The organism is Kitasatospora sp. NPDC058492 (assembly GCF_042720685.1).
GTDB lineage: Bacteria > Actinomycetota > Actinomycetes > Streptomycetales > Streptomycetaceae > Kitasatospora.
On the sequence record NZ_JBHXMU010000007.1, the window covers coordinates 117813 to 173297 of the forward strand.

A 55485-nucleotide genomic window follows, 5' to 3' on the forward strand; every position below is an offset into this window, starting at 1 on the left:
CGGCCGGGTGCTCGCGGACGCCTTCGGCCGGGCCTCGCGGATGGTGGGCTTCGTCTGGGACGCCACCGTCGAACTGCACAAGCGCGACCGCGCCGACCGGATGGCCCTGCTGCGCGAGGAGCGCTCCCGGTTCATCAAGGAGGCGGCCCGCGCCCTCTCCGAAGCCGTCACCGTCCGCGACGTGGCCCGGGTGTTCACCGGGCTGCCGCTGCCCGGCCTGCCGCCGGACGGCCTGGTGCTGGCCTCCTTCGAGGCCGGCCGGGCGCAGGTGCTCGGCGCCTCCGGCTACCGGACCGAGGCGCTGGCGGTCTGGGACCGCACGGCGCTGCCGGCCGGGCACCCGGCCGCCGAGGCGGTGCGCCACCGGGCGCCGGTGTTCATCCCGACCCGTGAGGAGTTCCGCGCGTCCTACCCCGAGGTCTGGGAGCCGACCAGCCGTACCGGGCGCGGCTCCTGGGCGTTCCTGCCGCTGGTGGCCAGCGGGCGGGCGATCGGCGTCTGCGTGGTCAGCTTCGACGACGAGCGCGAGCTGGACGCCGACGAGCGCACCCTGCTGTCGACCCTGGGCGGGCTGGTCGCCCAGTCCCTGGCCCGGGCCCGGCTGCACGACGCCGAGCACGAGCTGGCGGCCGGCCTCCAGCGGGTGATGCTGCCGCGGACCGTGCCGTCGGTGCCGGGGGTGACGACCGCCGTGCGCTACCTGGCGGCCGGCTCCGGCCTGCAGATCGGCGGCGACTGGTACGACGTGGTGCCGCTGCCGGGCGGGCACGTCGGCCTGGTGATCGGGGACGTCCAGGGCCACGACGTGCACGCCGCCGGGATCATGGGCCAGCTGCGGATCGCGCTGCGCGCCTACGCGGCCGAGGGGCACCCGCCGGCCGCGGTGATGGCCCGCGCCTCCCGCTTCCTCGCCGACCTGGACACCGACCACTTCGCGACCTGCGCCTACGCCGAGGTCAACGTGGACTACGGCGTGGTCTACGCCGTCCGGGCCGGCCACCTCGACCCGGTGGTGCGCCGGGCGGACGGCACCGCCGCGGTGGTGCCGGTGGCCGGCGGGCTGCCGCTGGGCATCGACCCGGACCAGGAGTACCGGGTCACCCGGTTCAGCCTGGACCCGGGCGAGACGGTGCTGCTCTGTACCGACGGCCTGGTCGAGGCGCGCGGCATGGACCTGGACGAGGGCATCGCCCGGCTCACCCGGGCGCTCGCCCGCCCGCTGCCGCGCGCCGAGGAGGCGGCCCGCGACCCGCTGGAGGACCTGGCCGACCGGATCGCCTCCCAGGCCGCCGACTCCAGCGAGCGCGAGGACGACATAGCGCTGCTGCTCCTGCGCTGGGACGGTCCGGCCGGCGGCCTGGCCGCCCAGCAGCTGCGCCGCCGGATCGGCCAGGCCGACCTGGCGCGGATCTCCGAGGTCCGGGCGGAGCTGCGCGACGCGCTGCGCCGCTGGGGCGTCGCCGAGTTCATCGACACCGCCGAACTGCTCTCCTCCGAACTGGTCACCAACGCCATCCGGCACACCGACCGGGACGCCATGTTCACCGCCCGGCTCTACCGGGAGCCGGCCTCGGACGGCGGCCGGGCCCGGCTGCGGGTCGAGGTGGAGGACGAGTCGGACCTGTGGCCGACCCGCCGGACCCCGGGGGAGCAGGCCTCCTCCGGGCGCGGGCTGATGCTCGTCGAGGCGCTGGCGGACGCCTGGGGCGTGGAGCCGCGCGGCTCCGGCAAGCGGATGTGGTTCGAGCTCAGCGGCACGCCCGCAACCTAGATCCGGCTACCCGAACTGCTGCTCCAGGTCCTTCAGTTTGCGCTCCAGCGAGTCCAGCCGCGGCAGCGTCACGGTGTCCTCGTCGACGGTCAGGTCGATGGTGCGCCGCTCCGGGCGGGCGGGCAGGCCCGGCTGGGCCACCGTGCCCTCGGCGGGCACCACCGCGCCCTCGGCGGCCTCGACCTCGCGCGGCCCGGCGGGCCGCTCCGCCGCGGGCCCGCCGGCTATGGCGGGTTCCGAGCCGGACTCCAACTGCCGTGCGGCGCCGCCGCGTCCGCGCCAGGCGCTGTTGCTGCGGCTGATCGCCCGGATCTCCGCCCGCTCGCGGCGGCCGGCGAGCCTGCGGCGCTCCCGCTCCACGGCCCTCTCCCGCTTGTCCTCGCGGACCTCGTCCACCGCCTCGTCGAGGCTGCGGACGCCTTCCAGGAGCATCAGCGACCAGGCCGCGTAGGTCTCGCGGGGGGCGCGCAGCCAGCGCACGATGCGGATCTGCGGCAGCGGGCGGGGGACGAGCCCCTGCTCGCGCAGCGCGGCCCGGCGGGTCTGCTTGAGCGCCCGGTCGAACAGGATGGCCGCCGAGAGGGACATGCCGGAGAAGAACTGCGGGGCGCCTGCGTGGCCGAAGCCGCGCGGGGCGTGCACCCAGTTGAACCAGGCCGAGGCGCCGGCGAACAGCCAGACCAGCAGCCGGGAGCCGAGCGCGGCGTCGCCGTGGCTGGCCTCGCGCACGGCGAGCACCGAGCAGAACATCGCGGCGCCGTCGAGGCCGAACGGCACGAGGTACTCCCAGCCGCCGGACAGTCCGAGGTTCTGCACCCCGAAGCCGACCAGCCCGTGGAAGGACAGCGCGGCGGCGACACCCGCGCAGCAGAACAGCAGCGTGTACGAGGCGCCGCCGTACAGGGATTCCTTGCGGCGGCGCCGTTCCTCGGAACGCTCCCAGGAATCCGGCCCTCCGGCGGCGGCGGATCCCCGGCTCCGGACCAGGGCCACCAGGAGCGCGCTGACCAGCAGCCCCGCACCTCCGGTGACGGCCCAGCCAAGCGGTATGTCGGACAATTTCATCGCCGGAACCAGCCTCGCTTTCCTGCGTCGCGTTCCTGCGTCGTGATGGCGGGGACCATCATGGCGGATGCTCGGCGGGGGAATGGCCGATTCGGTGCCAATGCGCTGAGTAGAGGGATTTCTGACCCCGCGAAAATCGCATTTTCTTATGCATTTGAAGCGGGCTGTTCCCGGAATTCCGGGCTTTCCGGATCCGGCTTCGCACGTGTTTTCGTCAACCCCGCATGACGCGGGGGCAGCCGCCGCAGATGTCCTCCGGTTGGGCGGTGTACACGAGGCAGCAGCTGGCCCGGGCCCGGTCGGTGCCCGAAGCATCCCCGCACCCGGGCGCCGGTGCGGCGAAACCGGCACCCGGGGTGAAGGGGGACGGGGCCGGAGCGGGGCCGCCGGTCACGCCGGGCGCGCACGCCGGTGCCGCCGCCGCGCCGCCCGCCTGCGGGGGCTCCAGCAGCGCGGACAGCTCGGCGCGCGCCCGCTCCTGCTCCCCGAGCAGCCCGCCGGCGTACCAGAGACCCTCCACCGCCGCGTCCGTGGCCATCGCCCACAGCACCCGCGGCCCGCGCCGCACCTCGGGCCGGAAGGCGACCAGCACCGGCTCCAGGAACCCGCCCAGCGCGCACCGCAGTTCGGCGGCCAGCGCGTTCCCGTCCGGCACCGTACGGGCCTGCGGCACGCCGGCCGCCGGGTCGTCCGGCAGGCAGGCGAACGCCTCCGGGCGGACCGTCAGCTCCACCCGGTCGGTGCCGCGGCGCACCGAGACGTCCTCCGGGCCGAGCAGCGGGACCCGGCGCTCCAGGAACCACGGCAGCGTGAACAGCAGCGAGAGCGGCCACACGACGCGGTGCAGGCCGAAGCCGGCCGCCACGTCCGGGCGCAGCGGCCGCCCGTAGCGGGCGAGGCCCTGCCGGGCGTCGTGGGCGATCAGCTCGCGGACCGCCTCGGGCCGGGTGGTCAGGTCGGCGGCGGGGATCCAGCCGTCGCCGCGGCGGGGCGGGGCGCAGCGCACCCGCAGGACGGGGGCGAGCGCGGTGAGCCGGTGGTACGAGGTCGCGCCGGGGGCGGTGGCGGCCGGCGCGGGGGTGAGGGCGTGCGCCTCGGTGGTGCGGGGGGCGCACGGCGTGGGGCCGGGCCGGGTGCTGCTCGCGGTCATGGGCGGGCCCCATCGGGTCGACCGGGGACCGCCCATGGACCGCCCGGCGGTGCCCGGTCGGGGTGGTGGCCCGCCCGGGCCCGGCCGGACCGGGGCATGGCGGTGCCCGGGGAACGGCAAGGCGAACCCGGCCGGGGTACTGCTCACCCCGGCCAGGTTAGGCTCACCTTAGCTGATTGTCCCCCAGGTCTCGCGGGTGATGCGCCCGTCCGGGGGAGGCCCCGGCGTGTGGGCCCCGTCCGGGGGGAGCCCCGGCGTGCGGGCCCCGTCCGGGGGAGGCCCCGGCGTGCGGGTGGTGCCCAACTGGCGCGCGAGCCAGACCGGCACGCCGCCCAGGGCGTGGACGAGCCGGGCCGCCTCGGCGCGCAACCGGGTGGCCTCGGCAGGTTCGGACACCTCGGCGAGCGCCGCGAGCGCCGGCGCCACCCCCACCGTGAAGCCGAGTTGCTCGCGCAGCCGCAGCGAGGCGTCGAAGCCCTCGCGGGCGTGGTCGCGGTCCCCGCGGGCCAGGGCCAGCGCCGCCAGGTGGCGCCAGGTGTACGAGCGCAGCAGTTCGTCCCCGCGTTCGCCCGCGCCGTCGTGCGCCCGGCGGTAGGCGATCCAGGCGGCGCCGCGGTCGCGCAGCAGGTTCTCGGCGACCAGTCCGCGCCGGAAGTCCAGCAGCGGGCGGCCCGGCGCGTCCGGCGGCAGCAGTGCCGAGGTGCGTCCGAGCGCGGCCTGCGCCTCGTCCAGTCGGTCCCGGGGGCCGAGCACGCTGGCCACGTACGCCAGGAAGCCGCGGGCGCAGGCTGCGGCCGCGCGCTGCTCGGTGCTGGCCACCACGGCCTCCGCGAGGCGCAGCGCCTGTTCCGCCTGGGTCCACTGTGCGGCGGTGAACAGGCACTGCTCGATGAGGAGTTCGGCCCGTGCCAGGGCCGCTGCCGGGTCCTGTTCGGCGGCCGGGCGCAGCAGTTCGGCCGCCTCCTGCCAGCACCCCCGGGACCTCAGTCGCCACACGGTGTCGCCCGGCTCCTCCGCTGCCGCCCGCCCCCGCCCGTTCGGGCCGTTCGGGCCCCATCCGTGCTCTGACAACGCCACCTCCTTGTGTGCGCCATCCAGCGGGGCGCGGCCCTGCCCGGCGTCGCCGCCGTCGACTGTCGGCGGCACGGCGACGGCAGCGCAAGGGCCCGCGCTGTGGCGGCAATTCAACACGGGGGTGAGCTTGTGCACCAGATCACGAGCGGAGGTTCTTGCATTCGCGGGGGAAATGATCTAGGCCCTGTCCGGCCTGATCCGCAGGGCGCGCCCTGGCGGATGCGCCCCGGTGGCCTCCGGTCGGTCAGGACGTCCAGCCGGTTTCCATCAGGGCCTCGGCGGCGCCGTTGGCGGGCTGCGGCACCCCCGCCAGGTCCAGGCTGAACAGGGCGACCAGCAGTTGTTCGCCGCGCACGGTGGCCTGGTGGGAGTAGCCGGCCAGGGTGAACATGGCGGCGGCCATCTCCTCGGCGTGCAGGGTCTGCAGCCACAGGCACTCGACCGACTTCACGTCGGCCGGCTCGGTCCAGGTGTCCACCTGGGCGACCATCCGGCTGCCCAGCAGGGTCACCCCGTCGCGCTCCTGGGCCTCGGTCAGCTCCAGGTCGTCGAAGCCGAGCCACTCCAGGTAGCGGGCGGCGGTGAAGACCGCGTCCTGCGAGGTGCGCACCGGGTGCGGGCGGAACGGCGCGCGGTGGCGGAACGGCTTGGGCTGGCCGCCGGAGCCGCCGGGCGGGGCGGGCACGGGGGCGCTCATCGGGTGGGCCGGGTACGGGCGGGAGGCCTGCGGGCCGGGGGTGGCGAGCGGGCCGGCCGTGCCGCCGCCGAGCCGGGTGGTGCGGTCCACCGGCAGCCGGACGGTGGCGCCGCAGTTGCAGGTGAACTCGGGCTGCGGCCACTGGTCGGAGCGGCCGCAGTGCGGGCAGCGCATGCTCAGCCAGGAGTCCTCCCAGGAGCGGAACCGCACCTGCACCGGCACCCCGCCGCGCAGCAGCGGCACCTTCAGCGAGGCGCCGCACGGACAGGGCAGCGACGGCGGCTCGTAGAGGTGCTCGCGGCGGCAGGCGGGGCAGCGGATCGCCCGGGCGCCACCGCCCGCCCCGTGCCCTGGCCTCGCGGGGTCGTGTCCGGTGAAGTCGTCGGGCAGTCCGGCCATCGCGGGCTCCGTCCGTTCGAGTCGGGTGGTGGAACGGTTTCCATGCTCCCCGAAACGGTGGGTCCTTGGCGCGGAATGGGGCAATCCTCAGGGTCGGATCAGGGGTGTGCGCCCGGCCGGTGCCCGCCACGGGTGCTTCGGGCACCCGGGCCGGCGGGGTGCGGTCAGCCGGCGGACCAGCGGGCCAGGTCGGCGGGGGTGTCCAGGTCGTCCGGGACGGCGACGTCGGCGCACTCGACCAGGGTGACCGCGTCCGGGTGCGCGGCCAGCAGGGTGCGGGCCCCGGCGTCGCCGCAGGCGCCCGCGGCCGCCTGCGCGAAGTACCGGGCGCCGATCAGCACCGGGTGCCCGCGCCGCCCTGCGTAGGCCGCCGCGGCCAGGTCCGCGCCGGCCCGGTGCGCGGCCAGCAGCCGGGCCACCGCGGCCGCGGTGACGCCCGGGGTGTCCACCAGCATCACCAGCACCGCCGACACCTCCGGCGCCAGCGCGGCCAGCCCGACGCGCAGCGAGGAGCCCATGCCGCCCGCCCAGTCCGGGTTGGCCACCAGCCGGCAGCCCGGCAGGTGCGCCGTGGAGCGGACGCGTTCGCCGGCCGCGCCCAGCACCACCGTGACGTCCGCGCAGCCGCCGGCCCGCACCACCGCCACCGCGTGCTCGACCAGCGGGCGGCCCGCGTACCGGATCAGGGCCTTGGGCCGCCCGCCGAGGCGTCGCCCGCCCCCGGCGGCGAGCACCAGCGCGGCGACGGGCCCGGTGGGGTCTTCGGTGGTCTGCATGGGCCCAGCCTGCCCGCCGGGGCCGCCGCCGCGCAGCCGTACGAACCCACAGTTGTACGAATGCACAAGGGGAACCCGCAGGTGGTGGCCGCCCCCCGGCGGTTCGGCCGCTGGTCCTGCGGCCCGCCGGCCCCTGTACTGGGTCGATGAACACCGCACCGCGCCCGCTGCTGGACCGTTTCGGCCGGGTCCACACCGACCTGAGGGTCTCGCTCACCGACCGCTGCAACCTGCGCTGCACCTACTGCATGCCGGCCGAGGGCCTGGACTGGCTGCCGAGGGCGCAGGCGCTGGGCGACGACGAGGTGGTGCGGCTGGTGCGGATCGCGGTCGGGCGGCTGGGGATCGCCTCGGTGCGGCTGACCGGCGGGGAGCCGCTGTTGCGGCGGGGCCTGCCGGACCTGGTGGGGCGGATCGCCGCGCTGGGGCCGGAGGTGTCGTTGACGACGAACGGGATCGGGCTGGCCCGCACGGCGGTGGCGCTGCGGGCGGCGGGGCTGGAGCGGGTGAACGTCAGTCTGGACACGCTGCGCCCGGAGCGGTTCGCGCGGATCACGCGGCGGGACCGGATCGCGGACGTGTTCGCGGGCCTGGCGGCGGCGCGGGCGGCGGGGCTGGGGCCGGTGAAGGTGAACGCGGTGCCGGTGCGCGGGGTGAACGAGGACGAGATCCCGGAGCTGGCGGCCTTCGCGGTGGAGCACGGGTACCGGATGCGGTTCATCGAGTCGATGCCGTTGGACGCGCAGGGCGCCTGGGACCGTTCGGCGATGGTCACCGCCGCGGAGGTCCTGGAGCGGCTCGGGGAGCGCTTCGACCTGCTGCCCGTGGGCCGGCGGGGCAGCGCCCCGGCGGAGGAGTGGCGGGTCGCGGGCACGGACGCCGTCATCGGGGTGATCGCCTCCGTGACCCGCCCGTTCTGCGGGGGCTGCGACCGGGTGCGGCTCACCGCCGACGGCCAGTTGCGCAACTGCCTGTTCGCGACGGAGGAGTCCGATCTGCGCGCGCTGCTGCGCGGCGGTGCCGACGACGACCGGATCGAGGCGGCCTGGCGGGCCTCGGTGGCCGGGAAGGGGCCCGGACACGCCGTCAACTCCGCCGGCTTCGTCCGGCCCGACCGCCCGATGTCCGCCATCGGCGGCTGACGCCCGGGGTGTGAGCTTCGACATGGTCGGCGGGGTTCGCGTGGCGCCGCCTTGACCTGCTCTCGGGGTGGCTGATCTGCTGGTTCGCCGTCAACCCGCCCCAGATCCCGGGAGTTATCCGTGCCCGCCCGCCGCACCGCCCTGTCCGCCGCCACCGTGTTCCTGATATGCGCGCTCGCGCTGGCCGGCTGGCTGCTGGGCGGCCGTGACCACAAGAGCGGCGACTCCGCCGCGCCCGCCGGGGGCCTGGGCACCAGCCCGCTGCAGAACCCGGACGGCACCAAGCCCGGCCTGGCCCCGCTGACCACGCCGGAGGAGCAGAAGGCGGGCCGCGACGTGATAGCCAAGGTCGCCACCGCCGCCGCCGGCCCCAAGGACGGCTACGACCGCAACGAGTTCGGCCCCGCCTGGACGGACAACGTCGACGGCGTCCCGCTCGGCCACAACAACTGCGACACCCGCAACGACCTGCTCGCCCGCGACGGCACCGCCGTCGAGCGCAAGGACGGCTCGAACTGCGTCGTCACCGCGATGACCATCTACGACCCGTACACCGGCAAGAACGTCCAGTGGACCAAGCAGCAGGCCACGAAGATCCAGATCGACCACGTGATGCCGCTGTCCTACGACTGGCAGCTGGGCGCCGCCAAGTGGGACAAGGCCAAGCGCGTCCAGATCGCCAACGACCCGCTCAACCTGATCCCCGCCGACGGCTCGCAGAACGCCTCCAAGGGCGACTCCGGCCCGGCCTCCTGGCTCCCCGCCAACACCGCCGTCCGCTGCTCGTACGCCGTCCGCTTCGCCCAGGTCTCCCTGAAGTACCAGCTCCCCGTCACCGTGGCCGACAAGCAGGCCATGCTGCAGCAGTGCGGCGGCTGAGGAATCGTTACGGCAGGTGCTGGTGTGACGGGAGCGGGCGCCGGGTGGTATTCGTGGGCGGTGCACTCGTCGAACCCCCGTCGCCCGCTCCGCGCCCTGCTCACCGTCGCCCTCCTCGTGCTCACCGTCGCCCTCCTCGTGCTCGCCGCGGGCTGCACCGGGCCCTCGGACCCGGGCGCCCGCCGGCCCGGCACCGCGGCCGCGGCCCGGCCCCAGGACCTGGTGCCCGGCACGGCCGCCCCCGCGCTCGCGGCCCTGTACCTCCAGCCGCTGGACTGGAAGGACTGCCCGGACCGGCCTGAGCGCCCGGCCGGGGAGCCGGTCGCGCAGTGCACCGGACTCAAGGTCCCGCTGGACTACGCCGATCCGGGCGGCGAGACGATCGACGTCGCCGTCTCCCGGATCCGCGCCACCGAGGCCGACCGGCGGATCGGCGCCCTGGTGCTCAACCCCGGCGGGCCGGGCAACTCCGGCGTGGACCGGGTGGTCTGGGGCTGGGAGGACTACCGCGGCACCCTCTCCGACCACTTCGACCTGGTCGGCTTCGACCCGCGCGGCGCCGGCCGCACCACCCCCGTGCACTGCCTCGACGACCGCACCCGGGACGAGTGGACCAGCACCGACGACCCCGGCTACGACCGCGGCCGGGTGCTCGCCGACGCCTGCCAGGCCCGGTACGCCACGCTGCTGCCCCACCTCTCCACCCGCGACACCGCCCGCGACCTCGACGTGCTGCGCGGCGCCCTGGGCGAACGGCGGCTCGACTTCCTCGGCAGCTCCTACGGCACCTACCTGGGCGCCCTCTACGCCGAGGAGTTCCCCGCCCGCACCGGCCGCCTCGCCCTGGACGGCGCCTTCGAACGCAGCCTCGACCCGGTCCGGCTGAACGTCGAGGCCGCCGCCGCCACCGAGACCGCGCTGCGGGACTTCGCCGCCGACTGCGCGGGCCGCGACGACTGCCCCCTCGGCCGCGACCGCGCCGCCGCCCCGCAGCGGCTCGCCGACTTCCTGGACGGCCTGCGCGCACACCCGCTGCCCGCCGCCGACGGCCGCCGCCTCACCGCCACCCTGGCCTGGAACGGCACCCTCGACACCCTCTACGACGGCCACCGCTCCTGGGAGCGGCTGCGCCAGGCCCTCGACCCGGCGATCACCCGCGGCGACGCCACCGAACTGCTCGCCCTCGCCGACGGCGCCAACGGCCGCGCCGAGGACGGCGGTTACTCCACCGCGGCGGACGCCTTCGCCGCCATCAGCTGCGCGGACGCCCTGATGGCCCCCACCGCCGGGGACCTGCGCACCGACCGCGCCGAACTCGCCGCCCGCGCCCCGCTGATGAGCCGGCACGACACCTCGGCTGCGCTGTTCGCCCCGGACTGCCGCTCCTGGCCGTACCGCACCGCCGAACGGCCCGCCCGGATCCGGGCCGAGGGCAGCGCCCCGATCCTGGTGATCGGCTCCACCGCCGACCCGGTCACGCCGTACCCGTGGGCGCAGCGGATGGCCTCCAACCTCGCCGACGCCGTCCTGCTCACCCGGGACGGCGACGGGCACACCGGCTACGACAAGAGCGGGTGCGTGCGGGACGCGGTGGCCGCGTTCCTGGTGGACGGCACGCTGCCCGCCGCCGGGACGCACTGCCCGTCCGCCTGACGGGGGCTGCCGGGGCCGACGGGGGCTTTCCAGGGGGCAACGCGAGGGGGCGCACCGCCGGCTGCGGTGCGCCCCCTGGGGTGGGACGGTCAGGAGTTCGGACGGTCAGGAGGTCGGGGCCGTCAGGTCGTAGAAGGTGGTGGAGCCGACCGTCTTCGCGGTGAAGTGGCTCGTCACCCAGCTCTCGATCTGGGAGGTCTCCGACTCCTTCTCCCCGGAGCCGCCCTGTCCGCTCTCGGCCCCGCCGAAGCCGCGGTGGGAGCCGCCGGCGATGAACCAGTGCACCTTGCCCTCCTGGACGTACTTCTGGAAGCCGGCCAGGCTGAGCGAGGGGTCGGTGCCGTTGAAGCCGCCGAGGGCCATCACCGGCTCTTCGGTGGCGAGTTGGTAGCTGGCGGCGTTCTGCGAGCCGCTGGTGGCGGCCGCCCAGGTGTACTGGCCGGCGCTCTCCTTGAGCAGGGCGGAGGCCTCCTCGCTCACCTTGGTGCCGCCGAGCAGGCCGCCCATGCCGCCCGTGGCGCCCATGCCGCCGGGGCCGAAGGTGCCGGGGTCCTCGCCGCTGCCGGGGTTGCCGGTGCCCGGGTTGGCGGTGCCGGGGTCGGCGCCCGTGCCGCGCTCGCGGTGACCGTTGCCGCCGCCCGGGCCCTTGCCCGAACCGCCGCCCGGCCAGCCGCCGTTGCCGCCGTTGAAGCCGCCCTGGCCGCCGCCGCTGCCGCCGTTGAACCCGTTGCCGCCGCCCTGGCCGCCGTGCTGCCCGCCGCCGCCGGGGAAGCCGGGTGCGCCGCCGTTCTGCCCGCCGCCGTTCTGGCCGGGCTGGAACGTCCGCCCGTTGCCCGCGAAGCCCTGCCCGCCGTGCCGGCCGCCGCCGCCCGGACCGGAGGCGCCCTGGACGGCCGGCCCGGCCGTCACGATGGAGCCGCTGTGCGCCGTGCCGACGGTGTCCACCGCGTACGCGGCGGGCCCGCCGAGCGCCGCCGCCAGGCCGACCAGGCCGGCGACCGAGGCGATCCGGGCCCCGAGCCGCCCGTCGGCCCGCCCGGCCAGCTGTCCGGCGACCAGCGCGGCCGCCGCCACCAGCCCGCCGACCAGCACCGCCCAGCGCAGCCAGGGCACGAACTCCGCGCTCCGCCCGAGCAGGACGAACGCCCACACCGCCGTCACCGCGAGGGTGCCGGCCAGCACCAGCGCCCACGGAAGCCGGTGCCGGGCCCGCCACAGGCCGTCCACGCCCATGCCGACCAGCGCCGCGACGGCCGGGGCGAGCGCCACCGTGTAGTACTGGTGGAAGATCCCGGACATGAAGCTGAACACCAGCGCGGTGGACAGCATCGCGCCGCCCCAGACCAGGAACGCCGCGCGGGCGGTGTCGGTGCGGGCGTAGCGGCGGGTCGCCCACAGGGCGGCGACCAGCAGGATCAGCGCGGCCGGCAGCAGCCAGGCGATCTGCCCGCCGATGTCGCTTCCGAACAGCCGGGTGAGGCCGCTCTGGCCCCAGCCGCGGCCGCCGCGCATCGCCCCGGCCGGCAGGTCGAGCCCGGCCGGGAGCCGCCCGCCGCCGCCGACGCTGCCGGTCTCGTCGCCGTTGATCCGGCCGAGGCCGTTGTAGCCGAAGGTGAGGGAGAGGAAGCTGTCGTCCTGCGAGCCGCCGACGTACGGGCGGGCCGAGGCCGGCAGCAGTTCGACCACCGCGACCCACCAGCCGCCCGCGACCACCATGGCCGCGCCCGCGAGCAGCAGCTGCCGCACCCGCCGCCACAGGCCGGTGGGCGCGACGACCAGGTAGACCAGCGCGAAGGCGGGCAGCACGAGGAAGGCCTGCAGGGTCTTGGTGAGGAAGGCCAGGCCGAACATCGCCCCGGTGAACACCAGCCACCGGGTGCCCGCCGCCTCGATGGCCCGCACCAGCCCGTACGCGGCCAGGGTGAGCAGCAGGGCCAGCAGCGCGTCGGGGTTGTTGAAGCGGAACATCAGCGCCGCGACCGGGGTGAGCGCCAGGGCGGCCCCGGCGAGCAGGCCGCCGAGCGGGGAGAAGCGCCGGCGCACCGTCGCGTACACGACGCCGACGGTGGCGGCGCCCATCAGGGCCTGCGGGGCGAGCACGGACCAGGAGGACAGGCCGAAGACCCGCACCGAGAGGGCCATCGGCCACAGCGACATCGGGGGCTTGTCGACGGTGATGAAGTTCCCGGCGTCGGAGGAGCCGAAGAAGAAGGCCTTCCAGCTCTGGCTGCCGGCCTGGACGGCGGCCGAGTAGAAGGCGTTGGCCCAGCCGGAGGCGCTCAGGCCCCAGAGGTAGAGGACGACGGTCGCGGCCAGCAGTGCCAGCAGGGCCGGGCGCACCCAGCGCGGGTCGTCCGCGCGGCCGCGCCAGGCGCGGGCGGGGAGGGTGCGCAGCCGGCCGGACCAGGAGGCGGGGCCCTTGGGGCCGGCGGGCGGCAGGGGCTGCTCGGGGAAGAGCGGCGCCGGGTCCGGCCGGGCTGGGTCCGGCTGCGGCACCTCCGGCGGCGGGAAGTCCGCGGCCTCGGGCCACGGTTCGCCGGCCGGAGTGGAGTAGCTGGTCGTGGTCATGCGCCATACCGTGCGTGGTGCGGCTGAGAGGAGCGTGAGACGACGCTGTGAGACGGGTGTGATCTGCGGGGCCGATCGGGTGATCGGGTGATCGGGCGGGCCGCCGGGGGATCGGTCAGGCGGCCTTCGGCATGGTGAGGTGCTGGCCGAGCCACTCCAGGGCCGGGGGGATCTCCCGGGTCCAGGTGTGGAAGTTGTGGCCGCCGGTGTCCAGGGTGATGGTGGACACCTTGGTGGGGGCCTTGAAGGCGCCGACCATGGCCTGGGTGTCGGCGTAGTTGTTCTCGTCGTAGCTGGTGGTGAGCAGCAGGGAGACGGGGGCGGCCGGCTGGTTCTTCAGCCGCCACAGCAGGTCGTTCTGCTGCTTCAGCTGGTCGTTGCCGCCGAAGAGGTCGCCGGTGGTCTCGTCGTGCGCCGCGCTGTAGTAGCCGGAGAGCGCGACCGCCGCGCGGTAGGTGTCGGGCTTGCGCATCGCGAACTTGAGCGCGCAGTAGCCGCCGGTCGAGTTGCCGATGACGGCGCGGCTCGCCGGGTCGGTGCCGAGCCGGTAGGTGGTGGCGAGCGCCTTGGGCAGGTCGGTGGTGAAGAAGGTCTCCGCCTGGGGGCCGCCCGGCACGTCGACGCACTCGGTGTCCCGGTTGCCGACGACCGTGGGGCGCATCATCACCAGGACGGTCGGCGGCAGCTTCTTCTGCTCGATCGCGGTGAGGGTGGAGGCCGGGTACTGCATCAGCGAGATCAGCTTCTCCGGGGTGCCCGGGTAGCCGGTGAGCACCAGGGCCATCGGGAACCGCTGCTGCGTGTAGTCCGGCTGGAAGTACTGCGGGGGAAGGTAGACGAAGGCCTCGGTGCTCAGGCCGGTCGAGGCTCCTTTGACGGCGACCTGCTGGATCAGCCCGGAGCGCTCCCGGTCGGAGCCCTGGGCCGAGTAGAACTTCTGCTCGCCGGTGACGGCCACGGAGGCGTTCGGCGTGTGGTCGACGACCGTGCCCGGCTTGCCGTCGGTGCCGAGCAGGTCGCTCCAGGAGCTGTAGAAGCCGAAGTAGCCGTTGGCGATCAGGCCCATGGCGACCAGCACGGCGATCTGGGTGGCGAGGAAGGCGCCGATCCGGCCCGTCCAGGACTTCCAGCCCTTCCCGCCGAAGCGCGGCCAGAGCCACATGGTGGCGCCGAAGACGAGGATCGCGACGACCGAGGCGACGATCTGGAGGGGGAATCCGGTGAGGCTGAGCACGCCCCGATCGTAGTTGACCTCGATCAGCGCCCCCGGGCACCCCCTGCACGCCCTCTGCACGCCCCCTGAATCCGGTTGACCGCGCCGGGCGGGGCCGCCAGCATGGCGGCGGACACGTGCACGCTGTGTGCGCGGGGCATCACCGGGGCGGGATTCATGAAGTCCATCACCAAGGCCGGTCTGGCCGTCGGCACCGTACTGCTGCTCGCGGCCTGCTCCAGTGGCACCAGCGGCGCCAGGGGCGGCGGGGGGAGCGCCGCGGGCGGGCCGTCCACCGGCGCGGCCCCGGCGCTGCCCGCGCCGACGCGGACGCCGACCCCCACCCCGACGCCGCCGCCGTACGGCCCGGTGCTCGGCACGACCATCGACCCGGTGACCACCGCGCTCGGCCAGGTGGCCGGGGCCAAGACCCTGGGCGACCTCGACGGCGTGCTCGGCGGCATCGCCACCAGCGCGCGGACGGCCGGGCGGGGCCTGGGCCTGGCGGACGAGCCGGCCGCGGTCACCACGGCGCGGACCGAGCTGGTGGCGGCGCTGACCTCGCTGGCCGCCGACGCGACGAAGGTCCGCGGCGACATCAAGAGCAGGGGCGTCTGCGCGGTGGGTTCCGCGCAGGCCGAGCTGGGCGCCTCCGAGGGCCTGGCGGCGGTGTCGGCGGCCCTGGCCAAGATGGCGGCGGCCGGCTACCCGACGACCTTCGCCGTCCCGCAGACCCCGAAGCAGCAGTCCCGTTCGCTGGACAACGGCACCCTGGTGCGCGAGGGGCGGCTGCGCGGCGAGGGCGTGTTCAAGGTCGACAACGGCGGCAGGGGGGACGCGGTCGTCTCGCTCGCGCTGAACGGCAAGTCGGTGCACTCGGTGTACGTGGCCAAGGGGCAGAAGGCCAGCATCGAGGGCGTCGAGGACGGCACGTACGAGGTGTACTTCGCGGGCGGGGTGGACTGGGACTCCGACACGAAGGCGTTCACGCAGAGCTGCCGGTTCACCAAGTTCCAGGACACGCTGGCGTTCGAGACCGGTCGCACCGCGACGTCCTGGTCGATCACCCTCCAGCCGACGGTCGGCGGCAACGCCAAGACCGACGAGCTGGACGAGAACTCCTTCCCGCAGCCGTAGCCCTGGCGGCGAGCGGACGGGTGGACGGGCGGACATGACGCCCCGACGGGCGGGCACGGCCGGTGCCGTGGGGTGCCACCGCGCCCGCCCTTAACGGGCATACCGGGGCGGATGGTTGCCGCCCCGGGCCGCAACGGACGATTGCCGTCGGCGAGTTCGGCCAATACGGTTGACCACTTGAAGTGACCATGGCACTTTCGTGCGGCGCGGGCCTCGGCGACCAGTCGTACACCCCGCGATCCCCCACAAGGAGAGCCATGTTCAAGAGACTTGCCGCGATGGCCGGCGTCGGCGCCGTCGTCGCGGGCGGGCTGACCCTCGCCGCCGCCCCCGCGCACGCCGTCCAGGCCAGCGACCTGACCTCCACCATCGCGCTGAGCAACTGCTCGGCCTCGCTGGTGCGTTACCCCACCTCGGTGGCCGGCGACCGGGCCCTGATGCTCACCAACGGCCACTGCCTGCCGACCATGCCCACGGCCGGCCAGGTCATCCAGAACGCGAGCGCGAGCCGCAGCGGCACCCTGCTCGACGGCGCCGGCAACAGCCTCGGCACCGTCCAGGCCGACAAGGTCGTCTACGCGACCATGACCGGCACCGACGTCGCGCTCTACCAACTCACCGACACCTACGGCTCGATCAGCTCCAAGTACGGCGCGACCGCGCTGACCGTCAACGACACGCACCCGACCGACGGCGCCGCGATGTACATACCCTCCTCGTACTGGAAGCAGGTGTGGAACTGCTCCGTCAACGGGTTCGTGCCCACCCTGCGCGAGGACCAGTGGACCTGGCACGACTCGCTGCGCTACAGCTCCGGCTGCAACACCACGCACGGCACCTCCGGTTCGCCGATCATCGACTCCGCCAGCGGCCGGATCATCGGCATCAACAACACCGGCAACGACAACGGCGAGATGTGCACCCTGGACAACCCGTGCGAGGTCGCCGCGGACGGCACCACCACGGCCACCAAGGGCCAGAGCTACGGTGAGGAGACCTACTGGTTCACCACCTGCCTCGGCAACGGCCGGGTCATCGACCTCAACGTGGCCGGCTGCCTGCTCACCAAGCCGGCCGGCAGCGGCGCGGTCTCCGTCAGCAGCCCCGGTGACCAGTCCACGGCGGTCGGCGGTGCGGTGAACGTCCAGATCAACGCTTCCGGTGGTACCGCGCCGCTGTCGTACAGTGCGACGGGTCTGCCGGCCGGGCTGGCGATCAACGCCTCGACGGGTGCGATCACCGGTACCGCCACCACGGCGGGTTCGTCGAACGTGACGGTGACGGTGAAGGACTCGGCGGGCAAGTCGGGTACGGCGAGCTTCACGTGGACGGTGACCGGTGGCGGTGGCGGTACCTGCACGCCGGCGCAGCTGCTGGGCAACGCGGGCTTCGAGACGGGTTCGGCGGCGCCGTGGACGACCAGCTCCGGTGTGGTGGACAACAGCTCCTCGCAGGCGGCGCACGGTGGTTCGTGGAAGTCGTGGCTGAACGGCTACGGTTCCTCGCACACCGACACGCTGGCGCAGACGGTGACGATCCCGGCGGGCTGCAAGGCGACGCTGAGCTTCTGGCTGCACATCGACACCGCTGAGTCGGGCAGCACCGCGTACGACAAGCTGGCCGTGTCGGTGAACGGCACCACGTTGAAGACGTACTCCAACGCGGACGCCGCGGCGGGCTACCAGCAGCGGACCTTCGACCTCTCGTCCTACGCGGGCCAGAGCGTCACCCTGAAGTTCACCGGCACCGAGGACGCCTCGCTGCAGACGAGCTTCGTGATCGACGACACCTCCATCCAGACCGGCTGACGCGCCACCAGCACACCGTCCGGCCCCGGGGCTCCCACACCCCGGGGCCGGACCGTATGCGCCCGGTCTCACGCCCGGCGGGCGGCGGTGATCTGGGCGGGGACGGCGCCGAGCCACCAGGTGGGGTTGGCGGTGCCGTCGGTGGTGCGGCCGTCGTGGTGCACGTAGTGCCGCACGTCGCGCCCGGCCTCGGCGAACTCGCCGTTCAGGGCGCGCTCGATCCACTCCGCGCCGAAGCGGAAGATCTCGGCGGCGACCCCGCCCAGGGGGTGGAACTCGTTCTCGTAGACGCGCAGTTCCTTGGGCGCGCGGATGCGCTCGTAGTTGGCCAGGGCCTGCTCCAGCCGGGTCAGTTCGTCGAACTCGCCGATGCCGTACAGGACCGGGCAGTCGATCTCCTGGACGAGGTCGCCGAGCGGCATCCGGGCGACCAGTTCGCGGTCGAAGGCCTCCTCGTCGGTGTAGCCGGCCATGTACATGTAGTTGTTCTTGAAGGTCGGCTGGGCCTGCTCGAAGATCGTCCGGAAGTCGCCGGTGACCGCCTCGAAGGCGGCCAGCGCGGCGAGCCGGCGGTCGGCGGCGGCGGCGCGCGAGCCCCAGTAGCCGCTCATCGAGATGCCGAACATGCCGATCCGCTGCGGGTCGACCTCCGGGAGCGAGGCCAGGTGGTCGAGGTAACGGCTGATCGCCCGCTCGTAGTTGGTGAGGTCGACGGTGAGCCCGCCCGCCCGGGTCTCGCCCTGGCCGGGGCCCTCGATGGACAGGGCGACGATGCCGCGGGAGGTGTAGTACCGCTCGGCGGCGTAGATGTAGTCCTCCTTGATCATGTCCATCCCCGGGCCGAGGATCACCGCGGGGGCGTTGCGCACCTCGCCGGCCGGCAGGTGCAGCAGGCCGTAGATCCGGCCGCCCTCGAAGTCCAGCTCCACCCGGCGGACCCGGTCGTCGCGCAGCGCGCCGAGGCGCTCCACGCAGTGGTTGGCGTGCTCGCGGAAGGCGAGCTTGCGCGGGTCGGTGGCGTCGAAGACGGAGTACTGGGCGCGGCCCCACATCACCGCGGCGCGCACGTACAGGTCGGCGGCGGTCTGGGCGAAGCCGCCCCGCTCGTGGTGGGCGGCGCGCTCCTCGGCCTGCCCGGCCACGGTGGCCCAGGCCTTGGGGAGCATCGCCCCGCTCTGCACCAGCGCGAAGACCTTGTCGAAGTCGGTGTGGTCGTGGCCGAGCTGCTCCAGGGTGCCCTTGGCCTGGGGGTGCAGGGCGTCGAAGCCGCCCTGGGCGAGGGCGATGTCCAGGGCCCAGCTCTGTCCGGTCGAACGAACGGTCATTACGGGTGTCCTCCGTGTCGATAGGGGGCTCGGTGGCGGTGCCGCCGAGTCGCTAAGTACTTATCTATTAAGTACTTAGGATATTCTGTTGTCAACCCGCCCATCGATCGAGCCACGGAGGCCGCCCCCATGTCGCAGCCCCAACCCACCCCCGCCCGCGAGCAGGCCCTCGACCAGCTCGCCCGCGCCGCCTACAGCCTCAGCGCCGCCGACTCCCGCCTGCGCGGACGCGCCACCCGCACCCCCGGCGCGCTCTCCCTCACCCACGCCCGGGCCCTGCGCGTCCTGGCCGAGACGGGCCCGCTGTCGATCGGCCAGCTCGCCGCCGCCACCGAGACCACCAGCGCCGCCACCACCCAGCTGGTCAACAACCTCGCCACCGCCGGCTACGTCACCCGGGAACGCCCCCCGGGCGACAAGCGGTCCGTCCTGGTCGCCCTCACCGACGCGGGCCGCCGCCGCCACGACGAACGCCAGACCACCCTGGCGCAGGCACTCGACACCGCCCTCGCCCACCACGACGCCCCCGCCCTGGACGCCGCGACCGACGTGCTCCGGCAGCTGGCCGCCATCTACGACCGGCTCTGACCGGGGGGCTCAGGGAGCGTCTTGTGGGTCGTGCCGGGCTCACGGCGGCAGGGCGCACCCCGCCCCGCCCGTCGGTGTGCGCGCTTCAGCGCGGCACGCGGTGCTGCCATTCCCGGGCGAACACCACCGAGCCGGCCTCCAGCGCGCGCAGCTGCACGATGCTGAGGAAGTGCCCGGCGTCGCAGCGCAGTTGGGTGCGGGTCTGGACGGTGACGTCCCAGCCGATGTCGGGGCGTTCGAGGCGCACGGTGTGGTCGGTGCGGGCCTGGGCGCTGAGCGGGGCGCCGGTGAGCACCCGGTAGGCGGTGACGGTGTGCTCGTCGCGGACCAGGCCGTCGGGGTGGGTGCGGCTGCCGTCGGTGGCGGGGGAGAGTTCGGCACGCCATTCCCGGCGGCCGATGTCGTGCACGGTGACGTGCTCGGGCCGGGCGGTCAGTGGCTCCGTGCGGTGGATGTCGAGCGGCTCGGGCAGGGCGGGGGCCTCGAAGGCGACGGGGGCGGCGCCGACGTCGGCGGCGAGGTGGCGGGTGGGCAGGGTGAGGGCGGAGCGGGACGGGTCGAGCGCGTAGCCGGCGTCGTCCGGGGTGGGCCACACCCACGGCCAGTAGACCGAGGAGAGGGCGAGCCGCAGCCGGTGCCCGGCCGGGACGGCGCCGGCGCAGGCGGCGAGTTCGACGTCCGCGTCGGGGCCGGCGGCGACCAGGACGCCCCGGGTGAGCAGCGTGGAGGTGCCGTCCGGGCCGACGGTGCAGAGCCGGGCGGTGATCTGGGCGGGCGGGCCGCCCTCGCGCAGGCGCAGCCGTACGGTCGGGGTACCGAGCAGTTCGACCGGGTCGGGCAGCGGCTGGGAGTCGAAGCAGACCGAGCGGCCGTCCTCCTCGCGCTGGTCGGGCGGCTGGTCGGCGGGGCGGCCGAGCGGGACGTAGGCGCCGGCGTTGAGGCCGGTGTGCTGCGGGGAGCGGACGCGGACGTGGCGGTCGTCGGAGGCGGTGCCGGCGGTGCGCAGCGGGCCGTCGAGGCCGTAGTGGATCTCCCGGACGTCGGGGGAGGGCCAGGTCTCCTCGCCGGTCCAGCGGGTGCCGATCCAGCTGCGCAGGGCGGGCTCCGCCAGGGCGCCGGTGTCGAGGTCGCGCAGCCAGTGGTCCCACCAGCGCAGGGTCTCGGGGAGGGTGTCCTCGGGCAGGCCGTGCGGCCAGGGGCCGAGCAGGGCGCGGGCGGTGGGGGAGGTGGCGAGCAGGCGCAGCACGAAGGAGCAGGACGGGTCGCCCCAGCCGGCGACGGCGAAGGTGGGGGCGGGGACGGGGACGGTGGTCTCGCCGGCGGCGAGCCAGGCGTCGACGGGCGGGTCCAGGGATTCGAGGCGGGCCAGCCAGTCGGTGCGCCAGGCGTCGCCGACGTGCCGGGGGTCGGGCGGGAGGGCGGCGTCGGAGACCAGGGTGGTGAGCCGGGTGTGCAGGTCGGCGGCGAGCAGGGCGCCGCCGAGGCGGTGGCCGCCTTCGGGGCAGACGGTGACCACGGCGCCGACGGTGTCGGGGGCGCGGGCCGCGAGCAGCAGGGCGGTGGTGCCGGCGGCGCCGACGCCGAGCAGGCCGACCCGGCCGCTGCACCAGGGGCGGCGGGCGAGCCAGTCGAGGACGGCGGCGCCGTCGTCGAGCTCCTGGTCGCCGCCGGGTTCGCCGGGCAGGCCGTCGGAGTTGCCGTGGCCGCGGGTGTCGACGCGGACGGCGCCGTAGCCGTGGCCGGCGTACCAGGGGTGGCGGCGGGCGTCCTCGGCGGCGGTGCGGTCGGTGAGCCGGCCGGCGGAGTACTCCAGCAGGGCGGGGACGGGTTCGTCGCTGACCGGGCGCCACAGCCGGGCGGCCAGCCGGGTGCCGTCGGGCAGCGGGATGCGGACGTCCTCGCGGGTGGTGCGGAAGGGGTAGGACGGCATGGCCGCTCCCATCGGATCCCGGGCCGGTGAGCGCCGGAGGACCCGCGGCGCGTACGGGGAGCGCGCTGCGGGCGTCGGCATCTCGACCCTAGGGGAGGAATCGTCCGATTTCCTGACGAAGGTTGCGCGGTGGTCGCGCCCCGCGGGTCGGGGCGGCCGGGTGGGGCGGCGGGGTGGGGCCCGGCGCGAGTGGGCGTGTGCCCGCCGCCGCACGCCCCTCGTCCGCGCCCGTATGCCCCCGTTCGCCGTCGTCCGGCATTTGCACATGACTTGCAACTACTTCCCCGAGGGGGGAAAGATGGCCCAGCTTCGCCCGGACCACCCGAAAGGACCACAGGATGTCCAGCCCCGCCGCAGGTGCCTCGCCCGTCAGATGGCGTGACCGGCTCACCCGGGAGGAGTGGATGCGCCTGGCCGGGATGGGCGGTTTCATCCTCGTGCTGCACGTCGTCGGCTGGTTCACCCTGCTCGCGCTGGTCGCGCCCGAGCACTACAACGTCGGCGGGCAGGTGTTCGGCGCGGGCATGGGCCTGACCGCCTACACCCTCGGGATGCGGCACGCCTTCGACGCGGACCACATCGCGGCGATCGACAACACCACCCGCAAGCTGATGGGCCAGGGCAAGCGGCCCCTGTCGGTCGGCTTCTGGTTCTCGCTCGGGCACTCCTCGATCGTCTTCGGCCTCTGCGCGCTGCTCGCCTTCGGCATCCGCTCGCTCGCCGACCAGGTGGAGGCGGACGACTCGACCCTGCACACGATGACCGGCCTGATCGGCACCACCGTCTCCGGGACGTTCCTGCTGCTCCTCGGCCTGATCAACCTGGGCGCCTTCAACGGCATCCTCAAGGTGTTCCGCCGGATGCGTGTGGGCGAGTACGACGAGGCCGAGCTGGAGCGCCAGTTGGAGCGGCGCGGGCTGATGAACCGCATCCTCGGCCGGGTGACCAGGGCCGTCACCAAGCCCTGGCACATGTACCCGGTGGGCCTGCTGTTCGGCCTCGGCTTCGACACCGCCACCGAGGTGTCGCTGCTGGTGCTGGCCGGCGGCGCGGCCGCGTTCTCGCTGCCCTGGTACGCGCTGCTCACGCTGCCGATCCTGTTCGCGGCCGGGATGAGCCTGCTGGACACCATCGACGGCTCGTTCATGAACTTCGCCTACGAGTGGGCCTTCTCCAAGCCGGTCCGCAAGATCTACTACAACCTGACCGTCACCGGCCTGTCGGTGCTGGTCGCGCTGGTGATCGGCCTGGTCGAGCTGATCGGCCTGCTCGGCGAGAAGCTGGACATCACCAGCGGCCCGATCGCCTGGATCGGCGGGCTGGACCTCAACTTCGTCGGCTACGCGATCGTCGGCCTGTTCGTGCTGACCTGGGTCGCGGCGATCGCCTACTGGAAGTTCGGCAAGGTCGAGGAGAAGTGGTCGGCCGGCCTGGCCGCCGCGGCCGCCAAGTCGGAGTAGCACAAACCCCGAGGGGGGGCGGTGACCGGAGTCCGGTCACCGCCCCCTCGGGGTTTGCGGGGCCTACCGCAGCGCGGCGAGCACCGCGTCCGCCATCACCTTCTCGCCGGTGGCGTTCGGGTGGAACGGCACGGCGGGCGAGCCGGGCAGCGCGCCCTCGATCCAGCGGTCGTCCGAGCACACGTCGTGCCCGGCGGTGGGCGTGGCGGTGTCGACGTACGTCGCGCCGCCGGCCGCCGCGGTGCTCTTGAGTGCGGCGTTCAGCTTGTCGAGCACGCCGTGCATGTACTCGACGTCGCCCGGGGTCACGGGCTGGCGCAGGATGCACGAGCGGCCGTCGGCGGGCAGCACGGACGGGTAGCCGACCAGCAGCACCCGGGCCCGCGGCGCCTTGGCGTGGATGCGCCGCAGCGTGTCGGCGACCTGCGGCGCGATGCTGCTGGTGATCCGCTCGGCCAGGTCGTCGTTGCCGTACTGCCAGGACCAGCTGCTCCAGTCCCAGTAGCCGTGGTGGTAGACGTCCTTGCAGGGCGTGCCGAGCGGGTTGACGACCGCGCCGGCGATGCAGGTGGCGACGAGTTCGCCGAGGCCGAGGTCGCTGGCCGCGAGGTCGTTGCCGCCGATGCCGAGGGTGACCAGGTCGGTGTCGGGGGTCACCGCGTCCAGCTGCGGGTCGTTGACCCGGATGAAGGCGTCGTACTGCGGCTGCGTCATGGCCTTGACCTTGGCGGCGGCGCAGGTGACGTCGGTGTACGCGCCGGCCTTGAGGGCGGCGGCGACCAGGTGGCCGTAGTTGCGGTCGGAGCGCAGGCACAGGCCCGCCGACTGGCCGGGCACGCCCGCGCCGGCGGCGTAGGAGTCGCCGAGCGCCACGAGGTGCTTGGGCGCCGGGGTGGCGGCCTGGGCGCTGGTGGAGGTGAGCGCGAGGGCGGCGCCCAGGGCGACGGAGGCGAGCGCGGTGGAGCTGCGCAGGTATCGGGGTTTCCGGGCAGGGCGGAGCACGGTTCCTCCTGGGGGGAGAGAAACGACGGGTGGGGGTCGTGCCGGGCCGCGGCTACTCGCAGGTAAGTTACTTGTTGGTTTCGTGGACGTCCATGCCGTGCGCGGAAATTTCCGAAATTCCGTCAGATCGCATTTCGCATTTCGCTCCACCGTGTATCGAAGACATTTCCGAAACGGTGTGGAGCGGAATTGCCGCACTCGGTTGTTACCGGCCGGTTGACCGGACGTCACCGCAGGCCGCAGTATCGGGCGCACAGCGACGGCGCCCACCCCGCGCGCGCCGTCCCGCCCGCCGCGACGGAGGACTGCGCATGGCCCTGGACGCCGACGTCATCGTCATCGGAGCAGGACTCGCCGGACTCGCCGCCACCGCCGAACTCGCCGACGCCGGACGGAAGGTGATCCTGCTCGACCAGGAGCCCGCGGCCTCGCTCGGCGGCCAGGCGCACTGGTCCTTCGGCGGCCTCTTCCTGGTCGACTCGCCCGAGCAGCGCCGGATGCGGATCCGCGACTCGCACGCCCTCGCCCGCCAGGACTGGTTCGGCACCGCCGGCTTCGACCGGCCCGAGGACGCCTGGCCGCGCCGCTGGGCCGAGGCCTACGTCGACTTCGCGGCCGGCGAGAAGCGCTCCTGGCTGCACGGCCTGGGCGTGCGGTTCTTCCCCGTCGTCGGCTGGGCCGAGCGCGGCGGCCTCCTCGCCGACGGCCCGGGCAACTCGGTGCCCCGCTTCCACATCACCTGGGGCACCGGGCCCGGACTGCTGGAGCCCTTCGTCCGCCGGGTCCGCTCCGCGGCCGCCCGCGGGCTGGTCGACCTGCGCTTCCGGCACCGGGTCACCGGCCTGGCCGCCACCGCGGGCGTCACCGACACCGTCACCGGCGAGGTGCTGGTGCCCAGTTCGGCGGCCCGCGGCGAGGCCAGCTCGCGCGAGGCCGCCGGACGGTTCGAACTGCGTGCCCAGGCCGTGATCGTGACCTCCGGCGGCATCGGCGGCAACCACGACCTCGTCCGCAAGGCCTGGCCCGCCCGGCTCGGCACCCCGCCCGCCAAACTGCTCTCCGGCGTCCCCGCCCACGTCGACGGGCTGATGCTCGGCATCGCCGGCGACGCCGGTGCCAGCCTCATCAACGGCGACCGGATGTGGCACTACACCGAGGGCATCGAGAACTGGGACCCGATCTGGGCCCGGCACGGCATCCGCATCCTGCCCGGCCCGTCCTCGCTCTGGCTGGACGCGCGCGGCAACCGGCTGCCCGTCCCGCTCTTCCCCGGCTTCGACACCCTCGGCACGCTCGACCACATCATGTCCACCGGGTACGGGCACACCTGGTTCGTGCTCAACCAGCGCATCATCGAGAAGGAGTTCACCCTCTCCGGCTCCGAGCAGAACCCGGACCTGACCGGGAAGTCCGTGCGCGGCGTCCTCGGCCGCGCCCTGCCCGGCGCCCCCGGTCCGGTCCGAAGCCACCTGCGGCACGGGCCCGACTTCGTCGTCGCGGGCAACCTCGCCGACCTCGCCCGCGGCATGAACGCCAGGACCCGCGAGGCGCTGATCGACCCCGCCGAACTGCGCCGCGCCGTCGAGGCCCGCGACCGGCAGTTCGCCAACCCCTTCGCCAAGGACCTCCAGGTCACCGCCGTCCACGGCGCCCGCCGCTACCTCGGCGACAAGCTGATCCGGGTGGCCCCGCCGCACCGCATCCTCGACCCGGGCGCCGCCCCGCTGATCGCCGTCCGGCTCAACATCCTCACCCGCAAGTCCCTCGGCGGTCTGGAGACCGACCTCTCCGCGCGCGTCCTGCGCCCCGACGGCGAACCCCTTCCGGGCGTCTACGCCGCGGGCGAGGCCGCCGGTTTCGGCGGCGGCGGCGTCCACGGCTACCGCTCCCTGGAGGGCACCTTCCTCGGCGGCTGCCTCTTCTCCGGCCGCACCGCCGGCCGCGCGGCGGCTCAGGCCACGGCGTAGACCGGTGCGTGCGGCCTCAGCGCTCGTCGGTGAGGCCCAGCCGCAGGTGCTCGACGTGGTACACGGCCTGGTCGAGGAGGGCGGCGACGTGGTCGTCGTGCAGGGAGTAGACCACCGAGCGGCCCCGGCGCTCGCCGACGACCAGGCCGAGGTTGCGCAGCAGCCGCAGCTGGTGGGAGCAGGCCGACTGCTCCATGCCCACGGCGTCGGCGAGTTCGGTGGCCGCGCGCGGTCCCTCGCGCAGTTCGGCGAGGATCAGCAGCCGGGAGGGGGTGGCCAGCGCCTGGAGGGTGGTCGCGACCTTGGCCGCGTTGGAGGCGTCCAGGCGCATCCGCGGTACGGCTTTCTCGGTGGTCGCGTGTCCCATGGGGGCATCCTACGGACCGCCGCCGAACCCCGGCACCCGGTACCCGGCAGTGACTCTTGGCATGCCGGGTAGGCTGCGCGTGCAGCGTGCCCCGTGACCAGGAGGAGTTCCAGAGCCGATGAGCCGCCGAGACCGGGACCGCAAGCAGGCGGCCGCCTCCCCGGTGACCGTCACCGTCTGCCGGGGCTGCTGCTGCGGCACCGAGGCCAAGCACCCGGGGGTGGACCACGCCGGGCAGTACGAGCGGCTGCGGGCGGCGGTGGGTGCGGCGGGCCGGGTCCGCGCGGTCAAGTGCCTGGACGTGTGCACCCAGTCCAACGTGGTGGTGGTCGGCCCCTCCGGGGAGGGGCGGGCGGCGGGCGGGCGTCCGGTCTGGCTGGGCTTCGTGCTGGCGGACGACATGATCGACGAGATAGCCGCCTGGGTGCACGCGGGCGGCCCCGGGCTGGCCGACCCGCCCGGGCTGCTCGACCTCCAGCTGATCTCGGTGTCCCGCCGGGTCCGCGAGGGCCTGGCGGAGTAGCGGACGGTGGAGTCGATCCGTCCTCATCACGGTTGGGACGCAGCGGGGTTGGCCGATCCGGCGGCCGAGCAGGATCCGCTGGACGCCGCCCTCGGCGGTCCCACTACCATGACCGGTGGCTGCCAGCGGTTCCGCCCAGGGAGGACGACGATGACGACGGTCTGCCGGATCTGCGCGGGCACCGGCCGGACCGCCGGTCTCAGCTGCCGGACCTGTCAGGGCACCGGGACCACCGAGGTGGGCGGCGGGGGCGGCAACTGCTTCCTCTGCGACGGCACCGGGGTGTACGTCCGCTACCGGGTGGACGCGACCGGCGCCAAGCACGCCTACCGGGACGAGATCTGCCGCACCTGCGACGGCACCGGCAACCGGTCCCCCTCCACCTGGGACGAGCCCTCCGGCTGAGCGCCCCCGTCCGCGGCGGCGCCGACGGCGGCTCAGGCCGCGCCGCCGGCCGGGGCCATGATCCGGGGTCGGTCCGGGGCGGGCGCGCTCCTTTACCTGATCATGGTCGAACATTGGCGTTCGAATGGGCGGCGCGCTGCGGCCCGTTCACCCCGCGTCCGTGTGCGGTCAACGCGCCGCTGGAAGAGTCCCGCGCATGGATATCCCTCACATGGGCGTACCGGCCAAGCTCGCGGACCGCATGAGCACGGCCGAGCAGCACGAGTACCTGCGGGCCCGCTTCTCCCGCCGCCGGATGCTGCGCGCCGGCGCCGTGACCGTCGGTGCCGTCGCCGTCGGCGGCGCGCTGGGCAGTGGAACGGCCTTCGCCGCGCCGGCGAGCCCGCAGCTGCTGACCGGTGCCACGACGGCCGGTGTCGACGGTTCGCTGGTCGCGCCGATCGGGCGCCACCTCCAGTTCGGGCCCGAGCCCGACACCCAGTTCCGCATCTCCTGGCAGGTCCCGGCGCCGGTCAAGAAGCCGTTCCTGCGCTTCGGCAAGACCCCGTGGGAGCTCAGCCACAAGCTCCAGGCCGAGGTCCGCACCCTGCACACCCCGGCGCTGAGCCCGAACAGCCAGCCGGTGGACCAGTACTACCTGCACGTGGCGCTGGAGGACCTGCACCCCGACACCACCTACTACTACGGTGTCGGCCACGAGGGCTTCGACCCGGCCTCGCAGCAGCAGATCTCCACCCTGCACACCTTCCGCACCGCGCCCTCCCGCGACCACCGCTGGGGCAAGGTCTACGAGCCGTTCACCTTCACCGCCTTCGGCGACCAGGGCGTCAGCTCGCACGCGGCCGGCAACGACCACGTCATCCTGGCCCAGAAGCCGTCCTTCCACCTGCACGCCGGCGACATCTGCTACGCCGACCCGGCGGGCTCCGGCACGGACCCCGACAAGTCCGTGTACAACGCCAGGACCTGGGACGACTTCCTGGTCCAGACCGAGACGGTCGCGGCGACCGTGCCGTGGATGGTCGCCTACGGCAACCACGACATCGAGGCCTGGTACTCGCCCAACGGGTACGGCGGCGAGAACACCCGCTTCTTCCTCCCGGACAACGGCCCGGACCCGCGCAAGGTCCCCGGCGTCTACACCTTCCGCTACAAGAACGTCGGCGTCATCTCGCTCGACGCCAACGACGTCTCCTACGAGATCCCGGCCAACCTGGGCATCTCGGCGAACAAGCAGACCAAGTGGCTGGAGCGCACCCTCAAGGACCTGCGCAACGACGAGACGATCGACTTCGTCGTGGTCTTCTTCCACCACTGCGCCTTCTCCACCACCGTCGCGCACGCCTCCGAGGGCGGTGTCCGCGAGGCCTGGGTGCCGCTGTTCGAGAAGTTCCGGGTGGACCTGGTCATCAACGGCCACAACCACATCTACGAGCGCACCGACGCGATCCTCGGCAACAAGGTCTCGAAGCAGGTGCCGAGCGGCGCCACCATCGAGCCGGCGAAGGACGGCGTCGTCTACGTGACCGCGGGCGCGGCCGGGCGCAGCCTGTACAAGTTCGACGTGCCGGACACCTACGAGGGGCACGAGAACCACCAGGACGAGGTGAAGACCTACTACTGGGGGAAGGGCAAGGTGAAGGTCCCCGAGACCGTCCAGTGGTCGCGGGTGCGCTACACCGGCTACTCCTTCATCAAGGTCGACGTCACCCCGGCCCACCTGGGCCAGAAGTCGTCCATGAAGGTGACCGCGCTGGCCGAGGACGGCACGCAGATCGACAACTACACGATCCTGCGCAAGGTCGGCGAGGGCTGGGACTCGGACCACGACGACGACGGTCAGGGCGGCGGCTGGGGCTGGTAGTCCCCGAACCGGCTTGCCGGGCCCCGGCGTCGAGGAGTCCGCACCTCGACGCCGGGGCCCCGTGCGTGGACGACCCCGTGCGTGGAGGGCCCAGTGCGTGGCGGGCCCGGTGCGCTCAGCGCCGGGGCCCGTACATGATCACCGCGACCCCGGCCAGGCAGACCAGCGCGCCCACCACGTCGTAGCGGGTCGGCCGGAAGCCGTCCACGACCACGCCCCAGAGCAGCGACCCGGCGACGAACACCCCGCCGTACGCGGCCAGCACCCGGCCGAAGTGGCTGTCCGGCTGGAGCGCCGCGACGAAGCCGTACCCGCCGAGCACCACCACCCCCAGCCCGGCCAGCCACCACGGCCGCTGCTCGCGAACGCTCTGCCAGATCAGCCAGCAGCCGCCGATCTCGGCGAGGGCGGCGACGACGAACAGGGCGACGGAACGCAGGACGGTCATGGCCGACAAGCCTAGGACGTGTCGGGTGCGCTCAGCTCTGCCGGTACGTCGCGAGGAAGCGGCCGATGCGGTTGATGGCCGTCTCCAGGTCGTCGGCGCGGGGCAGGGTGACGAAGCGGAAGTGGTCCGGGCGGGGCCAGTTGAAGCCGGTGCCCTGGACGACGTGGATCTTCTCGCGGAGCAGCAGGTCCAGCACGAACTGCTCGTCGTCGACGATCCGGTGCACCGCCGGGTCGAGCCGGGCGAAGGCGTACAGGGCGCCCTTGGGCTTGACGCAGCTGACGCCGGGGATCTCGTTGAGGGCCTTGAAGGCGACGTCGCGCTGCTCGGTGAGCCGGCCGCCGGGCAGCACCAGGTCGTTGATGGACTGGTGGCCGCCGAGCGCGGCCTGGACGGCGAACTGGGCGGGCACGTTGGGGCACAGCCGCATGCCGGAGAGCATGGTCAGGCCCTCCAGGTAGTCGGTGGCGTGCTGCTTGGGCCCGGAGACGACCAGCCAGCCGCTGCGGAAGCCGGCCACCCGGTAGGCCTTGGAGAGGCCGTTGAAGGTGAGGGTGAGGACGTCGTCGGCGAGGGCGGCGAGGCAGTGGTGCTCGGTGTCGTCGTAGAGGATCTTGTCGTAGATCTCGTCGGCCAGGACCATCAGCTGGTGGCGGCGGGCGAGGTCGAGGATGCCCTCCAGCAGTTCCTTCGGGTAGACCGCGCCGGTGGGGTTGTTGGGGTTGATGACGACGATGGCCTTGGTGCGGGCGGTGATCTTGGCGGCGATGTCGTCGAGGTCCGGGTACCAGTCGGCCTGCTCGTCGCACAGGTAGTGCACGGCCTTGCCGCCGGCCAGCCGGACCACGGCCGTCCACAGCGGGTAGTCCGGCATCGGGACGAGCACCTCGTCGCCGTCGTCGACGAGCGCGGTGACGGCCATCTGGATCAGCTCGGAGGCGCCGTTGCCGAGGTAGACGTCGTTGACGCCGACCCCGGTCACGCCGCGCTGCTGGTAGTACTGCACCACCGCGCGGCGGGCGGGCAGGATGCCGCGCGAGTCGCTGTAGCCGTGCGCCTTGGGCAGGTTGCGGATGATGTCCTGGATGATCTCCTCGGGCGCCTCGAAGCCGAACGGCGCCGGGTTGCCGGTGTTCAGCCGCAGCACGCTGTGCCCGGCCTCCTCCAGGGCGTTGGCCTGGTCGACCACCGGGCCGCGGATCTCGTAGCACACGTTGTTCAGCTTGCTGGACTGCCGAAACTCCACTGCGGCCTCCCGACCGTCACCACCGCATCGTTGCTGATGCTTTGTTCTACCAAGTTGGCACTTGGAAAGTCCAACCTTTTGGCTATGCTGATCCACATGTCACGCCGAAGCTACGACCAGTACTGCGCCGTCGCCCGCGCCCTGGACGCGGTGGGGGAGCGCTGGAGCCTCCTGATCGTCCGTGAACTCCTCGGCGGCCCGCGCCGATACACCGACCTGCACGCCGACCTGCCCGGCGTCTCCACCGACATCCTCGCCGCCCGGCTCAAGCAGCTGGAGGGCGACGGCCTGGCGCTGCGCCGCCGGCTCGAACGGCCCGCCAACGCCACGGTCTACGAGCTCACCGAACGCGGCCGCGAACTGCGCCCGGTGATCGAGGCGCTGGGGGAGTGGGGCCTGCCCGCCCTCGGCGAGCAGCGGCCCACCGACGCCGTCCGCGAGCACTGGTTCACCCCCCGCACGGCGGACGACGGGGCGCCCGTCGCGGGTCAGGTGCCGGTGCCGGTGCCGGTGCCGGGGTCCGATGCCGGTGCCCGGACCGGCCGCGCGTAGCATCGTCGGGCCACGGAGCCATCGGAGGAGAGCGGAGACCGCCCGTGCCCACCACCTACCGCAGTTACGTCGCCGTCGGGGACTCCTTCACCGAGGGCATGTGCGACGACCTGCTGCCCGACGGCCACTACCGGGGCTGGGCCGACCGGGTCGCCGACGCGCTCGCCGCCGAGGCCGGGGGTGACGGCGGGTTCCGCTACGCGAACCTCGCCGTCCGCGGCAAGCTCATCGGCCAGATCCACGACGAGCAGCTCCCCGCCGCCACCGCGATGGGCGCCGACCTGGTGACCCTCGTCGGCGGCCTCAACGACGCGCTGCGCCCCGGCTGCGACATCGCCCGGGTCGAGCGGCTGCTCGGCCGCTGCGCCGAGGAACTGCGCGCCACCGGCGCCACCGTGGTGCTGTTCACCAGCACCGACCCGACCCGCAGGATGGCGGGCAGCGCCCGGCTGCTCCCGGCCATCCTGCGGATGAAGGCCTTCGTGCACGAGCTCGGCCAGGACGAGGGCGTCGCCGTCGTCGACCTGTTCGCCGCTCCCTGCTTCGACGACCGCCGGCTCTGGGGCGAGGACCGCCTGCACCTGTCGCCCGAGGGCCACCGCCGGGTCGCCGAAGGGGTGTTGGAGGCGCTCGGCCGCCCCGCCGCCTTCGACTGGCGCGCCCCGCTGCCGCCCGCCGCCCCGCCCGGCCGGGCCGAGCGGCTGCGCGCCGACGCCCGCTGGCTGGGCGGCCACCTGGGGCCGTGGATCGGCCGCCGGCTCACCGGGCGCTCCTCCGGCGACGGCCGGCCGCCGAAGCGGGCCGAGCTGCTGCCCTACTCGGCTCCGGGCTCGGCTGCGGGTTCGGCTGTGGGTTCTGCGACGGGTTCGGCCGCAGGTTCGGCGGCGGGCTCGACTGCGGGCTCGTAGAACAGGCTCGCCATCGGGGAGCGGGTGGTCCAGCCGAGCGCGGTGTAGAGCGCCCGGCCGTCCGGGGTGCCGACCAGGACGGCGGTGTCGGCGCCCGCCTGGTGCCCGGCGTTCTGCAGGGTCCGCATCACCAGGGCGCCCAGGCCCCGGCGCCGGTGCTCGGGCGCGGTCAGGATCTGGTCCGGGACGGCCACGGGGCCGGCCAGGCCCGCCTGGCCGCGTGCGGCGAGGTGTCCGGCCTCGGTGCGGACCAGGGTCCGGACGATCCCGCCCCGGGTCCAGGTGGTCACCGTGTAGCCGGCCGGCACCTCGGGCCGATCGGCGGTCAGCGGGACGGTCATCAGGTACCCCGGCTGGTCGAGCCGCCACTGCGGGCCCAGCCAGGGCCGGGCGACGGCGTCCTCGGTGAACAGCTTCAGCCAGGTGCCCGGTGCGGTGGTCGCCTCGGCGATCTTGCGGACGTCGGGCTCGGTCGGCTCGGGCAGCACGTGCCGGGCGACGTGGCCGACCACGCCGACGTCGATCGTCCAGCCCCAGGGCTCGTCCACCGCTTCGGCCGCGCCGCGCGAGACGCTCCAGCCGGCGATCCACATCCGGACGAGCTCGTTGATGCTCGGGTCCTGCATTCCTACCCCCGTATGCCGTGGGCGCACTGCGCCATGGGCGCACCTCGTAATAGGTGCACTGCCGATTGACACCTTACTGGGGGTGGGGTGGGTGTGACCAGCGCCCAGTAGGCTTGGCGGTTCGACGCACCGGACGGCCGGTGCCCACGCTGGAAGGACCACGCGACGTGCGCGAGACCGAGCCGCCGCAGCACCCCACGGCGGCTCAGCCGACCGAGCTGCGCTCCGACTGCACCAGCTGCTTCGGCCTCTGCTGCGTCGCCCTGCCCTTCGGCGCCGGCGCCGACTTCGCCGTCGACAAGGCCGCCGGCAGCGCGTGCCGCAACCTGCAGACCGACTTCACCTGCGGCATCCACGAACGCCTCCGCGACCGGGGCTTCCAGGGCTGCACCGTCTACGACTGCTTCGGCGCCGGGCAGCGCGTCTCCCAGGTCACCTTCGGCGGCCGCAGCTGGCGCGAGGCGCCGGCCGACGCCAAGCCCATGTACGACGTCTTCCCGGTGGTGCGCCAGCTCCACGAACTGCTCTGGTACCTCACCGAGGCGCTCGGCTACGCCCCCGCCCGCCCGGTCCACGCCGACCTGCGGCAGGCCCTGGAGGAGACCGACCGGCTCGCCGGCGGCACCCCCGAGGAGATCCTCGCCGTCGACGTCCCCGCCCACCGGCAGCGCGTCAGCGACCTGCTGCTGCGCGCCAGCGAACTCGTCCGCGCCGCCGTCCCCCGCCGCCGCGAACACCGCGGCGCCGACCTCTTCGGAGCTCGTCTGCGCGGCGCCGACCTGCGCGGGGCCAACCTGCGCGGCGCCCTGCTCGTCGCCGCCGACCTCGGCGGGGCCGACCTGCGCCTCGCCGACCTCGTCGGCGCCGACCTGCGCGACGCCGACCTCTCCGGCGCCGACCTCACCGAGGCCCTCTTCCTCACCCAGGCCCAGCTGAACGCGGCCCGTGGCGACGCCACCACCCGTCTGCCCGCTGCCCTCGTCCGCCCCACCCACTGGCCCGTCACGGCCCCTGCCCCGGCGGCCGCCGCCACCGGTGCGCGCGCCCCCCGCAAGCCGCGCAACGGCGGCCGCCCGGGTGGCCCGCGCCGCCGCTAGCGGCCGCCCGCCGCAACGACCTGGCCCGCCCGGCAGGTGTCTGCCGGGCGGGCCCGGTGTTCCTGGTGCCCGGTGCTAACAGCTGTGCGCGGCGGAGGGGCGCTTCGCCGCGATGTACGGCTTGCCCATGTGCGCCACGACGTCGGCCGGGCAGGTCTTGATCCAGTTGGAGCCCGCCGTGTGGTTCTTGACCTTGGCGTCGCTGCAGTACTCGACGCGGTCGGCGGTCTTGAAGCACTGGTAGCCGGGGTACCCCGCCGCCGAGGCGGTGTTGGCGCCGGCGAACAGGCCGGCCACGGCCAGCAGGGCGACGGGCAGAACGGAACGCATCCTCATGGTTTTCTCCCGTTGGTTCGTCTGGGCAGTGGCCCGATCCTGGCAGCGCGGCGGAGGCGGAGGCAACGCGACATGACATGTTTAGGTCAACCTGTGTTCGAGTGAACTCCCTTCACCTTCTTGGCCGTTGACTACCCCTCAGGCGAGGTCAGGCCGTGAGCAGGCGGGAGTGGAGGGCGGCTATCCGGGCGGGGGAGAGGCCGAGGGCGCCGGTGGCGTAGTCCTCGACCGAGCCGTGGCGGGTGGCGAGGTCGGCGAGGGCGAGGCGGATGACCGTCTCGGGGGCGCGTCCGTAGCCGGGCCAGCGGAGGGTGCGGCCGGGGTGGGCGGCGTGCCACTCGGCGATGAGGTGCGGAGTGGCCAGCTCGGTGAGGGCGAAGTCGGCGGCGACGTCGTCCTCGGAGACGCCGAGCAGGGTGAGGGCGAGGGCGGCGATGAGCCCGGTGCGGTCCTTGCCGGAGGCGCAGTGGAAGGCCACGGGCTCCTCGGCGGCGGTGATCACCTCCAGGGCCTCGCGGATCTCCTCCACCCCGTCCTCGGCGACCTCGGCGAAGCGGTCGGCGAGGTACCGCCAGGGGTCGACGTCCGGGTCGATCTCGGCCTGGTCGTAGGGGCGGTGCTCGATCGAGAGGTTGTGGTAGACCAGCCCTTCGTAGTCGGGCACCGTTCGAAGGTGAGCTGACGCATTGTCATGCGCGGCACTCTAACCAGCGGTGCCCGGGTGTCCGGTGGTGCCTCAGCGCTCAGCGGCGCCTTCGTAGCCGGCGGTGAGGAGTTCGAAGGCGCGGTCGGCGTTGGTGGCGGCCTCGAAGTGGAGTTCGTCGGCGGTCTGGCCGTCGTCCCGGATCCGGTGCCAGTTGTGTTCGGCGAGGACCCGCTGGGCGGCGGTGACCTGGGCGGCGAGGAGGGGGGCGGTGAGGCGCCGGGGCGGGGCCAGGTCGGGGGCCTCGTGCAGCGCCCGGGCGAGGGACTGTTCGGCGCGGGCGAGGTATTCGGCGCCCCGGGCCTTCAGGCTCGGTGTGGAGTACACCAGATCGCTGAACGCCAGGACCCGGGGGTCGTCGTTGAGCCCGGTGATGGGGTCGCGCCGGGTGAGCCCGTCCAGGAAGTCCCGGTGCAGGGCGGCCAGCACCGGTTCGCCGACCGCCCGGCCGCGGACCACACCGGCGGCCTGGTCCTGGTGGTCGGCGAACCGGTGGACGACCAGGTCCTCCTTGGTGGAGAAGTAGCTGAACAGCGTCGGCTTCGACACCTCGGCGGCGGCCGCGACGTCCGCCACCGGGACCGGGTCGAAGCCGCGCTCCAGGAAGAGCGCGATCGCGGCCTCGGAGATCGCCCGCCGCGTCCGCTCCTTCTTCCGTTCCCGCAGTCCGCTCATGGCGTCAGGCTAGCAGCAGGCCTTGACCCGGACAGGTTCCTGACCCGGTATGACATTTACTCGCGGTTGCGTGTCGTCTGCCGGGCGCTGCCCGCTGCTCAGGAGCTCAGCGAGTCCAGGATGCGGCGGATCGATTCCACCACCGGGGCGCCGGCGGCGGCGAGGGCGGCGACGCCGGAGATGTTGCGCAGGGCGCGGCGCAGGGTGGCGGGCGGGGTGGCCTGCCCGCCGCCGAGGTCCGCCAGCGACTCGTCCAGCACCTCGCGGTCCTCGGCCGGCACCTGCTCGCGCAACTGGCGTACGGCCGCGATGAGTTCGCGCATCGCGGCCTGCGGGTCGGCCGGACCCTGGTGCTTGATGATGCCGATGTTGTGGTCGCCGTGCTGGGTGACCGAGTCCCCGAAGTGGATGCCGCCGCTCACAGGCTGACCTTCTTTCCGGTGTTGTGGTCGCCGTACTGGTTGATCTGGTCGCCGATGTGGACGTTCTCCACCTGGAGGGCGAACTCGGCCAGCGGGTTGTCGATCGCTTCCATGATCAGCTGGATCAGGTTGCCGACCTGCTGGGCGTCGTGGCTGACCACCGCCGTGTTCGAGGAGCTGGAGGTCTCGATGATCAGCTGGTAGACCGTGCGCATCTGCAGCCGCTTGACCAGCCGGTAGAGGCTGGCCGCGAAGAGTGCGAGCGCCACCACGCCGATCACGTTCTTGGTCGTCTCCTGGTTCGCGCCGCTCCCGAGCAGCGAACCGAGGAGGGTGGTGGCCACCAGCAGGCCGATCACCTGCCGGACGAACCGGATGATCACCCGTGCGCGCTTGGGCGGCAGCAGCTGGAACTGCCGGGCCCGGGCGATGTTGTGGAGCGGGTAGGCGTCGCCGCCCACCCACAGCACCCGCCGGCTCACTCTGACGTCGATCACACTGCTTCTGCGTGCCAAGTCGTCCCCCTACCCGTAGTGGCGGGGAGAACCATAGCAACGGCCACCGCTGGTGGCAGCCCCCGTCAGTGCAGTCGGCCGGTGCGGACGGCGTCGATGAAGGACTGCCAGGCGACGGGGCTGAAGTCGAGGACGGGGCCCTCGGGGTCCTTCGAGTCACGGACGAGCCGCCCGGGGTGGGTGGTCGCCACCTCGACGCAGTTGCCGCCGTTGTTACCGCTGTAGCTGGACTTGCGCCATGGGGCGTCGGTCTTGGTGGCGATCATGTTGAGAAGTCCTTCCCTGACGCTGCGGATCCGATCGGCGCTCTCACGCGGCGACAGCGCGTCCGCCTGGAGCAGATCATAGGCCCGCTGCTTGCGCTGGACTTCCATGGGATCTTCGATGAAGTGTCCCTGGTCCAGGCTCTCGGAATAGAGCCTCGTCCGGCCGTCAGGGGAGGTGAGGAAGGAGACGAGAGTGTCGAACGGGATGCGTTCGCCGAGGCTGAACGGCGCGATCTGAATGACGACATTGGGCATCCGACCAACCGCCAACAGGTGGCCGAGCTGCTCGTACATCACCTCGGGACCGCCGATGAGCGAGTGCAGTGCGGCCTCGGAGTGGACGACCATGAGGAGCGGGCCCCCAGGGGCCGTCAGTCGGTGCTGGCGGGCGATACGTGAGACCACCAGCTCCTCGACAAGTTCGGGGTTGCCCGCCGCGTCACCCGATCCAAGCAGTGCGCGGGCGTACCCCTCTGTCTGGAGGAGTCCTGAGATGAGGGCCACCTGGAACTCGCCGATCTTCGAGGCCTTGTTCTCGTAGCCCGCGTAGCGTCGGAACCAGTCGGGGTGTTCCACCCGTGCGTACCAGTCGATCTCCTTCCAGAGATCGATCAACTGGCCGCCCGCCTCCAGCAGTCGGTCCGCCGTGAGGACGAAGTCCTCCTGCGGGTTGCGGGTGCCGGCCTCGATGCGGGAGATGTGCGGGCGGCTGCACGGGATGAGGACCGCCAGCTGGCCCTGTGGCATCCCCTTCGACTCTCTCAGCTGCTTCAGCACCGCGCCGAACACGGCGCCCGCACTCGATCGCAGGTTTGGGTTCGTGGACTTCTTGCGGGTCACGGCGCAGGCCCCCTGTGTCAGGACGTTCCCTGGAACCGGCTGATCACTCGTCACCGGCACGGTGATCGCCGATGCTTAATCATGGAACTGATCGCGCAATCGCACTAGTGAGTGCACGAAGCGGCCTGCCCGCGCGCGAAATCCTCAATGCATCCAAAGGTGGCACCGCTATGCCCGAAGCCCTTGACAGAGCCCTCGCCGATCAGCTGTGCACGCTCCCGCGACACCCTTCCTCGCCGACCGCCGCCCGGGTGGTGCTCCGGGGGTTCCTCTCCGACCTCAAGGACGGTGAACACTACGCGGGCGACGGCGAGTTGATCGTCACCGAGCTGGTCGCCAGTGCGGTCCGGACTCCCCCTGCACACCACCTCATCGACGTGCTCTTCGAGTACTCCGCCCCCGCCGGCCTCTGGATCGAGGTCACCGCCATCGGGCAGTCCGGCCGCGCGGGGCCGGACTGCCCGGGTCTTCGGCTGGTGCGGCGGCTCTGCGCCGCCTGGGGGTACGACCCCGCCGAGGGCCGCTCGTGGGCCCGGTTGGCCCCGCCCGTCACTCAGTAGCCGAGGGTGAAGCGGCGCTGGACGAACCGGGGGAGCTCGACCTCGTCGACGAGGTCGACGCCGCGCCCGACGCCGCCCAGCGGGTCTGCGTCGGTATCGCCGGCCTCGCGGCGGACTGATCAGGTGCTGCGGTCGGCGAGCACCTCGCGGACGACGTGACGGGCGTTGGCGGTGAGGCCCGGATTGGTGTGACGGTAGTAGGGGATCGTCACCAGCGCGATGGAGAAGGCCCAGGCGCGGCCACGGGCCCACATGGCGTCATCGGCGCGGAGGGCGGCGCGGAAGGCAGGGCGGGCGGAGGCGGGCAGCAGGTTCCAGGCGACGATCAGGTCGGCGGTGGGGTCGCCGACGCCCATCAGGCCGAAGTCGAGGACGGCGCCGAGCCGGCCGGACCGGTCGAGCAGGAGGTTCCCGGGGGTGAGGTCGCCGTGCATCCAGGAGGGCGGGCCGGCGTACTCGGAGAGGCGAAGCGCCTTGTCCCACAGGGCGGTTGCGGCGTGGGTGTCGACCGCTCCGGCGAGTTGGGCGATGGCCGCGCGGGTGGCGCCGTCGCGGGAGGCGAGCGGGACGCTGCGGTGGCCGGCCGGGCCGCCGGCCGGGTTGACGGCGCGCAGGGCGTTGACGAAGGCGGCGAGGTCGCGGGCGAGTGCGCCGGGGGCGGCGAGGGCGCCGACGACCGGGTTGGCGCCCTCGAACCAGCGGAGCACCGACCACTCCCAGGGGTAGCCGGCGGCGGGCCGGCCGACCGCGAGCGGGGCGGGTATCGGCCGTGGCAGTCGGGGGGCCAGCGCGGGCAGCCACTGCTTCTCGCGGCGGACGTCCCCGGCCGCCCATTCCACCCGGGGGAGCCGGACGGCGAGTTCGGGCCCGAGGCGGAACATCGCGTTGTCCGTCCCGGTGGAGGTGACCGGTGTGACCGGCAGGCCGACCCAGTCCGGGAACTGGGCGGAGATCAACCGCCGTACCAGGGCCGCGTCGATGACCAGTCCGTCGGGGTGCATCCGGGTGGCAGCGCACATGCCCGGCAGCGTACAGCGCGGATCGGTGCCCTTCAGCGGATTCCCGGAATGCGTACGGCCGGCCTCAGTTCAGCGTGACCCGCACGCCGATCGTCCCGCCCTTGCCGAAGCGCAGCACGTTCGCGGTCAGCGCGATCGCGCACAGCAGCCCGTACTTGCGGCGCAGCAGCTTCCGGTAGGCGGGCGCGCGGTCGGGGTCGAGGACGGCGGTGGCCGGGACCTGCTCGCCGAGCAGGGTGCCGCGGATGTCGCTCGGCCCGACCAGCACGTCGGAGCGGTTGCGCAGCCGCTTGACCTTGCCGGTGCGGGTGACGGTGGTGAAGACCAGCGCGTCGCCGTCGCGCGCCACCCAGACCGGGGTGGGCACGGGGGTGCCGTTCTTGCGGTGGGTGGTGAACAGCAGGTACTTGGCGGCGGCGAGTTCGTCCAGCCGGGCGGCGGAGTCCGGCGAGGGGCCGGCGTCCGGCGGGCGGGAGTCGTCCAGTGCGGGGGAGGTGTCCATGCGCGTCAGCGTAGGAAGGCGCAACGGGGCACTGCTTGAGTCTGGTTGGGGTCGCGGGCGGAGGGCGCCACGCCCGGCCGCCCCGGGTGCGGCCGGGAGCTGTCCCCGGCACCTGCCAGAATGCAGGGCGTACGGCGAAAGCACTGAAGGAGAAGGTGACCGGCTTCGTGACCACGCCAGTCGAACAGGTGGCCCGGCAGGCCCAGCAGGCGATCGAGCGCAAGATCGCCGAGGAACTGGGCGTTCGCGACGGGCAGGTGAAGTCCGCGGTCGAGCTGCTCGACGGCGGCGCGACCGTGCCCTTCGTGGCCCGCTACCGCAAGGAGGTCACCGGCTCCCTGGACGACGCCCAGCTGCGCACCCTGGAGGAGCGGCTGCGCTACCTGCGGGAGCTGGAGGAGCGCCGGGCGGCCGTCCTGGAGTCGATCGGGGCCCAGGGCAAGCTGGACGACGCGCTGCGCGCGCAGGTGCTGGCCGCCGATTCCAAGGCCCGGCTGGAGGACATCTACCTGCCGTTCAAGCCGAAGCGGCGCACCAAGGCGCAGATCGCCCGTGAGGCGGGCCTGGAGCCGCTGGCCGAGACGCTGCTCGCCGATCCCTCGCAGGATCCGGCGGCGCTGGCCGTCCGGTTCCTGAACGAGTCCGTCGCCGAGCCGGCCGCCGCGCTGGAGGGCGCCCGGGCGATCCTGGTGGAGCGCTTCGGGGAGGACGCCGACCTGGTCGGTTCGCTGCGCGAGCGGATGTGGACCCGGGGCCGGCTGGTGGCCACCGTGCGTGGCGGCAAGGAGCAGGACGGCGCCAAGTTCGCCGACTACTTCGACTTCGCCGAGCCGTACACCAAGCTTCCCTCGCACCGCATCCTGGCGATGCTGCGCGGCGAGAAGGAGGAGGTGCTGGACCTCGACCTCTCGCCGTACGACGGCGAGGAGGGCGATCTGCCCGGCGAGAACGACTACGAGCGGCGGATCGCCGCCCGCTTCGGCATCGCCGACCACGGCCGCCCGGCCGACAAGTGGCTGGGCGACACCGTCCGTTGGGCCTGGCGCACCCGCGTCCTGGTCCGGCTCGGCATCGACCTGCGGTCGCGGCTGCGGGCCGAGGCCGAGGAGGAGGCGGTGCGGGTGTTCGCCGCCAACCTGCGCGATCTGCTGCTGGCCGCGCCGGCCGGCACCCGCGCCACCATGGGCCTGGACCCGGGTTTCCGGACGGGGGTGAAGGTCGCGGTGGTGGACGCCACCGGCAAGGTCGTCGCGTACGACACGATCTACCCGCACCAGCCCGCCAACAAGTGGGACGCCGCGCTCGCGACCCTGGCCGCGCTGGCGAAGAAGCACGACGTCGACCTGGTGGCGATCGGCAACGGCACCGCCTCTCGGGAGACGGACAAGCTCGCCGAGGACCTGCTCAAGCGCCACCCCGAGCTGAACCTCACCAAGGCGATGGTCAGCGAGGCGGGCGCCTCGGTCTACTCGGCCTCCGCCTTCGCCTCGCAGGAGCTGCCGGAGCTGGACGTGTCGATCCGCGGCGCGGTCTCGATCGCCCGCCGCCTCCAGGACCCGCTGGCCGAACTGGTCAAGATCGACCCGAAGTCGATCGGGGTCGGCCAGTACCAGCACGACCTGAGCGAGGTGAAGCTCTCCCGTTCGCTGGACGCGGTGGTCGAGGACTGCGTCAACGCCGTGGGCGTGGACGTCAACACCGCCTCGGCGCCGCTGCTGACCAGGGTCTCCGGCATCACCGGCACGCTGGCCGACAACATCGTGGCCCACCGCGACGCCAACGGCCCGTTCCGCACCCGCCGACAGCTCAAGGACGTCTCCCGGCTGGGCCCGAAGGCCTTCGAGCAGTGCGCGGGCTTCCTGCGCATCCCCGACGGCGACGACCCGCTGGACGCCTCCAGCGTGCACCCCGAGGCGTACCCGGTGGTGCGCCGGATCCTGGCGTCCACCGGCGGGGAGCTGGGCGGGCTGATCGGCAACGGCGAACGGCTGCGGGCCCTGCGCCCGGGCGACTTCGCCGACGAGGTCTTCGGCATCCCGACCGTCACCGACATCCTCGGCGAGCTGGACAAGCCGGGCCGCGACCCGCGCCCGGCGTTCCGCACCGCGACCTTCAAGGAGGGCGTCGACAAGATCGGCGACCTGGAGGTCGGGATGGTGCTGGAGGGTGTGGTCACCAATGTGGCCGCGTTCGGCGCCTTCGTCGACGTGGGCGTCCACCAGGACGGGCTGGTGCACGTCTCGGCGCTGTCGAGGACCTTCGTCAAGGATCCGCGCGAGGTGGTCAAGCCGGGCGACATCGTGAAGGTCCGGGTCGTCTCGGTGGACGTGCCGCGCAAGCGCATCGGGCTGACCCTGCGGCTGGACGACGAGGTCGGTCGCGACCGGGGCGGCGACCGCGGTGACCGGGGCGAGCGCGGTGGTGACCGTGGCCGGGGCGGCGACCGCGGCGAGCGGCAGGCCCGCCCGCCGCGCCAGGAGCGCCGGGGCGGCGGCCAGGACCGGCGCGGCCAGGGCGGCGGCTCCGGCGGTTCGGGCGGTTCGGGTGGCGGCACGTCGCTGGCGAACAGCGCGATGGCGGACGCGCTGCGCCGTGCGGGCCTGACCGGCGGCGACGCCTCGGGTGACCGCCGCTCCGGGCGGCGCTGAGCGGCTGGGGCGCTGGGGCGCTGAGGTGCTGAGCGGCTGACCGCCGCGGCCGGGGCCGGGGCCGGTGGACGTCTGCGCGTCCGCCGGCCCCGGCCGCCGTGCGGGTCGGGCCGGTCAGGTCAGGCCAGGAGCTTGTCCTTGGCCTTCTGGTACTCCTCCTCGGAGATGGCGCCCTTCTCCTTCAGGTCCGCCAGTCTCGCCAGGTCGTCCACGTGGCTGCCGCTGCCCCCGGGTGCGCCGGTTCCGGCCGCGTCCCGGATGTAGGCCTTGACGGCGGCCTCGCTCTGCCGGACCTGGGCGGCGTCCCGCTCGCTCATCGACTTCCCTCGGGCGATCACGTAGGCCAGCACACCGATCAGCGGCAGCACGATCACCAGGAGCAGCCAGCCGGCTTTGGCCCAGCCGCCCAGGTCGTGGCTGCGGAAGATGTCCGTGATGATCTTGAACAGCAGGAAGAACCAGAGGATCCAGAGGAACAGCTCCAGCATCGTCCAGAAGATGTTGAGCACCGGGTAGTCCACGGCCAGCATGTTGGTGTCCATGGCCGAGTCATATCACCGCAAAACGGACAATGCTCTCTGTTGTTCGGCCGTTCCAGTGGTCTTCCGGCCCGGCGGGAATATCTCGGAGAGGGGGCTCGGAGGGGCGGGGGATCAGCCCCGCCCGGCCCGCCGCCGCAGCTCCACGGCCAGCCCGATCAGCTCGCCCCACCAGGCGTCGTGCCCGGCCAGCAGCAGCCGCTGCGCCTCGCCCGCCGGCACCGCCCGTACCTCGACCACCTGCTCGCCGTCCGCCGGGTTGGTCGGCGCCGAGTCCACCGCGACCTCCGCCCAGCCCCACAGCCACGCCTTCTCCGGGTGCGGCTGCCACGGCCGGTACGGCGTCGGGTCCTCGGTGCGGCAGCGGTGCGCGCCGAGCCAGTCCGGCTCGCCGAGCAGCCGGGCGCCGGCCTCCTCGCGCAGCTCGCGCGCCAGGCAGGTGGCGATGCTCTCGTCCTGCTCCCGGGTGCCGCCGGGCAGGAACCAGTGGTCCCGGTCGTCCCGGCAGAGGACCACCTTGTCGTCCGTGAAGCCCACCAGGTGGATGTTGGTCACCAGCTCGTCCGGCGGCAGCACGGTGGAGAACAGCGCGTCGTACCGGCCCCAGGTCCAGTACTGCGGGGCGTGCAACGCGGGGAAGAGGGTGGCGAGTTCGGCGGATCTGTCGTCGGTGTCCGCCTGGTGCGTGGTGTCGGTCATTCGGTGATCGTAGTGCCGGCCGGGAAACGCCGGGGGGCGCTCGGATGGACGAGTGTGATGTCCGAGGTGGAGATGGCTCGCGGCCGTCGGCGGGCGGCCTCGACCGGCTCGCCGACCCAACTCCCCAGCGAGATCTCGGCGGTGATGCCCGGCCCGAAACCGGCGATCAGGCCGGTGGTGCCGTCGGCCACGCCGCCGTCGGCGAACAGCCGGGCGAGCGCGTCGAAGACGACGGCGCTGGCGATGTTGCCGCGCTCGGTCAGCGTCGCGCGGCTGTACCGGAAGGTGGCCGGCTCCAGGTTGAGGAAGTGGCAGAGGTCGTCGAGGATGCGCGGGCCGCCGGCGTGCACGATGTAGAAGCCCAACCCGGAGACGTCCCAACCGTGTTCGACGGCCAGGCCGCGCAGCGCCGGGGCGAGCATCTCCATGGTGCCGGGCACCCGCTTGTCCAACTGGAAGTGGAAGCCGGTGTCCTTGACCCCGTAGGAGATCCAGTTCTCGGTGTCCGGGACGAGGTGCGAGCCGTTGCGCTCGACGTGCACGCCGGTGCCGCCGTGTCCGCGCATCACCACGGCGGCGACGGCGTCCCCGAACAGGCCGTTGGAGAGCAGCGAGCCGACGCCGAGGTCGGTCGGCTGGTAGCAGAGCGAGCAGAACTCGCAGGACACGATCAGCACGTTGGCGCCCGGGTAGGCGCGGCAGAAGTCGTGCGCGCGGTTGACGGCGGCGCCGCCGGCCGCGCAGCCGAGCTGGGCGATCGGCATCTGGCGGGTGTCGGAGCGGAAGCCCAGGGCGTTGATCAGCCAGGCGGTCAGCGACGGCATCATGAAGCCGGTGCAGGACACGTAGATGATCAGGTCGATGTCCCGGGCGCCCAACTCGGCGTGCCCCAGGGCCCGTTCGACCACCTCGGGGACGCGGAGCTTGGCCTCCCGCTCGTAGACCGCGTTGCGGGCGGTGAAGCCCGGGTGGGTGAGGGTCTGCTCGATCGGCTGGACCAGGTGCCTGGTCCGCACCCCGGTGTTCTCGATCAGCCGCAGGGCGAGGGCGAGTTGCGGGTGGCCGGCGTGCAGGCTGCGGGCCAGGTCGAGGGTCTGGTCGAGGGTGATGACGTTCTCGGGTACGGCGATGGCCGGGCGGCAGAGTGTTGCCATGGTGCGGGTCTCCCCTGGGTGGCCTGGCCGGGCGGGCTGGCGAGCGGCCCGGGCAGGCGGCCTACGGATGCGTCGGACGGGCGCCGCGCGGTGCTCCGTGGCGGAGCCGGTGGCGCGGGGAGGAGGTCACCAGGCGAGCGGCAGGGTGCGGGGGTAGCGCCAGATCGACCCGGTGTGCCAGTCGAGTTCGGACGGCGGGACGGCGAGCCGCAGGCCGGGGAAGCGCCGCAGCAGGGTGCCGATGGCGACCTGGAGTTCCATCCGGGCCAGGTGCGCGCCGAGGCAGTGGTGCTGGCCGTGGCCGAAGGCCATGTGGGTGGGGGCGCCGCGGTCGAGGTCGAGTTCGTCGGGGCGCTCGTACATCGCCGGGTCGCGGTTGGCGGTGAGGTAGGAGACGTGGACGGCCTCGCCGGCCCGGATCAGCACGCCGCCCAGCTCGACGTCCTCGGTGGCGACCCGGGCGATGCCGACGCCCTGGCGGAACGGGATGAAGCGCAGCAGCTCCTCCAGCCCGCGCGGCAGCAGGTCGGGCTGGGCGCGCAGCTTGGCGAGCTGTTCGGGGTGGGTGAGCAGGGTGTAGGTGATGTTGCTGAGCTGGTAGGTGCTGGTGTCGTGGCCGGTGACCAGCAGGACCATCGCCATGACGGCCAGCTCCTGGTCGTCCAGCAGTTCGTCGCCGTCGCGGGCGGTGGCGAGGGCGCTGATCAGGTCCTCGCCGGGGTGGGCGCGGCGGGCGGCGGTCAGCTCGGTGAAGTAGCCGCGCAGCGCGGCCTTGGCGGTTTCCTGGCCGGCCCGGCTGCCGGGGCCCATCGTCATCATGGCGACGGCGTGGCCGCGCAGTTCGGCGCGGTCCTGCTCGGGGATGTCCAGCAGTTCGCAGATGGTGGTGAGCGGGAGCCGGCTGGAGAGGAAGTGCACCAGGTCGGCGGGGGAGCCGTGTTCGGCCATCTCGTCGAGGTAGCCGTCGACGATCCGCTGGGTGGCCGGGCGCATCCGCTCGACCTGGCGGTTGGTGAAGCCCTGGGCGACGAGGCGGCGCAGCCGGTTGTGGCCCGGCGGGTCCATCAGGTTGATCGCCTCGGCCTGGGCGATCGGGGCGGGCGTCATCCGGGGCAGGTCGCGCCCGATGCCGGCGGCGCGGCTGAACCGCCGGTCGGTGGTGACGATCCGGACGTCCTCGTAGCGGGTGGCGAGCCAGGCCTCGCCCTCGCCGTGCGGCAGCCGGATCCTGGCGATCGGGGCCTCGGTGAGCAGCCGCTTGAGGAGCGGGTCGAACTCCAGGCCGTCGGTGTGGTTGAAGGGGCAGTCCCACACGGGGGCGGAGGTAGTCACGGGCCTGTCCAAATGTCTTGAAAATGCCGCCCGAACGGTCATTTCTCGTTCGGGCGCGGACAGAGAGATGTTCCCCCATGAAATGGCAAAAATGTGAATCGGACCGGGAGTTACCTCTAACGAGTTAGCTAGATGATTGTCATGCGAATCAAGGGAGTTGACTGAACATCAGTTGACACTGCCCCCTGGTGAGACCAGCCCGGTCTCGTACGCGAGGACGACCGCCTGGGCCCGGTCGCGCAGATCGAGCTTGGCGAAGATCCGGGCGACGTGCGTCTTCACCGTCGACTCGCTGAGCGTCAGTTCCACCGCCAACTCGGCGTTGGACAGCCCGCGTCCGAGCAGCGCCAGCACCTCCGCCTCGCGCGGGGTGAGCGGGGCGAGGTTGCGGTGCAGCGGCGGGCCGTCGGCGCCGGGGGCGGGGCGCGGGGCGCCGGCCGCGAAGCGTTCGACCAGCCGCCGGGTGATCGAGGGGGCGAGCAGGGCGTCCCCGGTGTCCACCAGGCGCACGGCGGCGGCGAGATGGGCGGAGGTGACGTCCTTGAGCAGGAAGCCGCTGGCCCCGGCGGCGAGGGCGGCGTAGACGTAGTGGTCGAGGTCGAAGGTGGTCAGCATGATCACCCGGCAGCCGGGCGCCCGGGCGAGGATCCGGCGGGCGGCCTCCAGGCCGTCCATGCCGGGCATCCGGATGTCCAGCAGCGCCACGTCGGGCCGGTGCGCGACGGCGGCCGCCACCGCCTCGGCGCCGTCGGCGGCCTCGGCGACCACGTCGATGCTGCGCGCGGTGAGGATCATCCGGAAGCCGGTGCGGACGAGCTCCTGGTCGTCGGCGATCACCACCCGGGGGCGGCGCTCCCGCTCCGGCTGCTGCTCCGGCCCCCGCTGCACCTCGGCCCCGGTCACGGCCGGTCCAGCGGGATGCGGGCGCGGACCCGGTAGCCGCCGCCGAGCCGGCGCCGGGCGTCGAGGTCGCCGCCGTACACGGCGACGCGCTCGCGCAGGCCGAGCAGCCCGCGCCCGGCGCCGTCGGCCGGCCGGGCGGGCCGCGCGGGCACGGCGTCGGTGGGCTGCGCGGGCACGGCGTCGGCGGGTTGCGCGGGCGCGGCGTGGGCGCCCGCCAGTACGCTCGGCCCGCTGTTGAGCACTTCCACCCGCAGGTAGTGGTCCGCGTAGCGCACCGTCACCTCGGCCGTCACCCCGTCCCCGTGTTTGAGCGCGTTGGTCAGCGCCTCCTGGATGATCCGGTACGCCGTCACGTCGACGCCGCCGGGCAGCGGTCTCGGCTCGCCCGAGATCCGCACCTCCACCGGCAGCCCGGCGAAGGCGAACCGGTCGATCAGCGGCCCGAGCCGGCTCAGGCTGGGCTGCGGCGCGAAACCGTCCGCCTCCTCCTCCTCGGTGCCGTCGGCGGCGGGGGCGAGCAGCCCGAGCAGGTGCCGCAGCTCGGTCATCGCGTCGCGCCCGGCGGCCTCGACGGCGCCCATCGCCGCCGCCGCCTCCGCGGGCATGGTGGCGATCACCTCGCGCGCGGCCCCGGCCTGGACCACCATCAGACTCACGTTGTGGCTGACGATGTCGTGCAACTCGGCCGCGATGCGCGCCCGTTCGGCGTCCACGGCGGTACGGGCGGCGCTCTCCCGCTCCCGTTCCAGCAGCCAGCCGCGCTCGCCGATGGCCGCCCGGTGCAGCCGCCGCGCCCGGGCGAGCGCGACGCCCAGCCAGCCGGCCCCCGCGACCGTCGTACCCGCCACCGCCGCACTCGCCACCGCTACGGCGGCCCAGTTCGTCCCCGTCCCCCACACACCGCCAGTTTCCCAGCCCAGGCCATGATCGACATCATCCGGGGGTGCCGCCCGCGTACATCCCGGGTACTACGGCCGCCCCGGCTACACCCCGGGTGGGACGCCCGGCCCGGGGGCCCGCGCCTACCGTCGTCCACCATGAGCAACGACCACGACGGGACCACCCCGCCGAACGACCACGACGGGACCACCCCGCCGGACGACGCACAGGCCGTCGTCGAGCTGTCCGGGGTCCACAAGGAGTTCGGCGACGCCAAGGCGCTCGACGGCGTCGACCTGCGGATCCGGGCGGGCGAGGCGGTCGCCGTGATGGGCCCCTCCGGGTGCGGCAAGTCCACCCTGCTGAACATGGTCGCCGGGCTGGACCGGCCGACCTCCGGCACCGTCCGGGTGCACGGCCAGGACCTCGGGCAGCTGAACGAGACCGGGCTGGCCCTGTTCCGCCGCCGCCACATCGGCATGATCTTCCAGTTCTTCAACCTGATCGACGACCTGCCCGCCCTCGACAACGTCGCCCTGGCCGCCCAGCTGACCGGCACCACGGCCCGCCAGGCGCGCCGCCGCGCCCTGGAACTGCTGGACGAACTCGGCGTCGCGCACCGCAAGGACACCTACCCGGCCGCGCTCAGCGGCGGCGAGCGCCAGCGGGTCGCGGTGGCCCGGGCCCTGATGAACCGCCCGGCGCTGCTGCTCGCGGACGAGCCGACCGGCGCACTGGACAGCCGCTCCGGCGAGCAGGTGATGGACCTGCTGATCGACCTCAACCAGATCGGCCAGACCCTGCTGATCGTCACCCACGATCCCAACCTGGCCACCCGCTGCGCCAGCCGCCTGGTCGAGGTCGCGGACGGCAAGGTGGCGCGCGAGCGGGCCCTGGAGGCGTCCGCATGACCGGCGCCGTGTGGCGGGCCTCCCGGGCGGCCGTGAAGCGCCGCCGGGTGCAGACCTTCGTGATCGGCCTGGTCGTCTTCTGCTCCACCACGACCGTGCTGCTCGCCCTCGCCGTGATCAGCGCCGCCCGGGCCCCCTTCGACGACGCCTTCGCCGCCGAGCGCGGCGCCCACGTCGTCACCGCCTTCGACCCGGCCAGGGCCTCGGCGGAGCAGCTGGCCGCCACCGCCCACCGGCCGGGCGTCGAGGCGGCCGCCGGGCCGTTCGACCAGGCCGTGGTGGAGATCCCCACCGACTGGGTCGGCCGCCCGCCGGGCCCGCTGACCCTGGTCGGCCGGGCCGACCCGGCCGGGCCGGTGGACCGGGTGCAGCTGCTGGGCGGCCGCTGGGCCACGGCGCCCGGCGAGGTGGTCATCCAGCAACCGGGCGGCGGCGCCGCGACGAAGCTCCTCGGCACCTCGCTCACCACCGCCACCGGGCTGAAGCTCACCATCGTCGGCTTCGCCGGCAGCATGAGCCAGTCCGCCGGCGGCTGGGTCGTCCCCGAGCAGGCGGCCGCCCTGCACCCCACCGGCCGTCAGATGCTCTACCGCTTCGCCGACGCGGACACCGAACAGCAGCTGACCGCCTCCCTGGGCACGGCCACCGAGGGCCTGCCCGGGGGCGCGCTCGCCAGCGCGCAGTCGTACCTGGTGCTCAAGCAGGCCTTCTCCGCCGGCGCCGACGCCTACCTGCCGCTGATGACGGTCTTCGGCGTGCTCGGTCTGGTCGTCGCCGCGCTGATCGTCGGCAACGTGGTGAGCGGCGCGGTGGTCTCCGGCTACCGGCACATCGGCGTGCTGAAGTCGATCGGCTTCACCCCGAGCCAGGTGGTCACGGTCTACCTGACCATGGTCTCGGTGCCCGCGGTCGTCGGCACGGTCCTCGGGACGGCGGCCGGCTGGACGGGGGCGTACCCGATCCTGGAGACCGCCTTCAGCGGCATCTCGACCGGCACCGCCGTGATCGAGCCGGCCGGCTGGCTGCCCGCCGCCACCCTGGTCGGCGTCCCGCTGCTGGTCGTCGCCGCCGCGTTCGTCCCGGCCTCGCGCGCCCACCGGCTCTCCGCCGCCCAGGCGATCTCGGCCGGCAGCGCGCCGCGCACCGGGCGCGGACTGAAGGTCCAGCGCCGGCTGAGCGGCACCCGGCTGCCGCGCGCCGTCAGCCTCGGCCTCGGCCAGCCCTTCGCCCGCCCGGGCCGGACGGCGCTGACCATGGCGGCGATCGTGCTCGGCGTGGTCACCGTGACGGTCACCACCGGCCTGAGCAGCACCCTGGCCAGGAGCATGGCCCCGGCCGACGACAAGACCCACGTCAACGTGCAGACCGGCCACTTCCAGAGCAACCCGACCGAGCCGCGGCTGACCCCGGCCCAGACCGAGGCGATGCTGCGCGCCACCCCCGGGGCCGCGCAGGTCGTCACCCGGGGGCTGGTCCGGGTGGGCGTGGTCGGTCACACCCAGCCCGTCTTCATGGACTTCTACGGCGGCGACGACATCGCCGCCACCAGGTGGCTGCGGGTGGTCAAGGGCCGCCCGGCGACCGGGCCGGACGAGGTCCAGGCCGGGCCGGCCTTCCTCGACCAGCGCGGGCTCAAGCTCGGCGACCGGATCACCCTGACCCTGGAGGGCCGACAGTTGGCCGTCACCATCGTCGGCGAGGAGATCCAGGGCAACGCGAACGCGATCACCTCCAACGACGCCACCCGGGCCGAGCTCACCCCCGACCCGCACACGGTCGAGTACGACGTGCGGCTCGCCGACGGCGCCGACACCGCCGCGTACCGGAAGGCGGTCACGGACGCCGACCCGAGCCTGACGCCCTCGGTGGTCACCGCGAGTCCGGTGGGGCCCGTCGTCGCGATCCAGACCTTCAGCACGGTCTTCACCGTCCTGCTGTCGGTGGTCGCCTCGCTCGGCGTCTTCAACACCCTGCTGCTCACCATCCGCGAGCGCCGCCGGGACATCGGCATGCTGAAGTCCATCGGCATGACGCCCCGCCAGGTCGTCGCGATGACGGTCACCTCGGTGGCCTGGCAGGGCGCGCTCAGCGGCGTCATCGGCATCCCGCTCGGGATCGTGGTGCACCGGCTGATCGCCGAGAACGTCCGGATCCTGGCCTTCCCGGAGCACATGATCGACGTCTGGGGCGCCCCGCTGCTCGCCGGGCTCGCGCTGGCGGGCGTCGCGATCGCCGTCCTCGGCGCCCTCGTCCCGGCCCGCTCGGCGGCCCGGCTGCCGATCGCCGAGGTGCTGCACAACGAGTGAGCGCGGCCGACACTCGGGCGGCACACGGACGGTCGGACGGTTCGCCGCCCGGCCGTCCGGGTGCCGCCCGACGGGCCTTCGGCCGCATGGCTGACGCCGGGTCAGGGCCCGGCGTTCGAGCGCCTATCATCGCGCCATGGCCACCGCTGAGCTGATCCGCATCGTCTCCCGCTCCTCGCCCATGGCGCTCGCCCAGGTCGAGCGGGTCCGCGCCGAACTCGCCGCCCTGCACCCGGGCCTGCGCACCGAGGTGGTGCCGGTCACCACCTCCGGCGACCGCTGGATGGGCGACCTCGCCCGGCTCGGCGGGAAGGGCGCGTTCACCAAGGAGGTCGACGCCGCGCTGCTCGCCGGGGAGGCCGACGTCGCCGTGCACTGCCTCAAGGACGTGCCCGCCGACCGCCCGCTGCCCGCCGGCACCGTCTTCGCCGCCTACCTGCGCCGCGACGACATCCGCGACGCCCTCGTCCACCCCGGCGGCCTGACCCTCGCCGAACTGCCGCCCGGCACCCGGATCGGCACCTCCTCCGTCCGCCGGGTCGCCCAACTCGCCGCCTCCCAACCGCACCTGGTGTGCGTGCCGATCCGCGGCAACGCCAACAGCCGGCTGGCCAAGCTGGCCGCCGGGGAGGCCGACGCGCTGCTGCTCGCCGCCTCCGGGTTGGAGCGGATCGGCGAGCAGGCGCGGATCACCGAGATCCTGGACCTCGACGCGATGTGCCCGCCGATCGGCGCCGGCATCCTCGTCCTGCAGTGCCGCGAGGACGACGTCGTCACCGTCGACGCGGTCGCCGCGCTCGGCCACCGCGACACCTGGCGCGAGGCGGCGGCCGAGCGGATGTTCCTGCACGTCCTCCAGGGCCACTGCAACAGCCCGATCGCCGGCTACGCCAGGGCCGAACCGGACGGCCGGCTCTCGATGCGCGGCCGGGTCTTCAGCCCGGACGGCAAGCAGGTGCTGGACGCCCACGAGTGGGCCGGCGCGCTCAGCCCCGAGGACCTCGGCACCTCCACGGCGCTGGCGCTCAAGCGGCAGGGCGCACAGGAGCTGATCGCGGGCATCCCGCACTGATCTCCGGCATCCCGCACTGATCCCCGCCTCTGCGACCGACCGCTACCGGAACAGCAGTTCGGCGAAGCGGTCCACCTGGTCCACCTCGGGGGACCAGCAGTACAGCATCACCTCGTCCGCGCCGATGGCCGTGAAGCCGGCCACGGCGGCCCGGATCGCCTCCGGCGTGGTGAGCAGGCCCTCCTCCATCCGGTCGGCGCGGCCGCTGGACTCGTAGTACGCGCGGATGTTGCGCCGGGCCTGCTCGACCGTCCCCGCCGGGCCGAGGACGGCGTTCGCCTGGGCGACCAGCCGGGGCCGGCCGTCCCGGCCGTGCCGCTGCCAGGACTTCTCGACGTCCTGGAACAGCCCGGCCATTACCTCCGGCGGCACTCCCGCGCCGAGGAAGCCGTCCCCGAACCGGCCGACCCGGTCCAGCGCGGCCGGGGCGAAGCCGCCGAACAGCACCTCGGGGCCGCCCGGCGTCGCAGGCGCGGGCCCGACCGGGCCGACCCCCTCGCCGAACGGCTCACCGGCCCAGAGGCGGCGCAGCACCGCCATCCGCTCGTCCAGGAGCCGGCCCCGGCGGCGCGGGTCGATGCCGGCGGCCAGGAAGTCGTCCTCCCGGCCGCCGACGCCGAGGCCGAGCGTGAACCGCCCGCCGGAGAGCAGGTCCAGGGTGGCGGTCTGCTTGGCGAGCAGCGCGGGGACGTGGTGCGGCGCGAGCAGCACCTCGGTCTGCAGGCGGACGCGGGACGTGGCGCCGGCCAGGGCGGCCAGCGTCACCAGCGGTTCGGGGTTGTCGAACACCACCCGGTCCGCCAGGCCGAGCGTGCTGAACGGGCCGGCGTCGGCCCGCCGGGCCCACTCGAACAGCAGGACGGGGTCCTGGAGGGGCAGACCGAGGCCGATCTTGACGGCCTGCGGGGAGGCCTGCGGGGCGGGCTTCGAGGCGGGCTGAGGGTCGGGCTGCATGGGGATCATCCTCCGGAGGGCAGGCCGCATACGGGCGCCGCCCCTCCGTGGGCCCGCGCGCGGCCCTGCTCCCCGTCCTGCGGCTCGTCGTTCCGGGGAGCGTGCTAGTCGGAGTGCGGCGACGGTTGCGCGAGGTGTTTCCCGGGTCCAACGCCGTTCCCCGCGCGTCCGTGCCTGGAATGATGCCCGGGAATCGCCGGGCAACTGGCGATTCGTCAAGATTCCCGGCGGCGTGCCGGAGGCGGACGCGGCGCCGGAGAGCTCCCACCCGACCCGGCCCTGGGGGCGGATCGACCGCTACGCCCGGTGCTCGGGCAGCCAGTGCTGTGCGTAGGCGACGGCGTCGCGGAGGCGGAAGAGGCGGGTGGTGGCGGCGCCGACCGTGGCGTGGCGGACGGCCTTCGGGTGGTCGGCCTCGAAGGCGGTGCCGAGTTCGGCGAAGTCGTCGGCGCAGATGGCCCGGTCGCGGACGGTGAGCCATTGCCGGCCCTCGGGGGTGAGGGTGGCGAAGGAGATGTCCTCGCTCGGGCCCGGGACGCGGTACTCGGCGAGGTGGAAGCAGGTGCAGGAGCCGAAGTCGGCGCCCAGCAGCAGGACCTGGGCGTCGCGGTCCTCCAGCCGGGCGAGCGGGCTGGACTCGCCGAGCAGGCAGTCGAGGGCGTGTCCGTCGGTGGTCTCGGCGGCGCCCGGGCCGAGGGCGGCGAAGGAGGTCTGCGGGTGGGCGCTGCGCCGGGCGCCGGGCCAGGTCCGGACGGTTTCGGGGATGGCGCCCATGCCCAGGGTGGGGCTCACCTGCGGGTCGTACGCGGGCCAGGACGCTCGGATGTCGGGCCACCAGGCCTCCGGGACCGGCGGGTTGGACCAGCCGGCGGGGTCGGAGTTGTCCCCGGTGTGGGTGGGGGCGGCGAGGGTGCCGGTCGGTCCGAGGGCGTCGAGCAGGGCCTGGACGACGGTGACCGGCCCGCCGGAGACCCAGCCGAGGGAGCGCAGCGAGGAGTGCACGAGCAGCGTGCCGCCGGGTTCGACCCCGGCGGCACGCAGGTCGGTGGCGAGGGACTGGCGGGTGCAGAGGGGGCCGTTGACGCGCATCGGGCCAGCTTGCGGGTCGGCGGGCCGGGTGCGCCAGCGGGTTTATTTCCCTCGCCTGGACACCGCCCGCGTGCCGTCTCCGGCGCGTCGCCAAATTGGTCTCGACCATTTGGTCTTGACCATTGCTTTGGGTTCGGGGGCGGAGGAGGATCACCGCGAAGCGCCGGGCGGCGGACTCCGGCGCTCCTCGGTGCCCGTCAGTGCCCGTCAGTGCTCGTCCGGGAGGAGTGGGAAGAGGCGGGCCACGGCGGCGACCGGGCGGGCGCCGGTAGGACGGCCGGCCGGGTCGGCCTCGCGGTCGCGGTAGCGGGCCAGCACCTGGCGGACGGCCTCGCCGACGGCGGCCAGTTCGGCGGGGGTCAGGTAGAGGACGGTGCTGAACGCCTCGTCCTGCCGCCAGTCGGCAGGCGCCGTGTCGCGGCGGGCGAGCCAGCGCTGGTAGCTCTCGTCCTCCAGGCCGCGCGCGAGTTCCCCGAACTCGTCGGCTGTGGCGGGCTGGTGGGGCTGGTGCGGCTGCTGCGGGAGCCGCCAGGGGCGGGCGCGGCCGTCGGTGGCGGGGGCCTCCTCGATGAGGCCGTGGCGGGCCAGCTGCCGTAGGTGGAAGGAGCACAGGCCGGAGCTGTACCCGGTGGCGGCGGCGGCCTCGGTGGAGGTGAGGGCGGCCTTCTCGGCGAGGAGGCCGAGGATCGCGGTGCGTACGGGGTGCTGGGGGAGGGCGCCGGTGGCGGGGGGCGCGGTGAGGTCTTCGGTGTCGTCGGCATCTTTGGCGTCTTTTGCGTCTTCGGTCACTTTGCAAAGTCTGCTACTTTGCAAAGTCGATGACAAGCCGTCATCCTTGCCGTCGTGTCGACGGTGTCGACGAGGGAGCGCCGATGTCCGAACTGCGTGAACGCCCGACCATCCTGCGGATCACCGAGGTGGGGGAGGACATCCTCCGCCGCACCTGCCGCCCGGCGACCGGGGAGGACTACGGCAGCGAGCGGCTGGCCCGCCTCATCGAGGACATGTTCGCCACCATGCAGGTCGCCGACGGCTGCGGGCTCGCGGCCAACCAGGTGGACGTGGACCTGAGCCTCTTCGTCTACGACTGCCGCGACGACCAGGGCGTCCGGCACGTCGGCCACGTGCTCAACCCGGTCGTCGAGCCCCGCGAGCCCGGCCGCCGGCTGATCGAGGACACCGAAGGCTGCCTCTCCGTCCCCGGCGCCGGCACCGAACTCGCCCGCCCGGCCGAGGTGGTGGTGCACGGCTTCGACCAGTACGGCGCCGCAGTCACCATCGAGGGGACCGGCTACTTCGCCCGCTGCCTCCAGCACGAGACCGACCACCTGAACGGGCAGTTGTACATCGACCGGCTGTCCGGCCGGGACCGCAAGCGCGTCCTGCGCCAGACCGCCGACCGCCGGGAGGACGTCTTCGCCCAGCGGGCCCAGCGGGCCGCCCGGGCGGCCCGGTCGTCTTCCCGCTGACCGCGCCCGACCAGAGCCCTGGGTGCGCGCCGGTCCGGGGGTGGCGCACCTG

51 protein-coding genes and 3 pseudogenes (1 of these 54 cut by a window edge) are annotated in these 55485 nt (G+C 73.8%); 23 read left to right on the forward strand and 31 right to left on the reverse strand.

What is annotated here, in order from left to right:
* A protein-coding gene (locus tag ACFWPI_RS07240) for a SpoIIE family protein phosphatase (protein WP_380379259.1) crosses the window boundary here: on the forward strand, positions 1–1771 show its 3' portion. It extends 578 nt beyond the left edge of the window; only the last 1771 of its 2349 coding nucleotides appear in the window; its start codon lies beyond the left edge, outside the window; it ends in the stop codon at positions 1769–1771.
* 6 nt (positions 1772–1777) lie between these two features.
* Here the strand turns inward: ACFWPI_RS07240 and ACFWPI_RS07245 are convergent, their stop codons facing one another.
* The 5 genes from ACFWPI_RS07245 to ACFWPI_RS07265 all read right to left on the reverse strand — a co-directional run bounded on the left by ACFWPI_RS07245 (position 1778) and on the right by ACFWPI_RS07265 (position 6932).
* Positions 1778–2836, reverse strand: a complete 1059-nt coding sequence (locus tag ACFWPI_RS07245; protein ID WP_380379257.1) for a DUF2637 domain-containing protein — start codon at positions 2834–2836, stop codon at positions 1778–1780.
* A 214-nt stretch (positions 2837–3050) separates the two neighbouring features.
* A complete protein-coding gene (locus ACFWPI_RS07250; protein ID WP_380379255.1) occupies positions 3051–3986 on the reverse strand; it encodes a (2Fe-2S)-binding protein in 936 nt (311 codons plus the stop codon).
* A gap of 168 nt (positions 3987–4154) precedes the next feature.
* Positions 4155–5057, reverse strand: coding sequence for a hypothetical protein (locus ACFWPI_RS07255; protein ID WP_380379253.1), 903 nt, complete (start codon positions 5055–5057; stop codon positions 4155–4157).
* A gap of 247 nt (positions 5058–5304) precedes the next feature.
* Positions 5305–6156, reverse strand: a complete 852-nt coding sequence (locus ACFWPI_RS07260; protein WP_380379251.1) for a hypothetical protein — start codon at positions 6154–6156, stop codon at positions 5305–5307.
* Between the two features lie 164 nt (positions 6157–6320).
* A complete protein-coding gene (locus ACFWPI_RS07265; protein ID WP_380379249.1) occupies positions 6321–6932 on the reverse strand; it encodes an NTP transferase domain-containing protein in 612 nt (203 codons plus the stop codon).
* Between the two features lie 146 nt (positions 6933–7078).
* On the opposite strand from ACFWPI_RS07265, the gene moaA reads away from it, so the two are divergent.
* The 3 genes from moaA to ACFWPI_RS07280 all read left to right on the forward strand — a co-directional run bounded on the left by moaA (position 7079) and on the right by ACFWPI_RS07280 (position 10606).
* Entirely contained in the window at positions 7079–8074 is a 996-nt protein-coding gene (gene moaA, locus ACFWPI_RS07270) for a GTP 3',8-cyclase MoaA (RefSeq protein ID WP_380379247.1), read from the forward strand.
* A 120-nt stretch (positions 8075–8194) separates the two neighbouring features.
* Positions 8195–8953 (forward strand): HNH endonuclease family protein, encoded by a 759-nt coding sequence (locus ACFWPI_RS07275; protein WP_063347075.1) that lies wholly within the window; start codon positions 8195–8197, stop codon positions 8951–8953.
* Positions 8954–9013: 60 nt separating this feature from the next.
* A complete protein-coding gene (locus ACFWPI_RS07280; protein ID WP_380379245.1) occupies positions 9014–10606 on the forward strand; it encodes an alpha/beta hydrolase in 1593 nt (530 codons plus the stop codon).
* A gap of 105 nt (positions 10607–10711) precedes the next feature.
* Here the strand turns inward: ACFWPI_RS07280 and ACFWPI_RS07285 are convergent, their stop codons facing one another.
* Both ACFWPI_RS07285 and ACFWPI_RS07290 read right to left on the reverse strand, forming a co-directional pair.
* Positions 10712–13174 carry an ArnT family glycosyltransferase gene (locus ACFWPI_RS07285; RefSeq protein ID WP_380379243.1) on the reverse strand — a complete coding sequence of 821 codons (2463 nt, stop codon included), beginning with the start codon at positions 13172–13174 and terminating at the stop codon, positions 10712–10714.
* Between the two features lie 115 nt (positions 13175–13289).
* Positions 13290–14408, reverse strand: a complete 1119-nt coding sequence (locus tag ACFWPI_RS07290) for an alpha/beta hydrolase (protein WP_380379242.1) — start codon at positions 14406–14408, stop codon at positions 13290–13292.
* A 156-nt stretch (positions 14409–14564) separates the two neighbouring features.
* Here ACFWPI_RS07290 and ACFWPI_RS07295 point away from each other — a divergent pair, with 156 nt between their 5' ends.
* The 3 genes and pseudogenes from ACFWPI_RS07295 to ACFWPI_RS07305 form a co-directional block, all read left to right on the forward strand.
* Complete coding sequence (locus ACFWPI_RS07295; RefSeq protein ID WP_380379240.1) at positions 14565–15524, forward strand: hypothetical protein; 960 nt, start codon at positions 14565–14567, stop codon at positions 15522–15524.
* 278 nt (positions 15525–15802) lie between these two features.
* A pseudogene (locus ACFWPI_RS07300) lies at positions 15803–16399 on the forward strand (serine protease); the annotation flags it as partial.
* A gap of 213 nt (positions 16400–16612) precedes the next feature.
* Positions 16613–17332 (forward strand): annotated as a pseudogene (locus tag ACFWPI_RS07305) (putative Ig domain-containing protein); the annotation flags it as partial.
* Positions 17333–17400: 68 nt separating this feature from the next.
* On the opposite strand, the gene ACFWPI_RS07310 reads toward ACFWPI_RS07305, so the two are convergent.
* Positions 17401–18657, reverse strand: coding sequence for an alpha/beta hydrolase (locus tag ACFWPI_RS07310; protein ID WP_380375744.1), 1257 nt, complete (start codon positions 18655–18657; stop codon positions 17401–17403).
* 129 nt (positions 18658–18786) lie between these two features.
* Here ACFWPI_RS07310 and ACFWPI_RS07315 point away from each other — a divergent pair, with 129 nt between their 5' ends.
* Complete coding sequence (locus tag ACFWPI_RS07315; protein ID WP_380345467.1) at positions 18787–19245, forward strand: MarR family winged helix-turn-helix transcriptional regulator; 459 nt, start codon at positions 18787–18789, stop codon at positions 19243–19245.
* An 85-nt stretch (positions 19246–19330) separates the two neighbouring features.
* Here ACFWPI_RS07315 and ACFWPI_RS07320 read toward each other — a convergent pair whose 3' ends face one another.
* Complete coding sequence (locus ACFWPI_RS07320) at positions 19331–21175, reverse strand: CocE/NonD family hydrolase (protein WP_380375742.1); 1845 nt, start codon at positions 21173–21175, stop codon at positions 19331–19333.
* A gap of 338 nt (positions 21176–21513) precedes the next feature.
* Between ACFWPI_RS07320 and ACFWPI_RS07325 the strand changes: the two genes are divergently transcribed.
* Positions 21514–22635, forward strand: coding sequence for a HoxN/HupN/NixA family nickel/cobalt transporter (locus tag ACFWPI_RS07325; RefSeq protein ID WP_063347065.1), 1122 nt, complete (start codon positions 21514–21516; stop codon positions 22633–22635).
* Positions 22636–22698: 63 nt separating this feature from the next.
* On the opposite strand, the gene ACFWPI_RS07330 is transcribed toward ACFWPI_RS07325, so the two are convergent.
* On the reverse strand, positions 22699–23637 hold the full coding sequence (locus ACFWPI_RS07330) for an SGNH/GDSL hydrolase family protein (RefSeq protein WP_063347064.1): 939 nt from the start codon (positions 23635–23637) through the stop codon (positions 22699–22701).
* Positions 23638–23948: 311 nt separating this feature from the next.
* Here ACFWPI_RS07330 and ACFWPI_RS07335 point away from each other — a divergent pair, with 311 nt between their 5' ends.
* Entirely contained in the window at positions 23949–25604 is a 1656-nt protein-coding gene (locus tag ACFWPI_RS07335; RefSeq protein ID WP_380375740.1) for an FAD-binding dehydrogenase, read from the forward strand.
* Positions 25605–25620: 16 nt separating this feature from the next.
* On the opposite strand, the gene ACFWPI_RS07340 is transcribed toward ACFWPI_RS07335, so the two are convergent.
* The gene (locus ACFWPI_RS07340) at positions 25621–25971 is read right to left on the reverse strand and encodes a metalloregulator ArsR/SmtB family transcription factor (protein WP_063347062.1); all 351 of its coding nucleotides are present in this window, start codon (positions 25969–25971) and stop codon (positions 25621–25623) included.
* A gap of 118 nt (positions 25972–26089) precedes the next feature.
* Here ACFWPI_RS07340 and ACFWPI_RS07345 point away from each other — a divergent pair, with 118 nt between their 5' ends.
* The 3 genes from ACFWPI_RS07345 (at position 26090) to ACFWPI_RS07355 (ending at position 28763) form a co-directional block, all read left to right on the forward strand.
* Entirely contained in the window at positions 26090–26494 is a 405-nt protein-coding gene (locus tag ACFWPI_RS07345) for a hypothetical protein (protein WP_063347061.1), read from the forward strand.
* Between the two features lie 150 nt (positions 26495–26644).
* Positions 26645–26899 (forward strand): hypothetical protein, encoded by a 255-nt coding sequence (locus tag ACFWPI_RS07350; protein ID WP_063347060.1) that lies wholly within the window; start codon positions 26645–26647, stop codon positions 26897–26899.
* Between the two features lie 196 nt (positions 26900–27095).
* Positions 27096–28763, forward strand: a complete 1668-nt coding sequence (locus ACFWPI_RS07355; protein ID WP_380375738.1) for a fibronectin type III domain-containing protein — start codon at positions 27096–27098, stop codon at positions 28761–28763.
* Between the two features lie 115 nt (positions 28764–28878).
* On the opposite strand, the gene ACFWPI_RS07360 is transcribed toward ACFWPI_RS07355, so the two are convergent.
* Together ACFWPI_RS07360 and ACFWPI_RS07365 are read right to left on the reverse strand one after the other, a co-directional pair.
* A complete protein-coding gene (locus ACFWPI_RS07360) occupies positions 28879–29211 on the reverse strand; it encodes a YnfA family protein (protein WP_063347058.1) in 333 nt (110 codons plus the stop codon).
* A 31-nt stretch (positions 29212–29242) separates the two neighbouring features.
* Complete coding sequence (locus tag ACFWPI_RS07365) at positions 29243–30457, reverse strand: pyridoxal phosphate-dependent aminotransferase (RefSeq protein WP_380375737.1); 1215 nt, start codon at positions 30455–30457, stop codon at positions 29243–29245.
* A gap of 96 nt (positions 30458–30553) precedes the next feature.
* On the opposite strand from ACFWPI_RS07365, the pseudogene ACFWPI_RS07370 reads away from it, so the two are divergent.
* A pseudogene (locus ACFWPI_RS07370) lies at positions 30554–30907 on the forward strand (winged helix-turn-helix transcriptional regulator); the annotation flags it as partial.
* Positions 30908–31053: 146 nt separating this feature from the next.
* Positions 31054–31917 (forward strand): SGNH/GDSL hydrolase family protein, encoded by an 864-nt coding sequence (locus ACFWPI_RS07375; protein WP_380375735.1) that lies wholly within the window; start codon positions 31054–31056, stop codon positions 31915–31917.
* Here ACFWPI_RS07375 and ACFWPI_RS07380 read toward each other — a convergent pair.
* Positions 31824–32543: a GNAT family N-acetyltransferase gene (locus tag ACFWPI_RS07380; RefSeq protein ID WP_380375734.1), complete on the reverse strand. Its 720-nt coding sequence runs from the start codon at positions 32541–32543 to the stop codon at positions 31824–31826. The two genes, ACFWPI_RS07375 and ACFWPI_RS07380, sit on opposite strands and share 94 nt — an antisense overlap.
* Positions 32544–32710: 167 nt before the next feature.
* Between ACFWPI_RS07380 and ACFWPI_RS07385 the strand changes: the two genes are divergently transcribed.
* A complete protein-coding gene (locus tag ACFWPI_RS07385) occupies positions 32711–33640 on the forward strand; it encodes a pentapeptide repeat-containing protein (protein WP_380375732.1) in 930 nt (309 codons plus the stop codon).
* Positions 33641–33715: 75 nt separating this feature from the next.
* Here the strand turns inward: ACFWPI_RS07385 and ACFWPI_RS07390 are convergent, their stop codons facing one another.
* The 6 genes from ACFWPI_RS07390 to ACFWPI_RS07415 all read right to left on the reverse strand — a co-directional run bounded on the left by ACFWPI_RS07390 (position 33716) and on the right by ACFWPI_RS07415 (position 37457).
* The gene (locus ACFWPI_RS07390; RefSeq protein WP_380375730.1) at positions 33716–33976 is read right to left on the reverse strand and encodes a hypothetical protein; all 261 of its coding nucleotides are present in this window, start codon (positions 33974–33976) and stop codon (positions 33716–33718) included.
* 148 nt (positions 33977–34124) lie between these two features.
* Positions 34125–34640, reverse strand: a complete 516-nt coding sequence (locus ACFWPI_RS07395; protein WP_380375729.1) for a tyrosine-protein phosphatase — start codon at positions 34638–34640, stop codon at positions 34125–34127.
* Between the two features lie 72 nt (positions 34641–34712).
* Entirely contained in the window at positions 34713–35354 is a 642-nt protein-coding gene (locus ACFWPI_RS07400) for a TetR/AcrR family transcriptional regulator (RefSeq protein WP_380375728.1), read from the reverse strand.
* Positions 35355–35452: 98 nt separating this feature from the next.
* On the reverse strand, positions 35453–35776 hold the full coding sequence (locus ACFWPI_RS07405) for a hypothetical protein (protein WP_363619038.1): 324 nt from the start codon (positions 35774–35776) through the stop codon (positions 35453–35455).
* Entirely contained in the window at positions 35773–36273 is a 501-nt protein-coding gene (locus tag ACFWPI_RS07410) for a DUF6232 family protein (RefSeq protein WP_380375726.1), read from the reverse strand. The genes ACFWPI_RS07405 and ACFWPI_RS07410 overlap by 4 nt, the downstream gene beginning before the upstream one ends.
* Positions 36274–36356: 83 nt before the next feature.
* Entirely contained in the window at positions 36357–37457 is a 1101-nt protein-coding gene (locus ACFWPI_RS07415) for a Scr1 family TA system antitoxin-like transcriptional regulator (protein ID WP_380424647.1), read from the reverse strand.
* A gap of 110 nt (positions 37458–37567) precedes the next feature.
* Between ACFWPI_RS07415 and ACFWPI_RS07420 the strand changes: the two genes are divergently transcribed.
* Together ACFWPI_RS07420 and ACFWPI_RS07425 are read left to right on the forward strand one after the other, a co-directional pair.
* Positions 37568–37957: an ATP-binding protein gene (locus ACFWPI_RS07420; protein WP_380375725.1), complete on the forward strand. Its 390-nt coding sequence runs from the start codon at positions 37568–37570 to the stop codon at positions 37955–37957.
* On the forward strand, positions 37924–38076 hold the full coding sequence (locus ACFWPI_RS07425; RefSeq protein ID WP_380375723.1) for a hypothetical protein: 153 nt from the start codon (positions 37924–37926) through the stop codon (positions 38074–38076). The genes ACFWPI_RS07420 and ACFWPI_RS07425 overlap by 34 nt, the downstream gene beginning before the upstream one ends.
* Here the strand turns inward: ACFWPI_RS07425 and ACFWPI_RS07430 are convergent, their stop codons facing one another.
* Together ACFWPI_RS07430 and ACFWPI_RS07435 are read right to left on the reverse strand one after the other, a co-directional pair.
* Positions 38077–38976, reverse strand: coding sequence for an aminoglycoside phosphotransferase family protein (locus ACFWPI_RS07430; RefSeq protein ID WP_380375721.1), 900 nt, complete (start codon positions 38974–38976; stop codon positions 38077–38079).
* A gap of 64 nt (positions 38977–39040) precedes the next feature.
* A complete protein-coding gene (locus ACFWPI_RS07435) occupies positions 39041–39478 on the reverse strand; it encodes a PPOX class F420-dependent oxidoreductase (protein WP_380375720.1) in 438 nt (145 codons plus the stop codon).
* Between the two features lie 167 nt (positions 39479–39645).
* Here ACFWPI_RS07435 and ACFWPI_RS07440 point away from each other — a divergent pair, with 167 nt between their 5' ends.
* Positions 39646–42126: a Tex family protein gene (locus ACFWPI_RS07440; protein WP_380375719.1), complete on the forward strand. Its 2481-nt coding sequence runs from the start codon at positions 39646–39648 to the stop codon at positions 42124–42126.
* 119 nt (positions 42127–42245) lie between these two features.
* Here ACFWPI_RS07440 and ACFWPI_RS07445 read toward each other — a convergent pair whose 3' ends face one another.
* From ACFWPI_RS07445 to ACFWPI_RS07470, 6 genes are all read right to left on the reverse strand, one after another.
* On the reverse strand, positions 42246–42668 hold the full coding sequence (locus tag ACFWPI_RS07445) for an SHOCT domain-containing protein (protein WP_380375718.1): 423 nt from the start codon (positions 42666–42668) through the stop codon (positions 42246–42248).
* 111 nt (positions 42669–42779) lie between these two features.
* Positions 42780–43364 (reverse strand): NUDIX hydrolase, encoded by a 585-nt coding sequence (locus ACFWPI_RS07450; RefSeq protein ID WP_380375717.1) that lies wholly within the window; start codon positions 43362–43364, stop codon positions 42780–42782.
* Entirely contained in the window at positions 43361–44518 is a 1158-nt protein-coding gene (locus ACFWPI_RS07455) for a type III polyketide synthase (protein ID WP_380375715.1), read from the reverse strand. Before ACFWPI_RS07455 ends, ACFWPI_RS07450 begins: the two co-directional genes overlap by 4 nt.
* A gap of 126 nt (positions 44519–44644) precedes the next feature.
* The gene (locus ACFWPI_RS07460; protein ID WP_380424650.1) at positions 44645–45850 is read right to left on the reverse strand and encodes a cytochrome P450; all 1206 of its coding nucleotides are present in this window, start codon (positions 45848–45850) and stop codon (positions 44645–44647) included.
* A 168-nt stretch (positions 45851–46018) separates the two neighbouring features.
* Positions 46019–46753, reverse strand: a complete 735-nt coding sequence (locus ACFWPI_RS07465; protein ID WP_380375713.1) for a response regulator — start codon at positions 46751–46753, stop codon at positions 46019–46021.
* Positions 46750–47601 carry a sensor histidine kinase gene (locus ACFWPI_RS07470; RefSeq protein ID WP_380375711.1) on the reverse strand — a complete coding sequence of 284 codons (852 nt, stop codon included), beginning with the start codon at positions 47599–47601 and terminating at the stop codon, positions 46750–46752. The genes ACFWPI_RS07465 and ACFWPI_RS07470 overlap by 4 nt, the downstream gene beginning before the upstream one ends.
* Before the next feature lie 189 nt (positions 47602–47790).
* Between ACFWPI_RS07470 and ACFWPI_RS07475 the strand changes: the two genes are divergently transcribed.
* The 3 genes from ACFWPI_RS07475 (at position 47791) to hemC (ending at position 51921) form a co-directional block, all read left to right on the forward strand.
* Positions 47791–48543 carry an ABC transporter ATP-binding protein gene (locus ACFWPI_RS07475; RefSeq protein ID WP_380375709.1) on the forward strand — a complete coding sequence of 251 codons (753 nt, stop codon included), beginning with the start codon at positions 47791–47793 and terminating at the stop codon, positions 48541–48543.
* The gene (locus ACFWPI_RS07480; RefSeq protein ID WP_380375708.1) at positions 48540–50849 is read left to right on the forward strand and encodes an ABC transporter permease; all 2310 of its coding nucleotides are present in this window, start codon (positions 48540–48542) and stop codon (positions 50847–50849) included. The genes ACFWPI_RS07475 and ACFWPI_RS07480 overlap by 4 nt, the downstream gene beginning before the upstream one ends.
* Before the next feature lie 136 nt (positions 50850–50985).
* Positions 50986–51921 (forward strand): hydroxymethylbilane synthase, encoded by a 936-nt coding sequence (gene hemC, locus ACFWPI_RS07485; RefSeq protein WP_380375706.1) that lies wholly within the window; start codon positions 50986–50988, stop codon positions 51919–51921.
* A 42-nt stretch (positions 51922–51963) separates the two neighbouring features.
* Here the strand turns inward: hemC and ACFWPI_RS07490 are convergent, their stop codons facing one another.
* The 3 genes from ACFWPI_RS07490 to ACFWPI_RS07500 form a co-directional block, all read right to left on the reverse strand.
* On the reverse strand, positions 51964–52875 hold the full coding sequence (locus ACFWPI_RS07490; protein ID WP_380375704.1) for an LLM class flavin-dependent oxidoreductase: 912 nt from the start codon (positions 52873–52875) through the stop codon (positions 51964–51966).
* Positions 52876–53172: 297 nt separating this feature from the next.
* Entirely contained in the window at positions 53173–53964 is a 792-nt protein-coding gene (locus ACFWPI_RS07495) for an aminoglycoside N(3)-acetyltransferase (RefSeq protein ID WP_380375702.1), read from the reverse strand.
* A 207-nt stretch (positions 53965–54171) separates the two neighbouring features.
* Positions 54172–54753, reverse strand: a complete 582-nt coding sequence (locus tag ACFWPI_RS07500; RefSeq protein WP_380375701.1) for a helix-turn-helix domain-containing protein — start codon at positions 54751–54753, stop codon at positions 54172–54174.
* An 83-nt stretch (positions 54754–54836) separates the two neighbouring features.
* On the opposite strand from ACFWPI_RS07500, the gene def reads away from it, so the two are divergent.
* Complete coding sequence (def, locus tag ACFWPI_RS07505; protein WP_380375700.1) at positions 54837–55433, forward strand: peptide deformylase; 597 nt, start codon at positions 54837–54839, stop codon at positions 55431–55433.
* The last annotated feature ends 52 nt before the right edge of the window (positions 55434–55485 follow it).

Bases quoted from the DNA above. Each gene is read 5' to 3' on its own strand.
- ACFWPI_RS07495 (WP_380375702.1), bottom strand. From the start codon at position 53,964: ATGCGCGTCAACGGCCCCCTCTGCACCCGCCAGTCCCTCGCCACCGAC.
- ACFWPI_RS07245 (WP_380379257.1), bottom strand. From the start codon at position 2,836: ATGAAATTGTCCGACATACCGCTTGGCTGGGCCGTCACCGGAGGTGCG.
- ACFWPI_RS07490 (WP_380375704.1), bottom strand. From the start codon at position 52,875: ATGCAGCCCGACCCTCAGCCCGCCTCGAAGCCCGCCCCGCAGGCCTCC.
- ACFWPI_RS07260 (WP_380379251.1), bottom strand. From the start codon at position 6,156: ATGGCCGGACTGCCCGACGACTTCACCGGACACGACCCCGCGAGGCCA.
- ACFWPI_RS07345 (WP_063347061.1), top strand. From the start codon at position 26,090: ATGAGCCGCCGAGACCGGGACCGCAAGCAGGCGGCCGCCTCCCCGGTG.
- moaA (WP_380379247.1), top strand. From the start codon at position 7,079: ATGAACACCGCACCGCGCCCGCTGCTGGACCGTTTCGGCCGGGTCCAC.
- ACFWPI_RS07445 (WP_380375718.1), bottom strand. From the start codon at position 42,668: ATGGACACCAACATGCTGGCCGTGGACTACCCGGTGCTCAACATCTTC.
- ACFWPI_RS07450 (WP_380375717.1), bottom strand. From the start codon at position 43,364: ATGACCGACACCACGCACCAGGCGGACACCGACGACAGATCCGCCGAA.
- ACFWPI_RS07420 (WP_380375725.1), top strand. From the start codon at position 37,568: ATGCCCGAAGCCCTTGACAGAGCCCTCGCCGATCAGCTGTGCACGCTC.
- ACFWPI_RS07480 (WP_380375708.1), top strand. From the start codon at position 48,540: ATGACCGGCGCCGTGTGGCGGGCCTCCCGGGCGGCCGTGAAGCGCCGC.
- ACFWPI_RS07250 (WP_380379255.1), bottom strand. From the start codon at position 3,986: ATGACCGCGAGCAGCACCCGGCCCGGCCCCACGCCGTGCGCCCCCCGC.
- ACFWPI_RS07475 (WP_380375709.1), top strand. From the start codon at position 47,791: ATGAGCAACGACCACGACGGGACCACCCCGCCGAACGACCACGACGGG.
- ACFWPI_RS07340 (WP_063347062.1), bottom strand. From the start codon at position 25,971: ATGGGACACGCGACCACCGAGAAAGCCGTACCGCGGATGCGCCTGGAC.
- ACFWPI_RS07355 (WP_380375738.1), top strand. From the start codon at position 27,096: ATGGATATCCCTCACATGGGCGTACCGGCCAAGCTCGCGGACCGCATG.
- ACFWPI_RS07380 (WP_380375734.1), bottom strand. From the start codon at position 32,543: ATGCAGGACCCGAGCATCAACGAGCTCGTCCGGATGTGGATCGCCGGC.
- hemC (WP_380375706.1), top strand. From the start codon at position 50,986: ATGGCCACCGCTGAGCTGATCCGCATCGTCTCCCGCTCCTCGCCCATG.
- ACFWPI_RS07295 (WP_380379240.1), top strand. From the start codon at position 14,565: ATGAAGTCCATCACCAAGGCCGGTCTGGCCGTCGGCACCGTACTGCTG.
- ACFWPI_RS07400 (WP_380375728.1), bottom strand. From the start codon at position 35,354: ATGAGCGGACTGCGGGAACGGAAGAAGGAGCGGACGCGGCGGGCGATC.
- ACFWPI_RS07350 (WP_063347060.1), top strand. From the start codon at position 26,645: ATGACGACGGTCTGCCGGATCTGCGCGGGCACCGGCCGGACCGCCGGT.
- ACFWPI_RS07435 (WP_380375720.1), bottom strand. From the start codon at position 39,478: ATGGACACCTCCCCCGCACTGGACGACTCCCGCCCGCCGGACGCCGGC.
- ACFWPI_RS07360 (WP_063347058.1), bottom strand. From the start codon at position 29,211: ATGACCGTCCTGCGTTCCGTCGCCCTGTTCGTCGTCGCCGCCCTCGCC.
- ACFWPI_RS07315 (WP_380345467.1), top strand. From the start codon at position 18,787: ATGTCGCAGCCCCAACCCACCCCCGCCCGCGAGCAGGCCCTCGACCAG.
- ACFWPI_RS07265 (WP_380379249.1), bottom strand. From the start codon at position 6,932: ATGCAGACCACCGAAGACCCCACCGGGCCCGTCGCCGCGCTGGTGCTC.
- ACFWPI_RS07285 (WP_380379243.1), bottom strand. From the start codon at position 13,174: ATGACCACGACCAGCTACTCCACTCCGGCCGGCGAACCGTGGCCCGAG.
- ACFWPI_RS07325 (WP_063347065.1), top strand. From the start codon at position 21,514: ATGTCCAGCCCCGCCGCAGGTGCCTCGCCCGTCAGATGGCGTGACCGG.
- ACFWPI_RS07455 (WP_380375715.1), bottom strand. From the start codon at position 44,518: ATGGCAACACTCTGCCGCCCGGCCATCGCCGTACCCGAGAACGTCATC.
- ACFWPI_RS07335 (WP_380375740.1), top strand. From the start codon at position 23,949: ATGGCCCTGGACGCCGACGTCATCGTCATCGGAGCAGGACTCGCCGGA.
- ACFWPI_RS07310 (WP_380375744.1), bottom strand. From the start codon at position 18,657: ATGACCGTTCGTTCGACCGGACAGAGCTGGGCCCTGGACATCGCCCTC.
- ACFWPI_RS07320 (WP_380375742.1), bottom strand. From the start codon at position 21,175: ATGCCGTCCTACCCCTTCCGCACCACCCGCGAGGACGTCCGCATCCCG.
- def (WP_380375700.1), top strand. From the start codon at position 54,837: ATGTCCGAACTGCGTGAACGCCCGACCATCCTGCGGATCACCGAGGTG.
- ACFWPI_RS07430 (WP_380375721.1), bottom strand. From the start codon at position 38,976: ATGTGCGCTGCCACCCGGATGCACCCCGACGGACTGGTCATCGACGCG.
- ACFWPI_RS07390 (WP_380375730.1), bottom strand. From the start codon at position 33,976: ATGAGGATGCGTTCCGTTCTGCCCGTCGCCCTGCTGGCCGTGGCCGGC.